We start from the raw sequence: 55635 nt of genomic DNA, 5'->3' as shown, positions 1-55635 counted from the left end.
GATCAGGCTCGACACCGCGAGCGCGCTCGTCCACGCGAAGGTCGCCCACGACGCGCCGCCGGCCACGCCGCCGACGAAATAGGCGCTGAACACCGCCGTCAGGACGACCGTCGTGTAGCCCGAGTTGGCGAAGTCGTACATCGCCCACCCGAACACCTCGCGCTTGCGCACGCCGTCGTTGAGCGCGTCCTGGGAGAAGAGCGGCATGCGACCTCGTTCGGCGGCGAACCCGCCGCACGCCGGGCGGGCCGCAGCCGATGGCTCGTCGAAGAACCTCGCGCGACGGCGAGGGGTGGTGCCCGGAACGGGACTCGAACCCGTATGCCCGTGAGGGCCGCGGATTTTAAGTCCGCTGCGTCTGCCGATTCCGCCACCCGGGCCGCGGGCTGCGCTGCGATTATCGGCAGCGCCTCACGGTCCGCTGCGGCGCGCTAGCCCGAGGCGCTCGACGATCTCGCGCTCCTTCTCGTACATCTCGCGGCACTGGCGCGCGTAGTCCGCCGGCCCGAGGTAGTCCGGCTCCTGGTCGTACTTGGCGAGCTCCTGCACGAACTGCGGATCGAACATCGCCTTCTTGAACGCGTCGTGCAGGATCTCGACGATCGCCGGCGGCAGACCCCGGGGGCCAGCCAGTCCGTACGGCGACTGCGCGACGATGTCGAAGCCGAGCTCGCGCAGCGTCGGCACGCGCGGCCAGCGCTGCGATCGCTGCGCGCTCAGCAGCACCAGCAGGCGCAGGCGCCCGCTGTCGACCATCGGCCCGAATCCGGTCGAGCCGACGCCGGCCATCACCTGCCCGGACGCCACCGCGTTGACCTGCTCGGCCACGCCCTTGTACGGCACGTGGATGTACTTCAGCCCGCGCGCGGTGAACAGCTCCTCGAGCACGACGTGCGGCGAGGTGCCGACGCCGTTGGTCGCGATCGACAGCTCGCCCGGGCGCTCGCGCGCGAAGTCGAACAGGTCGTTGAGGCTGCGAAAGCGGCTCGACTCGGCGACCAGCACGCCGAACGTGACACCCGAGATCTGGATGATCGGCGTCGTGTCGCGGATCGGGTCCCACGTGACGCGCTGCGCGTGCACGGCGCGGAACACCGTCTGCGGCAGCTGCGAGATCGTGTAGCCGTCGGGCTCGGCGGTCTGCAGGATCGGCATCGTCAGCGTGCCGCCCGCGCCGCCGCGGTTCTCGACGACGACGCGCTGGCCGAGCGTGCGCGACGCCAGGTCCGCGAGCACGCGCATCGACAGGTCGGTGGCGCCACCGGCCGCCCACGGCACCCACAGCGTGATCGGCCGCGACGGGAAGTCGCGCGCCGCGAGCGCGCCAAGCGGCCGCAACAGCCCGCTCGCGCCGATAGCCGCCGCGACGCCGGCGCGCAGCGCGCCGCGGCGTGAGGTGGACACCGGGTCACCGTTCATGCAGCGCCCCCGCGCTTGGTCAGGCCACCGAAGCCGCGCTGCGGGTCGTAGCCCCAGCAGGCCAGCGCGAAGAACACGACGAGGCAGCCGAGCACGATCCACGGCGCCCAGCCCGGGTCCTTGCCGTAGATCGCGAAGCGGATCCACTCGATCGCGTGCGTGAAGGGGTTGAAGCGCGCGACCTGATAGACCCACTCGGCGCCCGATTCCTGCAGCTTCCACAGCGGGTACAGCGCCGTCGACAGGAAGTACATCGGGAAGATGACGAAGTTCATCGTGCCGGCGAAGTTCTCCAGCTGCTTGATGTGCACGCTCAGCAGCAGGCCGAGCGCGCCGAGCATCAGTGCGCCGGCCACGACGGCCGCGAGCGCGTGCAGCGCGTGCCACGACGCGAGCGGCAGCGTCGTGCCGATCAGCGCGGCGACGACGACGAACGCCAGCGCCTGCAGCACCGACAGCACCGCGGTGGCGGTCAGCTTCGAGAACAGCAGCCACGGACGCGGCAGCGGCGCGGTCAGCAGCAGCCGCATCAGGCCCATCTCGCGGTCGTAGACCATCGCCAGGCTCGACTGCATGCCGTTGAACAGCAGCACCATACCGATCAGCCCGGGGGCGATGTAGACGTCGTACGGGATGTAGGTGTCGTACGGCTCGACGATCGCGACGCCGAACACGTTGCGGAATCCCGCCGCGAACACCGCGAGCCACAGCAGCGGGCGCACGAGGGCCGACACGAGGCGGCCCGTCTGCTGCGAGAACTTGAACAGCTCACGCAGCACGATCGCGCGCAGCGCCTGCAGCGCGTGCGGCACGCCGCGGCGCAGCGGCAGCGCGGCCGCCACGGGGGGTGCGGCGTCGCTCAGCGGCTGGCCTTGCACAGCTTCTCCGGCGCGTCGGCGCCCAGCGTGTCGAGCACGTTGCTCGGGTGCAGGACGCCGTCGACCGGCGCCTGCGCGATCACGCCCTGGCCGTCGGTGAGCAGCATCGTCTGGCGCAGCTGCCCGTCCCACGGGCGGAAATCCAGGTTCGTGCCCTTCGACCCGTCGAGCACGAGCTTGGGGATCTGCTGCGCGAACCCCGCTGCGGGCCCCTTCGGCGCCGCGACCGCGGCCGCGACGAGCGCCTTGCCCGCCATCCACGCCGTCCAGTCGTGCGCCGTCATCGGCCGGCGGTGCGCGCGCGCGAAGCGCCGCGAGACCTGCGGCGCGCCGAAGCGCTCGAACTGCGCGTGCCAAGCCAGCGCGACGAGGCCGGCATCACCGACCACCGGCCGCGGCAGCGACGTCTGGTACGGCAGCGTGCGCGCGAACTCGCCGTCGCTGTCGACGACCCACACCGCGTCGTAGGTCGCGCCGCCGGTCAGCAGCAGCGGGTTCGCGAGTTCGCGCTCGCGCGGATCGGCGGTGCGCTTGAACGGCCGGCTCGCGACCGTCTGCAGCCCGTAGCGCTTCATCGACGCCTGCACGGTGGCCGCGCGCTGCTCGTCCTGCGGCGTGCTGCCCACCAGCAGCAGCACCCGGGTCCACTTGCGTGCGACGAGGTACTGCGCGAGCGCGTCGCTGCGCATGCGCTCGCTGGGCATCAGGTGGAACAGGCGCGCGCGGCAGTCCTGCTGGCGCAGCCGGTCGGCCGCGTCGCTTAGGTTGAGCACCGGCAGCTTGACCGCGTCGGCGACGGCGAGCGTCCACGCGGTCGGCAGGTCGGTCAGCAGCACCGCAGCGCCGCCGCGCTCGGCCGCCGCGGCCGCGGCCTTCGCCGCGTCGGCGCCGGCCACCTCGACGGTGGCGAGGTCGACTGCAGCGCCCGCGGCGTCGAGCTCGAACTTGCCCTCGTCGAGAGCCACCTTCAGCGCGTCGATCGCTGGGCCGCCGGGGTGGCCCAGGTAGGCGCGCTCGACGCGCGAGCGCTCGAGGCGCGGGTCGTCCTGCGGCACGATCAGCGTGGCCTTCAGCGTCGCCGCCTGCGACAGCGTCGCCAGTGCCAGCAGCAGGGCCGGCACGACGACCGGCAGAAGGGGCCGCACGGCGTTCACTCGACGAGCACGACGCCGTACGGCACGCGGCCGACGGGAATGCTCTTGATCGCCTTGGCGCCGGCGACGTCGACGACGGTCACGTCGTCGCTCAGCCCGTTGACGACCCACAGCCGCTGCTCGGCCTTGTCGAGCGCGACGTTCCACGCCCGCTTGCCGACCAGCACCTGGTGCGTCACCTTGCGCGACGGCACGTCGACGAACGCCACGTGGTTGGCCTTGCCCAGGCCGACGAACGCGCGCTTGCCGTCGCGCGTCATCGTGATGCCCACCGGCGTGATGTCGGCCGCGCGCGCGCCCTTGACCTCGAACTTGATCGTGCCGATCACGTCGTGGCTGTCCGTCGAGACGATCGTCACGCTCGCGTCGAGCTCGTTGGTCACCCACAGCTCCTTGCCGTCGGGGGTGATCGCCATGCGGCGCGGACGCTTGCCGACCTTGACGTTCTTCACCACCTGGCCGGTGGCGGTGTCGATCACGTGCACCAGGCTCGCGACCTCGGAGGTCACGTAGACGCGCTTGCCATCCGCGCTGACCTTGACGCCCTCGGGCTCGTCGCCGACCTTGACCTTCTTGAGCACCTTGCCGCTGGCCGCGTCGACGAAGCTGGCCTCGCCGGCGTCCTCGTTCGAGACGTAGACCGTCTTGCCGTCGGGCGAGAGGTCGAACGCCTCGGGCTCGTCGCCGAGCGGGATGCGGCGCACCGACTTGTTCGTCGCCGGGTCGATCACGTCGGCGGCGTTGGAGTCGGTGCAGGCGACCCAGATCATGCCGTCGGCGCTTCGCTGCACGTGCCGTGCGCGCTTGCAGGTGGGGACCGTGCCCTTCACCGTCAGCGTCGCCATGTCGATCATCGTCAGCGCGTTGTCCTTCTCGCTCGACACGTACGCGGTCCCCTGGGCGAGGGCGGCAGTGGCCAGCAGTGCGGCGGCCAGCGCGCCGGCGAGTCGTAACAGCACGCGGGGGGTCGCGGCGGTGGATGTCATGTCGTGGTCTCCTTCGATGTGTCGTTGACGGAAGCCTCGCGCGCAGCCACCTGCGTGCGGGCGATGAACCCGGCTTCGAGCGTCGTACCGCCGAGCGTGGCCGTCACTTGCGGCGGCGTCCCGTCGGCCAGCAGGCGCCCCTGGTGCAGCACCAGCACGCGGTCGGCGCCGACCGCCTCCTCGACCAGGTGCGTCGCCCACAGCACACTCACGCCGCGCTCGCGCACGTCGGCGCGCAGCGCAGCGAGCAGGTCGCGGCGCGACTTCGGATCCAACCCGACGGTGGCCTCGTCCATCAGCAGCACCTGCGGTTGATGCAGGTTCGCGCGCGCGAGTTCGACCTTGCGCCGGTTGCCGCCGGAGAGTTCGCGGACCTTGCGGTCGAGATCGGGCTCGACGCCCAGCCGTGCGCACTCGGCCGCGATGCGCTCGTTCGCCACCGCGCGCGGCAGGCCGTGCAAGTCGGCCTGGAACAGCAGGTTGCGGCGGATGCTGAGGTCGAGGTCGAGCGACATCTGCTGGAACACGACGCCGATGTGACGCAGCGCCGCGACCGGTTCGCGCCGCAGCGAATGCCCGGCGACTTCGACGTCGCCCTCGTCGGCTGCGAACAGGCCCGTGAGCACCTGGAACAGCGTCGACTTGCCCGCCCCGTTGGGGCCGAGCAGCGCGACGAACTGCCCCGCCGGCACGGCGACGGACAGCGCCTGCAGCGCCACGCGCTGGCCGTAGCGTTTGGTGAGGCGGTCGATGCGAAGCATGGGCGAGCGATTCGGCGTGCGGGGGCGGACTTTCGTCGCCCGGCCCGCCTGCCGTCAATGGCTGTGCGGGAAGAACCTAGGGCAGCGCGTCGCATCGTGCCGACGCCCCTTCAGAACGGGAAATTCTCCTGATGGGCCAGCCGCGCTCGCGCGCGTGCGCCTCCAGCAGCGGATCGGGATTCACGACGACCGGGTCGCTGACTGCCGACAGCAGCGGCAAGTCGTTGATCGAGTCGGAATAGAACCAGCAGCGCTCGACGTCGCGCCACGTCGCGCCGCGGCGCGCGAGCCAGCCCTCGACGTGCGTGCGCTTGTGTTCGCGAAAGCACGGCTCACCGACGACCTCGCCGCTGTAGTGGCCGCGCGCGTCGACCGCGGGTTCGGTGGCGAGCACCTCGTCGAGCCCGAGCACGCGTGCGAACGCCTGCGCGACGAAGCGCGTCGTCGCCGTCACGAGCACGCAGGCGTCGCCGGCCTGCCGGTGCGCGCGCACGAGCTCGTGCGACGCGTCGGGCACGAGCGAGGCGATCACCGGCTCGAACTCGCGCAGCCAGCGCTCGAGGCGCGCCGGCGGGTGCACCGCGAGCGCCCCCACCGTGAAGCGGTGCATCTCGACCATGTCGACGCGGCCCTCGGCGTAGCGGCGGCAGTACTCGAGGTAGCGCGGCTCGAAGCCCGCATCGAGCGCGCCGCACGCGATCAGGTGGCGCGTGAAGACCGTGCCGCTGTCGAACGGGATCAGCGTGTGGTCGAGGTCGAACAGCGCGAGGCGCATGACGCCGGACTCAGCTCCAGTCGTCCATGTCGTGCTTGATCGTGTGGCGGTTGGCGATCAGCTCGTCGATCGTCGGCTCGCCGTTGAGCGCGCGGCGGATCGCGAGCTTGGTCGCCTCGTAGTTGGTGCGGTACATGTCCTTCTTGTCGAGGTTCGGGTCGGTCGCGCAGCGCGGGTCGATCCACACCAGGCTGATGATGCACAGGTCGTTGGCGCGGTCCTTCGGGATCACGCCCTCGATCACGCAGTCGAGCACCGCATCCGCGGTGGCCGACTGCACGACCCCGCCGAACAGGTCGATGTTGGCCATGTCCTTGAGCGTCACCTTCGGCACGATGATCGTCGCCGGGCGCACCATCTGGTTGCACGCGCGGATCGCGAACATCGCCGTGTGGCCCTTGCTCTGCGCCATCATGTTGGCGAACGCGTGGCCGACCGGGCCGTCGGTGCGCCCGATCAGGATCTCGGGCATCGCGTCGGTGAACTGGCCTTCGCGCGCGAGCACCGTGGCTTCGCCGGCGTGGAACACGTAGTCTCGGGTCATCGTCGTCGGTCGTCGTGAAGTCGCCGGACGCGGCAGCCGGCGCGCGGCGGCCGCGGGGGATTGCGCGTCATGGATGCGGCAGCAGCAGTTCGCCGTGCCCCTGCACCGCGAGGTCGCCGGCGTGGCACTGCACGCGCCGTGCGGGCAGCGGCGCGAACGGGCCGCCGAAGCGCGCCAGATCGCGCGCCAGCAGCTGCCAGAACACGCGGGCGTCGGAGTGTATCGGCACGTAGGTGGGCGGCAGCGCCGGTGCCGGGCCGGCGAAGACGACGCTGCCGCGGCGCAGCCCCCAGCCGGGGTGTGCGCCGCAGCGCCCGCCCAGCGCGATCGTGCCCGCCACCATGCGCGAGGCGGCGAAGTCGCCGACGTCGCCGAACACGACGACGGTGCCGCGGCGCATGCGGTCGCCCAGGCGCACCCCGGCGTTGCCGCGCACGACGAGCGTGCCGCCGCGCATGCCGTCCATGTCGCCCGGCAGCGCGCTGGCGGCGAGGTCGCCGACCGAGCCGCCGATCTCGCACCAGCCGCCGCGCATCGCGCACGCGGCGAGGTCACCGGCGTCGCCGGCGATCGCCAGCCGCCCGCCCGCCATGCCGCTGCCGGCGTGGTCGCCGACGCTGCCGCGCACGTGCAGCGTGCCGTCGGCCAGCGCCCAGCCGATGCGGTCGAAGCGGCGCAGGTCGCCGTCGAGTTCGAGCACGGCGCCGTCGCCGTCGGGCAGCGGCTGCACCGCGAACCACTCGGCCAGCGCGACGACCTCGCGCCCGTGCGGCAGCGCAAGCCGCTCGACGTCGGTGCGCGACATCGCGGCGAGCGTGGCCGGCTGCAGCGCGCGCGCATCGACGCGTAGCGCCGGGGCGTGCCGAAGCGTCAGCCGCCAGCCGCTCACGCGATGCCCCCGCCCTCGCCGGCCAGGCGGCGCAGGTGGAAGTGGTACGGCCCGAGCTTGCCGCCGTAGTTGCCTGCCGAGATGCGCACGACGCCGGCGGCGGCGCCGCGCGCGACGACTGCGTCGATGCCGGCGCGCATCGCCGCGGCGACGTCGGTGTCGGCGAGGCCGTCGATCACGATCTCCATCACGCAGCGGATGCCCGCGTCGAGTTCGGTCTTCGGCGCCAGCCCGACGAGCGCCGGGCAGAACGCGTCGTTGGTCGACGCCATCAGCGACGGGTACTTGCTGCCCACCTTCGACCCCGAGCGCACGACCCCGCCCGGAAACGGCAGGATCACGTTCGGCACGCGGCGCATCGCCGCCACCGCCGCTTCGGCGCCGGCGAGCACTTCGGCGGTGCCGGTGCCCAGCAGCAGCAGGTTGCCGCCGCCCACCGCCTTGACGACCGGCGTCGTCTCCTGCGCGACGAACTCGCCGTCCATCGTCGGGATGCGCCAGTAGCGCACGCCGCCGATCACCTTGCTCGTCTGCCAGCCGTCGCCGAAGAAGCGCAGATTGCGCCCGAGCGCGATCGGCTCGCCCTCGCGCAGCCCGGCATAGACCGCGGTCGTCGGGCACGTCAGCACACACTGGCCGACGCGCCGCTCGACCTGCTTGGCCAGTTCCTTGGCCGACATCGCGAACAGCAGGATCGCCACCCCCGGGCGGCCGTCGGGCGTCTCGTCGGCACCGAGCGTGCGCTCGACGCCAGCCTCGCAGCCGCAGGCGATCACCGAGATCGCGAACCCGGTCGCGGTGACGGCCGCGTGCATCGCCCACGTCGGGTCGTGCGCGGTGATCACGAGCCGCGTGGCCTTCATCGGGAAGGCTTCGGCGAACGTGTCGTCGATCGTGACGCCCTGCGGCTGCATCGCACTCACCCGCCCGGCGGCGTGCACGCCGCCGGCAGCAGCCGCCCGCCGTTGCAGCAGGCGCACAGTTCGTCGTGACCGATCGGGCGGTAGCGGTGCTGGCCGCGCATGTGCGGCTCGGTGGCCTCGTCGATCTTGCGCTCGATGAACGGGTCGAACCCCGGCGTCGCGAAGTGCGTGCCGCCCACGGGGGTCGCGACGACGCGGCCGTCGCGCACCACCTCCACGCCGTCCTTGAACAGCCACGCGGCCTGCGAGAACGTCGCCTCGGCGTCGTCGCGCTCGCGGTAGACGGCGATGTCGGCCGCGGCGCCGACGCCGAGGTGACCGCGGTCGGCGAGGCCCAGCAGCCGCGCCGGCGCCGCGCGCGTGAGGATCGCGATCTCCGACAGCGTCAGCTCGCGCTTGATCTCCTTCAGCGCCGCGTGCGCCGCCACGTCGGGGTGCAGCCGCGCGAGCTGCGCGTCGCGGAACGGCTTGTCCATCAGCAGCCGCATCAGGTGCGGGTAGCTCGTGAACGGCGCGCCGTTGGGGTGGTCGGTCGTCAGCACGACGCGCCACGGATCGTCGACGAGCAGGAACAGCTCGAGCCCGATCGCCCACTGCAGCGCGTTGACGTAGCTCTGCTCGCGGTAGCGGAACGGCACGACGCCGCAGCCGGCGTCGCACTCGATGTCGGCGCCGATCCACTTGCGCGGGCTGCCGAGGTCGGCGTTGGCGTGCTGGCGCATCGTGTCGCCCGAGGCCGTCACCGTCTGGCCGAACAGGATCTGGCCGACGTCGATCGACACGTTCGGGTGCGCGTTGACGGCTTCGGCCAGCCGCAGCGCCGCCGACGAGAACTTCCTCGGTCCCTCGGTGCCGTAGGCGTGGAACTGCACGTGCGTCAGGTGGCCGCGCAGGCCGTCGAGGGCGTCGATCGTCGCCAGCGTCGAGTCGATGTTGCCCGCCACGCCGAGGTTGCTCGCGTGGATGTGCAGCGGGTGCGCGAGGCCGAGCTCGTGGATCGCGCGCGCGAGCGCCTGCACGATGCGCCGCGGCGTGACCTGCCAGTGCACGTGCGCCTCGTCGACGTCGAGCTTGCGCTGGTTGAACTTGAATGCCGAGATGCCGCCCGGGTTGACGACCTTGACGCCCATCGCCTTCGTCGCATCGACGACCCAGCCGACGTAGTCGCGGATCGCCTCGGGCGGCGCGCCGTCGTGCAGCAGGCGCAGGAAGACCTCGTCGTTGCCGAGCATCACGTAGGCGCCGTGGTCGACGATCGGCACGTCGCCCATCTCCAGGTGGGCGTGGCGCGCGTTGCCGGCGACCATCGCCGGCTCGAACGCCGCGGTGTAGCCCATCGCGGCGTAGCGGTAGCCGGTGGCCAGCGTGCCCGGCGTGCAGGTGCCGCACGACGGCAGCTCGAGCGCGTTGTCGGGCAGCGGCGCGCGCTCGAGCCCGCGGCGGTGGTCCTCGGGCAGCAGCAGGCGCGCGAGGTTGACCTTGCCGCCGCCGATGTGGCTGTGCAGGTCGATGCCGCCGGCCATCACGAGGCAGCCGCTGGCGTCGATCTCCTGCGTCACCGGCTCGCGCGGGTCGAGCGCGACGATGCGCCCGTCGCGCACGCCGATGTCGCGCACTTCGCCATCGACGCCGTTGGCGGGGTCGAACACCCGGCCGCCGCGAATGCGCAGCGTGGCCGTCACCGCCCGCCCTTCTCGACGGCCACGGTCGAGGCCGGAACGCGGACGCCGGCGTCGCCGGCCGCCGCAAGCCGCCCGGCGAGTGCATCAAGCACCGCGGCGACACCCGGCAGGCCGGCGTCGCTTGAGGCGGCCTGCAGCGGCAGCACGACCGGCCCGTCGATGCGGAACAGATGGCCGCCGGCGTGCAGCCCCGGCGTCGCGACGGCGACGTACACGGTGTCGACGAGCGCGCCGGCGTCCCGCAGCCGCGCCGCCATCGCCGGCGGGCCGAGCACGATGCGCGGCACAGCCGCAGCCGGCGGCAGGCGCGCGGCGTCGAAGCTCGAGATCCACAGCACACCGTCGACGGCGCCGTCGGCGAGCAGGCGTGCGGTATCGAACAGCCGCGGCTCGTGCTGCAGGCCCTGCACCGACACGCGCGTGCGCGACGGCAGCCCCGACAGCCACGCCAGCGTCTGGTTCACGCTGTGGCCGCCGTCGCTGCCACCGAGGCCGAAGGTCGCGGCGCGGGTGCGGCGGTTCAGCGTGCCGACGATGCGGTTCAGCGCCTCGACGAGCAGCGCCCCCTCGTCCGGCAGGCGCGCCCCCTCCCACACGAGCACGGCGTAGCTCGACGCGTGCAGCGCGGCCACCAGTTCGGCAAACGCTGCGGCGCCGCTCACCGTCCGCCCGGCGACGAGCGCGGCCAGCTGCTGCAGGTCGGCGAACAGGTCGCCGCTGCCGGGCACGACGTCGACCGCCACGCCGGCGAACTCCGTCGTCGGTCTGGCACCGACGAACACGACCCGCCGGCACGGGCTGGCGGGTTCGCCGACGCCGAACCGGCGAAACAGAAGCGGGTACGCGCTGGCGTCGGTGCCGACGACGACGACGAGGTCGGCGCGGCTGCGCACCTCAGCGAGCGTAGCGGTGTACTGGCCGCGGTCCTGCAGCGCCCGCAGCCCGTGCATCAGCGCACGACCGTCGGCGTGGTCGCAGATCGCGCCGACCCGCACCGCGAGACGGTACAGCGCGCGCACGCCGGCGATGTCGGTGCCCAGGCCGGCGAACAGCGGCTGACGCCAGCGCGCCAGCCGGCTGGCCGCGACGTCGAGCGCGCCGTCGAGGTCCGCCGCCTGCCCGTCGACCAGGGCCCGCGGCGAGTCACCGCCGGCGACGTGGGCATCGAGCGCCTGGCGCGCCCGCGGGCACGCCGCTGCCGCCTGTGCCGGCGCAGTCCAGCCCTCGCACAGCAGCGCACAGAACGGACAGGTCCAGTCGGCCAGTGGGGACGAAGCGCGGTCGATCGCCAAGGACGCGGGCACGGGAGGTTTGGACAAGGGGCTCGGTGGCGCTATGTCCGGCCCCGAAACAGGGTTGCCGGCCGCACCACACGCAGCGGCATGCCGCAAGTCACGTGCCATCCGCACCGGCCGCGGTGACGCCGAGCCGACGCGCGGTCGGCCGAACCACACTGTGCGCGCAACGCGCCGACACGGTGCCGCGCGCGTGACACTGTGTGCCGGGCCTGCGCCGTCGCGAAACCGCGCCGAAGGCGCCGGGCGGGCCAGAAGCCGGCGCCGCAGTGCGCAAACACCGGGGTGGCACGGTTCGTGAAAACACACGCCGCGTGACGCGACTCTTTGCTGCCCTCCACGGCCGGCGCTCAACCGCCGGCAGCCGGTCGCAGTCGCCCGTCGTGCAGTGCACTGGCGACCAGCCAGCCGTCGGCGCCCGCCGCCGCCGCGGCGTCGAGGTCGCGCGCGTCGCGGATGCCACCCGCGCCGAAGCAGCGGCGCCCGCCGGCGCGGCCGCGCTGGGCGGCGAACGTCGCCAGGTCCGGCCCGCCGCCACTGCCGACCCGCTCGAGCGTCATCACGATCAGCGTCGCCGGCCACTGCTCGGGCCGCTGCCAGCAGCCGGCCGGATCCAGCGGCCCGCCGCGGTGGTCGAGCGACAGGATCGCGCGGGGGTCGTCGGCCCAGGGTGGCGCACCGCCGGGGTTGCGCGACAGCGTCTCGCTGCCATACACCGGCCGCCACCCCGTCGGCCGGCGCGGCAGGCGGCCGGCGAATCCGCGCACCGCGTCGGCATCGGCGAAGCCGGCATCGACCCACAGCTCGACGCCCGGCAGCGCGTCGAGCAGCGCCGCGACGACCTCGTGCTGCGCCGCCGCGCCCTGGATCGCGTCGAGGTCGGCCAGATAGAGCACGCCGCCGCCCGCGGGCGTGCCGACGGCGCGCAGCAGCGCGCGCGCGACCGCCACCGGATCGTCGCCGGCGACGAGCGCCGACTCGATCGGCCGGTACGCGCGGCGCTCGCCGCGCACGGCATGCACGACGCGCCCGCCCATCACGTCGACGACGGGAACGATCGCTAGGGCGGCAGGTACAACCATGACGCGCGTGTTCGTCTACGAGTTCCTCAGCGCCGGTGGCGGCGGCGACGCGACGCTGCGCGACGCCGGCGTCGCGATGCGCGACGCGATTGTCGGCGACCTGCTGCAGCTGCCCGGCGTCACGGTGAGCGTGGCCAGCGACGACGAGGCGCCGACGCTTGCCGCGTCGCCGGCACTGCACGTGGTGCGGCCGGCGCGCGACGAGGCGGCGCCCGCCTTCGTGCGCCGGCAGGCCGCCGCGCACGACCTCACGTGGGTCGTGGCGCCGGAAACCGCGGGCGTGCTCGCCGCGCTGCAGGCTGCCGTCGAGCCGGCGCGTTGGATCGGCAGCAGCGCCGCGGCGATCGCCACCGCGACGAGCAAGCGCGCGACGCTGCAGGCGCTCGCCGCCGCCGGCGTCGCGACGCCGCTGGACCGCCCCGACGAGTGCGACCGCTGGCTCGTCAAGCCCGACGACGGCGCCGGCACCGTCGACACGCGGCGGCATCCGAGCCGCGCCGCGGCGCTCGCCGACGCCGACGCACGCCGCCGCGCCGGCCACGTCGTGACGGTCGAGCCCTGGGTCGACGGCGAAGCGCTGTCGGTCACGATGCGCGTCGATGCGGCGGGCGTCGAGGCGCTCGCGTTCAACCGGCAGCGCATCGGCGTCGACGCCGACGGTCGGCTGCACGACGACGGTGTCGACGTCGACGCGCTGCGCCGCGAGGGCGATGCGCGCGTGCCGCCGCTGGCCGCGTTGGCCGCGCGCGTCGCGGCGGCGATCCCCGGGCTGCGCGGCGTCGTCGGCTTCGACCTCGTCTGGCACCCGGTGCGCGGACCGGTGGTGATCGAGGTCAACCCGCGCGCCACGTGCGCGTACGTCGGCCTGTCGCAGCGGCTGGGCCGCAACGTGGCTGCCGACGTGCTGCGCGGCCACGCGTCGCAGCACCGGCCGGAGTTCGACCATGCCTGAGCGGGGCGGCAGCCGCATCGGCTGGGACATCGGCGGCGCGCACGTCAAGGCGTGCCGCGTCGAGGATGGCGTGCCGGTCGACGTCGTGCAGTGGCCCTGCGCGCTGTGGGAGGGGCTCGACCGCCTCGACGCGGTGCTCGCCCGCGCGCGCGATCGCTGGCCGCAGGGCTGGGCGATCGGCACCACGCACGTCGCGACGATGACCGGCGAAATGGTCGACCTGTTCCCCGACCGCGACCAGGGCGTTCGCCGCCTCGCCGCCCACCTGGCCGAGAGGCTCGGCCCGACGCTGCGCCTGTACGCGGGCGACGCCGGCTGGATCGCGCCGCCGGCGGCCGGCGCCCACTGGCGCGCGATCGCCTCGGCGAACTGGCGCGCGACGGCGTCGTGGCTCGCGCCGCGCTGCGGCGACGCGGTGCTCGTCGACATCGGCAGCACGACGACCGACCTGATCCCGATGCGCGACGGCCGCGTCGTCGCGCGCGGCCGCAACGACGCCGAACGGCTGGCCAGCGGCGAGCTCGTCTACCAGGGCGTCGTGCGCACGCCGCTGTGCGCGCTCGGTCCGCGCGTGCCGTTTGGCGGCGACGAGGTCAACGTGATGAACGAGTGGTTCGCGACGACGGCCGACGTCTACCGGCTGACCGGCGAGCTCGACGCCGCGCACGACCAGCACCCCGCCGCCGACCGCGGCACCAAGGACGCCGCCGCGACGCGGCAGCGGCTCGCGCGCATGGTCGGCCGCGACGCGGCCGACGCGCCGGCGTCGCAGTGGCTCGAACTGGCGCACGTGTGGCGCTCGCGCCAGCTCGCTGAGATCGGCGGCCAGCTCGAACGGGTGGTCGCGCACGCCGGTGTCGATGCGCGCTGCACGCTCGTCGGCGCCGGCTGCGGGGCCTTCCTTGCCGCCGCGCTGGCCGCGCGCACGGGACGGCCGTACCGGCGGCTCGCGGAGGTCGTGGGCGTGGGGGGCGACGGCGGGCTGGCGCGCTGGATCGAGGTCGCCGCACCCGCGGTCGCGGTGGCGCTGCTGGCGCCACCGGTGGAGGGCTGAGCACGATGTGGATCGTCAAGCTCGGCGGCAGCCTCGTGCACGATGCGGTGCTGCTGCGCTGGCTGCACATGCTCGCCGAGTTCGGTGGCGGCCGCGTCGCCGTCGTCCCCGGGGGCGGCGCGTTCGCCGACCAGGTGCGCATCGCGCAGCAGCAATGGGGTTTCGACGACCTCGCGGCGCACAACATGGCGGTGCTCGGCATGGCGCAGACCGCCCAGATGCTGCATGCGCTCGAGCCGCGCCTCGCCCTCGCCACGGCGGACGACGAGATCCGGCAGGCCATTCACACGGGCCGCGTCGCGCTGTGGGTGCCCTACGCCGCGCTGCGCGACGCCCCCGACACGCTGACGACGTGGGACGTCACCTCCGACAGCCTGGCGCTGTGGCTCGCAAGGCGCCTGAATGCCGAGCGCGTCCTCGTCGTCAAGGCGTGCCGCGTCGACCCGACGCTCGGCCTGGCCGACCTCGCCGCGGCGGGGGTCGTCGACCGGCGCTTTCCGCAGTGGGCGCAAGACGCCGCGTTCCCGGTCGACGTGGTGCAGGTCGACGCCCTCGACGCGGTGCGTTTGGCGCTGGTGCGCGGCGAATGGCCGCCTCCCGCCCTGCCCCCGCTGGACCTGTCGCGCGCCTGGCACACCGAGCGCGCGCCGGCGCCGCCACGGCTGCCGCCGCGGTAACGCAGCCCCGGCCCGGATCGCGGCCGCAGTCGCAGCGGCTCAGGCCGCGACGGCCGCCGCGCGCAGCGCGGTGCACAGCGCGCGCACGCGCGCCGTCTCGAGGCGCCCCGCGCGCCCGTGGGCGCACACGGCGCTGCGGAAGCCGGCGAAGTCGGGCGCCAGCCGCCGCAGTGCCGGCACGTCGTCGGCACGCAGGGCCCCGGCGAGGCCGGCGAGCCGGCCGCTGCGCTGCACGCGCTCGACGACGTCGCGCAGGCACGCGGGCGGCACGCGCTGCAGCAGACTGCCGGCGTGCTTGTCGACGGTGTCGAGCATCACCGCCGCGAACGCGTCGGCGGCGAGCACGGCCTCGAGCAGCGGCGCATCGACGCCGTCGTCGGCGATCAGCACCGGAACCACCGATGCGCCGCAGCGCGCCAGCGCGTCGACCAGCCGCTTCGCACCGGCACCGGGCACGATCCCGACCTTGACGTCGTCGACGCCCGCGGCGGCGACGGCGTGCACACGTCGCACGATCGCCCCGGCCGCATCCGGCGCGAAGTCGCCGATCGTCGCGCTCAGACGCAGCGACGGGTGCGCCGCGCGCACCGCGGCGGCGATGACGGCGATCCCCGGTGGCGGCAGGCCGCCGAGCGCGCCGCTGGCCGGATCCTTCAGGTCGACGAAGTCGGCGCCGCCCGCGGCGGCGTCGAGCGCCTCGGCGACGTTGCGCGCACTGACGAGCACGCGCATCAGCGCGCCCCCGCCGTCGCCGCGGCGCGATGCCGAGCGACGGCCTGCTGCAGCCACGACCAGGCCTGTGCCTCGGCCTCGCCGGCGGTCTTGTCGATCGCGATCTGGAGGTAGCTCAGTTCCTGGTCGATCTTCTCGGCCGGCAGCAGGTGCAGGCGACTGACGAGCACCGCGGCCTCGATGACCGCCGCCTGCGCGCGGTTGAAGCCACGGAAGTCGCCGTGCCGCGCCTCGGCGACGCGCGCCAGCCGCAGGCGCGGACGCTGCGCATCGTCGACATGCTCGCGCAGCACGAGCGACGTGTGGCCGATCGCGCAGGCCAGCCGCACCCCGCCGTCGACCGGCTCGGTGGGCCAGTCGCGGCGCTGGCCGCTGACGCAGCCGGCGAACACGCGCACGTCGGTCACGACGTTGAGGACGGCGCGGCCGGTGGCCAGCACGTTGGCCAGCGTCGTCGACGGCTTGAACGGCATCAGCAGCACGTCGTCACCGCGGTAGCGCACACCCATCGGGGCGACGTGCACCGTGCCGTCGGCGCCGCAGGTTGTGACGATGGTTTCGTAGATCGCTTCAGGCATGCTTTCTCGTCTTTGCAGGCGCCGCGTCGTCGTCGGCCTCGGGCGCTGCCGAAGCCGCACCGGTCACGGGCGCGCCCGCCACCGTCTGCGCCGATCTCGGAGCAAGCGTCGTGCCCGGAGCGCACCACTGCAGCAGGTCCTCCGGGGCGCGCTCGACGGCGCAGCCCCAGTCGAGCGGCTGGTCCTGCACGTAGCGCTTGCCGAGCTGCCACGCGATCTGCGCCCGGGCCAGCTCGACGCCCATGTAGAAGGCGTGCGACGCGTCGCCGTCGAGCCCGAGCGTGGGCCACAGCTCGAACGGGTCGCGCCCGCGGCGCAGGCCGTCGCGGTTGTAGACGTGCAGGCCCTCGGCGCTGACCTGGATGCGGAAGTTCGGGTCGCGCACCTCGCGCGCCGTCGCGGCGATCTCGGCGTCGCTGTAGGGGAACGGATGCTTGTCGTGCACCGTCATCAGCGCGGGCGACAGGCCTTTCGGCAGCGTGCGGTGCGCGCCCGCGGCGTGCATGATGCGCCGCGCCCAATCGGCCTCGCGCACTGCGCGCCGGCAGTGCCCGCTGACCTGGGTCGTCAGGATCGCGGCGGCGTCCAGCTCCTCGGCCACGCCGAGCAGCAGCGCGTTGATGCCGCTGGTGTCGGCTTCGGTGAGCTCGGTCAGGTTACCGACGCCGAGCAGGATCGGTGCATCGGGGAAGCGCTCGCGCAGCCGCTGGTAGCGGCACAGCGACGCGAGGAAGCCGAACGGCAGCGGGTCGAGGATCGCATCGGCGAGGAAGGGCCGGTTGCGCGAGCGCAGCCGCTCGACCGCCGCCCACAGCGACGCCTCGTCGGCCGGTGTGCGCGGCACGAGCACCGGGGTGGCCTCGACCTCGTCGGCGATCCACAGCGTCTCGACGTTCAGGCTCAGCAGGTAGTCGGCGCCAGCGCGGCCGCCGCGCAGCAGCTCGTGCGGGTTCATCGAATCGACGCTGACCGCGAAGCCCTGCGCCTTGAGCTCGCGCACCGCCTCCTCGAGGTGCGCGAACGGCGTCTCGGGCAGCGCGCCGAGGTCGATCACGTCGGCGCCGTCGGTGCGCAGCGACTGCGCGCGCTCGACGATCTGCGCGATCGTCAGCCGCGGCGCGTCGACGATCTCGGCGAAGATCTGCACCCGGTAGGCGTCGAGCGCGACCGGCTGCGCCTGGCGGCGGAAGAACTGCGGCAGGTCCTTCAGTTCTTCCGGCCCGCGCTGCACCGGCACGCCGAAGTGCGCGCCGAGCGCGTCGAGGTCGCCGCGGCAGCGCCCGGGCACGACGATGCGGTCGGCCGCCACCGGCCGCGGCACGCGGCGGCGGATCATGTCGGCCGTCATCAGCGCGGCCACCTGCAGCCCGATCTCGCGCACCTCCCACGTGAAGGCGGTCTCGGCACCCGGCGGCTCGATCGTCTCGAGCACGCGCGTCAGTGCCTGCTGCGCGAGGCGGCCGGTCAGGAAGACGATGTGTTCCATGCGCGCGCCAGGGCCGCGAAGCGCTCGTCGAGCGCGGCCGCGAGCTCGGCCGGGCTGGTGACGACGAGGCAGTGGTCGATCGCGCGCAGGCGCTCGAGGTTGTCGAACTCGACGCGCCGCGGCCGCAGCGTGACCCACTCGTGCGGGGCACGGGTGACGACCACCGGCTCGGTGTCGCACGCGAAGACGATGCTCGGGATGCCGAGCTTGCCGGCCTGCGCGAACATGTTCGTCGGCAGCGTGTCGCTGATGCCGAACGCGCACTTGGCCACCGTGTTGCTCGTCGCCGGCGCGATCACGACGGTGTGGTAGACGTCTTCGTAGAGCGTGCCCACCGGCACCGCGCTCGCCGTCTTGTCGCGGAAGATGCGAAAGCGCCCCTTGAGCTCGTCGAGGCGGCGCCCGTACATCGGCAGCACCTCTTCGGCGGCGGCCGACAGGTACAGGTCGACGTCGGGCAGACGCGCCGCGACGTCGAGCGATTCTTCGAGGAAATGGCCCGAGCCGGTCACGGCCCACGCCAGGCGCCGGCGCGCCGCGGGATCGGTCATCGTCGTCGCAGGAACGTGGCCACTTCAGTTGTCGGGCGCAAGCGGAATGTGCAGCCTGTGCATCCGCCGGTACAGGGTGTTGCGGCTGACGCCCAGCCGCTTGGCGACGTGGCTGACGTTCCAGCGTTGCGCCTCGAGCAGGTCGAGCAGCTCCTGCCGTTCCTGCGCCTGCGCCGGATCGAGCGACGGCGCCTGCGGGGCCTCGGCACCGGGCTCACGATCGGCGCAGCCGGGCTCGCCGCGCAGCGACGGCAGGTGCTCGGGCGTGATCGTCTGCCCGTCGGCGAGCGCGACGGCACAGCGCAGCACATGACGCAGCTGGCGCACGTTGCCCGGCCACGGGTGGCGCATCAGCAGGTCCCAAGCTGCCGGGCTGATCGGCATGTCAGCGCCGCCTTCATCGGCGAGCACGTCGCGGATCAGCTCGGCACGGTCGCTGCGCTCGCGCAGCGCCGGCACCTCGAGCTCGATGCCGGCGAGGCGGAAATACAGGTCCTGGCGGAAATGCCCGCGCGCAACGAGCTCGCCGAGGTTGCAGTGGCTCGCGCTGATCAGCTGGAAGTTGACGCGCTGCGGCTCGTCGGCGCCCAGCGGCGTGACCATGCGCTCGTCGAGCACGCGCAGCAGCCGCGCCTGCAGCGCCAGCGGCATGTCGCCGATCTCGTCGAGGAACAGCGTACCGCCGTCGGCCTGCAGGATCTTGCCCGGGCGGCCGCGCCGCTCGGCGCCGGTGAAGGCGCCGGCGCGGTAGCCGAACAGCTCGGCCTCGATGAGGCTCTCCGGCAGGCTCGCGCAGTTGATCGCGACGAACGGGCCGCCGGCGCGCGGGCTCGACGCGTGCACGCCGCGCGCGAAGACCTCCTTGCCGGCGCCGGTCTCGCCGCGCAGCAGCAGCGGCGTGCCGCGCGCGACGACGCGCTGCGCGGTCGCGAAGCGCGCCTGCAGCACCGGGTCGGCGAACCGCGGCGCCATCTGCTGCGCGCGGCCCGACGCCAGCGCTTCGCAGGCCGCCGACGTCGTGGCGGCAGCGCGCGCCGCCGTGACCGCACGGGTGGGCTGGCGGGCGACGGCGAAGAAGCGGTTCGCCGCGTTCGCGCGGTACGTGACGACCGGGTGGAACGCCGCGCGGTGGCTGCGCTGCAGCATGTCGTCGAGCGTGGTCTGGAAGATCTGGTCGAGCCGGTGCCCGCGGATCTGGCGCACGCTGTCGACGCCGAGCTGCGTCAGCGCGCTGCGGTTGGCCGCGAGGACGAGGCCGCTGCGGTCGACGACGAGCTTGCCTTCGTGCAACGTGTAGACGAACTCGGGCCGGCTGTGGAAGTGGATCGGGTGCGCGTCGCGGAAACGCAGGTCGATCAGGCGGTTCTCGATCATGCGCGCCGTCATGCCGAGCAGCAGCAGCAGGTGCTGCTGCGGCACCTGCGAGCGGCTGCTGACGTCGAGCACGGCGCAGATCTCGCCGGCCGGGTCGTGCACCGGCACGGCCGAGCACGTCAGCGACGTGTAGTGCGTGAAGAAATGATCGTCCTGCACCACGGCCACCGGGCGCGCAGCGGCCACGCAGGTGCCCATGCCGTTGGTGCCGGCCTCGGCCTCGCTCCAGACGGCGCCGACCTCGAGCCCGAGCGGCTGCACCTCGCGCTCGAACTCGGGTGAACTGGCCATGTGCAGGATCACGCCGTCGGTGTCGGTCAGCACGATCGCGGCCTGCGGGTCGCCGAGCTGCTGGTACAGCGTCGACATCTCGTAGCGCGCGCACTCGATCACGTCGAGCAGGCGCTCGCGGCGCTCGTCGAGCGCCGCGCGCCCGAGCACCGGCGGACGGCGCACCTGGCTCGGATCGAGGTGGTGCACGTTCAGGCAACGTGCCCACGAATCGGCGACGACCGCGCTGATCAGGTTGCGCGGGCCGTGCCGCACGACATCGAGCACGCGATGCAGGTGCTGCTGGGGATCTTGCAACGCCAACGCCATTGGTATGTCTCCTGCGGCGGGTCCGTCAGCCCGCCTCTCGATCACGGGGGACGGGCCCCCAAACCGCCGGACATTCTCGCTCCCTCTCACGGCCGCCGGCGAGCGTCGTCGCGCTGCGCCGGCTCGGGGTTTTCGCCGATGGCACCGCAAGCGGGCCCGGAAGTTGCACCGGCATCGGCGTCACAATCAACGACCGGCCTGCCGGCCGAGTCGCAGGAGACACGATGTCGACGATCCGCCCCCTCGCGGCGCACCGCCACCTCGGTGTGCAGCCGCAACCCGACCACGAAGCGCTCGACCTCGTCTTCATCGAGGGCTTCGTCGGCCACACCGTCATCGGGATCCACCACAACGAGCTGCACGAGCCGCAACCGCTCGAGATCGACGTGTGCGCCGGGATCCCGCGCCCGCTCGCCTGCGACACCGACCGCATCGCCGACACGATCGACTACGGCGAGGTGCGCCTGCGCCTGCAGCGGCTGCTCGCGGAACACCGTGTGCAACTGTTGGAGTCCCTCGCGGAGCAGATTGCCCACATCGTGCTCGGCGAATTCGGTGCGCGCTGGGTGCGCGTGCGGGTGGCCAAGCCGCGCAAGTTCGACGACGTGCAGGCCGTCGGCGTCGTCATCGAGCGCCGCCGCCCCGGGCCTCCCGAAGCCGGCCGCGGCGCGGCGATCCTGCACCTGATCGGCACCGGCATGGTGCCGGGCTCGTCCTGAGCGGCACCAGGGCCGTCGACCCGATGCGCGACGACACGCCGTGGTGGCCCGCGCAGGGCCGCGCTGCGCACGCCGGCTTGGCGGCGGTGCGCGTGCAGGCGGCCGGCCGGCTGCACCTCGGCTTCCTCGACCCGGCCGGCTCGCTCGGGCGGCGCTTCGGCAGCCTCGGCCTCGTCGTCGAGGGCTTCGAGACCGTCGTCGAAATGCGCCGCGCGGCCACCGACGAGGTCACTGCCGGCGCGTGCGTCGACCGCGACGCGATCGAGCGCGCCGCGCGTCACCTGCACGCGCTGCGCCGCGCCACCGGCCGCAGCGGCGCACTGCACGTGCACCTGCAGCGCACGCTGCCCACGCATGCCGGCCTCGGCTCGGGCACGCAGCTCGCGCTCGCGGTGGGGCATGCCTTCGCGGCGCTGGCCGGGCTGCCGCTGACGACCGGCGACGTGGCCCGGCTGACCGGGCGCGGCCTGCGCTCGGGCGTCGGCATCGCGGGCTACGACCTCGGCGGCCTGCTGCTCGACGGCGGCCCGGGCGACGACGGCCGCCCGGCGCCGCTGCTGTCACGGCTGCCGCTGCCGGCGCCGTGGCGCATCGTCCTCGCGCTCGAGCCCGGCCGGCAGGGGCTGAGCGGCGAGCAGGAAAAGTCCGCCCTCGCCGCGCTGCCGCCGCTGCCGCGCGCGGCCGCCGCCGAGCTGTGCCACCAGGTGCTGATGCGCGTGCTGCCCGGCGCGGCGGCCGGCGCCTTCGAGCCCTTCGCCGCGGGCATCACCCGCATGCAGCAGGTGCTCGGCGAGCACTTCGCGCCGGCGCAGGGCGGCAGCGCCTTCGCCAGTGGCGCGGTGCGCCGCCTCATCGAGTGGCTCGGTGGCCACGCACAGGCCGCGATCGGTCAGAGTTCGTGGGGGCCGACCGGCTTCGCGATCTTCGCGTCGGCCGACGACGCGCGCGACGCGCTCACCGCCGCGCGCGCCGCCGGCGTCGTCGACCCGGCACTCGAACTGCACGTCGTGGGGGCGCGCAACCACGGCGCGACGCTGACGCCGCTGTGACCCGCGCCCGCAACCCCGCCGACACCACGCATCCACCCCACGCGCATTGCCGATGGAACGCCCCTACATCCTGCACATGTTCACCCCCGGGCCGCAGATGAGCCCGTTCGACGTCAACATGGCCGCCGACGCCGGCTACCAGATCGTCACGCCCTACTGCCACGTCGGGCTCGACGCGGTCACCGCGCTGACGCAGGACGCGATCTTTTCGCGCGGGCCCAAGGGCGTCGCGCGCACGGGTCTGTTCATCGGCGGACGCGACGCGCTGCTCGCCGCCGACATGCTCGAACGGGCGAAGGCGGCGATGGTGCCGCCGTTCGTCGTCTCGGTCTTCGCCGATCCGAGCGGCGCGTACACGACCGCCGCCGCGCTGGTCGCCACCGTCGAGGCGGCCCTGCAACGCCACCATGGCCACGGTCTGGCGGGGCAGACGGTGCTGCTGCTCGGCGGCACCGGGCCGGTCGGCCGCGTCGCCGCGGTGCTGTGCGCGCAGCAAGGCGCCACGGCGGTCCTGTCGAGCCACAAGGGCCTCGCGATGGCGCAGGCCGCCGCCGACGAGACCGCGCGGCGTTTCGGCGTCGCGCTGCACGCGGCCTCGGGCGCGGGCCGCGACGAGTTGCACGCCGCGCTGGCGGGCGCCGACGTCGTGCTCGGCGTCGCGGCTGCCGGCGTGCAGGTCATGAGCGCCGACGACCGCGCCGTCGCGACGCGGCTGAAGGTCGCCGCCGACGTCAATGCGGTGCCCCCCGCCGGTCTGGCCGGCGTCGGCGTGATGGACGACGGCAAGCCGATCGAGGGCAGCGGCGCGGTGGGCATCGGCGCGCTGGCGGTGGGCAACGTCAAGTACCAGGTCCAGCACCGGCTGCTCGTGCGCATGCGCCATGCCGACAAGCCGGTGACGCTCGGCTTTCCCGAGGCCTTCGCCGCGGCGCGCGAGTACCTCGCCGAAAAGAGCGCCTGAGGCAGGTTCGTCTTCGCGGCGCGCAGGCCATGGTCGCCGAAACGCTCGTCGTCGCGGCGCTGTCGGCGCGCACGCTGGCCGAGTCGGCACGGCGCGGCGGCTGGCGCGTGATCGCGCTGGACCTGTTCGGCGACGTCGACACGCGCCGCGCGAGCGCCCGCTGGCAGCCGATCGGCGACCCCGCCGACGCGCGCATCGACCCGGCCCGCCTGGCCGCGGCGCTCGCCGACGCGGCGTCGCAGCCGAACGTCGCCGCTTGGGTCGCGGGCAGCGGCTTCGACGCGCCGCACGACGCCGCCTTCGCGGCAGCGGGCGCCATGCTGCCGCGGCTCGGCATGGCGGCCGACGTCGTGGCGGCGGTGCGCCACCCGGCGACGTTCTTCGCCACCCTCGACCGCCTCGGCCTCGCCCACCCCGAGGTGCGCACGACGCCACCGCACGCGCCGGCTGGCTGGCTCGCGAAGGATGCCGGCGGATCGGGCGGCCGGCACATCCGCGCCGCCGCCGATGCCGGCCCGGCCCCCGGCGTCTCCCCCGGCATCTATTGGCAGCGCGTACATCGCGGCACGCCGATGTCGGCGCTGTTCCTTGCCGACGGGCGGCGCGCCGCCATCGTCGGCCTGAACCGACTGCTCGTGCGCCCGCTCGGCGCACGGCCGTACGTCTACCATGGCGCGATCGGCCCGATCGACGCGCCGGCGTTGCGCGCGCGGATCGCGGCGGCACTCGACGCGCTCGTACCGGCGTTCGGGCTGCGCGGCCTCGCGAGCCTGGACTTCCTCGCCGACGGCGAGCAGCCGGTGCTGCTCGAGATCAACCCGCGGCCGTCCGACACGATGGCGCTGTACGACGCACTCTGGCCCGCCGGCCTGCTGCGCGCGCACGTCGACGCGCTGGGCGGCCGACTGCCGCCATGCACCCCGCACGACGCGAGCGTGCGCGGCCACGAAATCGTCTACGCGCCGTGCGCCGGCCGCGTCGACGCGGCGCTCGCCGCACGGCTGGCGAGCGACCGCCACACCCACGACGTGCCGGCGGCCGGCACCGCGTTCGACGCCGGCATGCCGGTGTGCACGGTCGGCGCCGAAGGCACCGACGTCGCCGGCGTGCTGCACGAGCTCGCGCGACGGCGGCAGGCCGTCGTTGCGTCGCTGACCTTTCCGCAGGAGCTCCCCGCATGACCGTCGAGACCCCCGCCCCGCTCGCCGCAGCGCCGAGCGTGAACCGCCTCGCCGCCCCGCTGCTCGCGCGCCTGCGCGACGACGCCGCGCGGCTGCGCGTGGCCGTCACGCGCGACGCACGCGGCGTCACGCTGATCGACGCCGGCATCGCCGCGACCGGCGGCGTCGAGGCCGGGCTGCTCGCCGCCGAGATCTGCATGGGCGGGCTCGGCGAGGTGCGCCTCGTGGCCGACGGCCGCCACGGCTGGCCCGACTGGCTGCACGTGCGCAGCTCGCAGCCGGTGCTGGCCTGCCTGGCGAGCCAGTACGCGGGCTGGAGCCTTTCGGCGAGCAAGGAGGAGACCGGCGGCAAGAAGTTCTTCGCCCTCGGCTCGGGGCCGGCGCGCGCGCTGGCGACGAAAGAGGAGCTGTTCGCCGAGCTGGGCTACCGCGACGACGCCGACCATGGCGTCATCGTCCTCGAGGTCGACCGGCCGCCGCCGCCGGTCGTCGTCGACAAGCTGCTGCGCGACTGCCGGCTCGCCCCGGAGGCGCTCGCGATCGTGCTGACGCCGACGACGAGCCTCGCCGGCACGACGCAAGTCGTCGCGCGCGTGCTCGAAGTCGCGCTGCACCGCGCGCACGAGCTGAAATTCCCGCTCGAGCACATCGTCGACGGCAGCGCATGTGCGCCGCTGCCGGCCCCCTGCGCGGACGGGGTGCAGGCGATGGGGCGCACGAACGACGCGATCCTGTACGGCGGGCAGGTGCGCCTGACCGTCAGCGGCGACGCCGACGCCGCGCGCGAGCTCGCGCGCCGGCTGCCCTCGTCGACGTCGCGCGACTACGGACGCTCCTTCGCCGACCTGTTCGCCGCCGCGGGATACGACTTCTACCAGCTCGACGGCGCGCTGTTCGCGCCGGCCGAGGTCTGGGTCAGCCACCTCGAGTCGGGACGAACGTGGCACGCCGGGCACACGAACCTGGACCTGCTGCACCGGCTGTGGCGCGAGGACGCCTGATGCGCATCGCGATCGCGAGCGACGAGAGCGGCTGGCACACGCGGCGGCTGCTGGCCGCGCTGCGCGCGCGCGGCGCCGACGGGCGCACGTTCGACCTCGCGCAGGCGCGGCTCGACACGACGCACGCGGGGCACGGGCTCGTGCTGCCCGGCTTCGGCCGCGAATTGCCCGACGCGGTGTTCGTGCGCGGCATCGCCGGCGGCAGCTTCGAGCAGGTGACGCGCCGGCTGGCGGTGCTGCACGCGCTGCAGGCACTCGGCGTGCCGGTCTACAACGACGCGCGCGCGATCGAGCGCAGCGTCGACAAGTCGATGACGACGCTGCTGCTGCACGCCGCGGGGCTGCCGACGCCGCCGACGTGGGCGCTCGAGTCGCCGCAGCTCGCGCAGCGCCTCGTGATGCGCGAGAGCGCCGCCGGCCGCTCGCTCGTGCTCAAGCCGCTGTTCGGCTCGCAAGGCAAGGGGCTGCAGCGCGTCGGCTGGGTCGTCGACGACGAGCATCCGCAGGGCCGGCACGTGCCGCTGCCGGCGCTCGACGCCGGCTTCGGCGGCGTCGCATACCTGCAGCGCTTCGTGCCGGCGCGTACGCGCCCGGGCCACGACTGGCGCGTGCTCGTCGTCGGTGGCGTTGCGCGCGCAGCGATGCGCCGCTTCGGGCGCCACTGGATCCACAACGTCGCGCAGGGCGCGCGCTGCGAGCCGCAGCCGCTCGACCGGGGTGACGGCCCCCGCCTCGCCCGACTCGCCGAGGCCGCGACGCACGCGCTCGGCCTCGACTACGCCGGTGTCGACCTGATGCCCGGCGACGACGGGCCGCTCGTCATCGAGGTCAACGGCGTCGCCGCGTGGCAGGGGCTGCAGCGCGTCACCGCGGGCGACATCGCCGGATGGCTCGTCGACGACCTGCTCGGCCGCAAATGCGCAGCCGCCGGGCGGCGGCTGCGCGCCTGAGGGTCGGCACCGCCGTGGAGCCGGTGGCGTCGCCGCACCCGGCGCTCGCGCAGCGGCTGCGCGAGGCCTTCGTCTGGGCCTGCGAACTCGACGTCGCCGCACGCAAGCCCGGCAACGTCAGCATCGCATCGCCGGGCCACGGCATGGACGCGGCGCACTTCGTGGCCAGCGCACCCGCTGCCGCCGCTGCGCTGTGCGAGCCCGGTGCCCCGGTGGGACGTCGCATCGAAGCGGCCGTCGCGGCGACCTGGGCCGTGGTGCAGTGCAACACCAACCTCGGCATCGTACTGCTTTGTGCGCCGCTCGCGGCCGCGGCTGAGCGCTGGGTGCCGGCCCGCGGTGAAGCCGGTCTGCGCACTGCGCTCGCCGCCGTCCTGCGCGGCCTCGACGTCGACGACGCGCGCGCCGCCTACCGCGCGATCGCACGTGCACACCCGGCCGGCCTCGGGCGCGTCGCGCAGCAGGACGTGCACGCCGAGCCGAGTCTCGACCTGCGCGCCGCGATGGAGCTGGCGGCCGAGCGCGATCTCGTCGCCCGGCAGTACGCCGCCGACTTCGCCGACGTGTTCGCGACCGGCGTGGCGACGTTTCGCGCCGCGCTGGCGCACACCGCGGACCCGGTGGCCGCGCTGCAGCGCACCTACCTCGAATTCCTCGCTGCGCAGCCCGATTCACACATTGTGCGAAAGCACGGCGCCGAGGCGGCGCAGTGTGTCATGCGCGAAGCGCTCGCGTGGCGCCAACGCGCGCGCGCCGGCGAATGCGTCGACGCCGATCCGGCCTTCCCGGCCTGGGACGAGAGCCTCAAACGGCGCGCGCTGAACCCCGGAACGTGCGCCGACCTGTGCGTGGCCACTGCGATGGCCGCCGCCATCGTCGATGGCGTCGACAAACTGCGGGTCAACCCGTAGAAGACCACGGGCCGGCCCCGTGCCGTGCAGCCCGCATCGGTGTTAACACCGGGTCCGATTGGCACAGAACATGAATGAAGCGGCGTGGCATCGGCGGCGCGAGGCGCTGTGATGCAAACCCCGCAGGCTCACAACGCACGGAGATAGCAGATGGCAAAAATCGATCGCATGATGGTGGGAGAGTCGCTGGTCGGCGACGGCAACGAGGTGGCGCACATCGACCTGATCATCGGGCCGCGCGGCTCGGCCGCGGAGACGGCCTTCGCGAACTGCCTGACGAACAACAAGGACGGCTTCACGTCGCTGCTCGCCGTCGTGGCGCCGAACCTGCTGACCAAGCCGGCCACAGTGATGTTCAACAAGGTCACGATCAAGGGCGCGAAGCAGGCGGTGCAGATGTTCGGCCCGGCGCAGCGGGCGGTGGCGATGGCGGTGGCCGACTCGGTCGAGGACGGCACGATCCCGGCCGACGAGGCCGACAACCTGTTCGTCTGCGTCGGCGTGTTCATCCACTGGCTCGCCGAGGACGACAAGAAGATCCAGGACTACAACTACCGGGCGACGAAGGAGGCGATCGCACGCGCCGTGCGCGGCGAGCCGACCGCGGCCCAGGTGGTCGCTGGCAAGGGTTCGGCGACGCACCCCTTCCAGGCGAAGTGAGCAGCGAGGTGGGCCGGCCGGTCGGGCCGGCCCTTCAGCGGTGGATGCCCGCGCAGGGCATCGGTGTAAACAGGAGACAGGAGCAACACATGGACTTCAAATGGCACAGGGCCCGTCGCGGGCTGACCCCGGTGGCGGCAGTGGCGCTGATGCTGCCCGCCCTCGCGATGGCGAACGCCGACCTCGAGAGGAAGATGCAGGACCCGAAGAACTGGGCGGCCCAGGCGGGTGACTTCTACAACCAGCGCTACAGCAAGCTCAACCAGATCAACCGCAACAACGTCGGCAAGCTGCAGGTCACCTGGACGTTGTCGACCGGCGTGCTGCGCGGCCACGAAGGCTCGCCGCTGGTCGTCGACGGCACGATGTACCTGCACACGCCGTTCCCGAACAAGGTCTTCGCGATCGATCTCGACACGCAGAAGATCAAGTGGAAGTACGAGCCGAAGCAGGACCCGGCGGTGATCCCGCAGATGTGCTGCGACACCGTCAACCGCGGCCTGGCCTACGCCGAAGGCAAGATCTTCCTGCAGCAGGCCGACTCGACGCTGGTGGCACTCAACGCCGCCGACGGCAAGGTGATCTGGTCGGTCAAGAACGGCGACCCGAAGCTCGGTGCCGTCAACACGAACGCGCCGCACGTTTTCAAGGACAAGGTCATCACCGGCATCTCCGGCGGGGAGTGGGGCGTGCGCGGCTTCCTCGCGGCCTACGACATCAACACCGGTCGCCTCGTCTGGAAGGGCTACAGCACCGGCCCCGACAACGAGATGCTGATCGACCCCGACAAGACGATGACCTGGACCGACGGCAAGATGGCGCCGGTGGGCAAGGACTCGTCGCTCAAGACCTGGCAGGGTGACCAGTGGAAGATCGGTGGCGGCACGACCTGGGGCTGGTACAGCTACGACAAGGCGGCCAACCTCGTCTACTACGGCACCGGCAACCCGTCGACGTGGAACCCCTCGCAGCGCCCGGGTGACAACAAGTGGTCGATGACGATCTGGGCCCGCGACCTCGACACCGGCGTCGCGAAGTGGGTCTACCAGATGACGCCGCACGACGAGTGGGACTTCGACGGCATCAACGAGATGATCCTGGCCGACATCCCGGTCAAGGGCAAGGAACGCAAGGCGCTGGTGCACTTCGACCGCAACGGCTTCGCCTACACGCTCGACCGCATCACCGGCGAACTGCTGGTGGCCGAGAAGTACGACCCGAAGGTCAACTGGGCGACGCACGTCGACATGAAGACGGGCCGTCCGAAGGTCGACCCGAAGTACGCGACGTCGAAGTTCACGAACCCGCAGCACGGTCCCGACGTCAACGTCAAGGGCATCTGCCCGGCAGCGCTCGGCACGAAGGACCAGCAGCCGGCGTCGTTCGACCCGAACACCAAGCTCTTCTACGTGCCCACGAACCACGTGTGCATGGACTATGAGCCGTTCCAGGTCGAGTACACGGCGGGCCAGCCGTATGTCGGTGCGACGCTGTCGATGTACCCGGCGCCCGGCAGCCACGGCGGCATGGGCAACTTCATCACCTGGGACGCCGGCACGGGCAAGATCGTCCAGTCCAAGCCGGAGAAGTTCTCGGTGTGGAGCGGCTCGCTGAACACCGCGGGCGGGATCTCCTGCTACGGCACGCTCGAAGGCTTCTTCAAGTGCGTCGACGCCAAGGACATCACCAAGGAGCTGTACAAGTTCAAGACCCCGTCGGGCATCATCGGCAACGTGTTCACCTACGAGCACAAGGGCAAGCAGTACATCGGCGTGTTCTCGGGCATCGGCGGCTGGGCCGGCATCGGCATGGCGGCGGGTCTCGAGAAGGACACCGACGGCCTCGGTGCGGTCGGTGGCTACCGCGAACTCAGTCAGTACACTGACCTCGGCGGCTCGCTGACGGTGTTCGCACTGCCCAACTGAGCGTCGAAGCTCGACACGGATCCCCGGCCGCGCGAGCGGCCCCGGGGATTCCCATCGGGGGACGGCGTACCGAATGGCAGCCGTCCCCCTCCCGCTTTCTTTGCGATCTTCCCCGACCATGAACGTCCGCGTATCCCTCGTCGCCGCCGTCGCCGCCACCATAGCCGCGCTCGGCACCCCGGTGCATGCTGCCGCGCAGGAGGTCAAGACCGACCTGTACACCGTCGTCGACGGCAACAAGGTCGACCCGAAGACCCTGGCCGGATTCCGCGCCTGGCGACAGGCCAACTGTGCCGCCTGCCACGGTGCGAACCAGGAAGGCCTGGCCGGTCCGTCACTGATCGAGCGGATGAAAGTGCTGACGCGCGAGCAGTTCAACCAGGTCGTCCTCGAGGGCCGCATCGAACGCGGCATGCCGCCGCACAAGCAGGCGCCCGTCGTCGTCGAGAACCTCGACGCGATCTACGCGTACCTCAAGGGGCGCTCGGACGGCGCGATCAAGACCGCCCGCGTGACCGCGATCGAGTGAGACGGCGATGAAGCGCACGCTCCCCAGCGACAGCACGTCCGCGGGCCGACGCGCGCGCATCGCGCGACGCATCGTCGCTGTGCTCGCCGCCGCACTGGCGTGCCACGCCGCAACGGCCGACGACGGGCCCCGCAAGGCCTTGCGCGTCTGCCAGGACCCGAACAACCTGCCGTTCTCGAACACGAAGGGCGAAGGCATCGAGAACCGCATCGCCGAACTGTTCGGCAAGGAACTCGGGCTGCCCGTCACGTACTACTCGTTCCCGCAGCGCATGGGCTTCGTGCGCAACACGCTGCGCTACAAGCTGCCCGGTCAGGACTACCCGTGCGACATCATCATGGGCGTGCCGGTCGGCTTCGAGCAGGCGGACGTGACCAAGCCGTACTACCGCTCGACCTACGCCCTCGTCCTCAGCAACTCGAAGGGGCTCGACAAGGTCGACAGCATCGAGGACTTCCTTCGCCTCGACCCGGCGGTGCTGAAGTCGCTGAAGATCGGCGTGTTCGACCGCAGCCCGGCGTCGGCCTGGCTCGACCGCCACGGACTCGTCGACCAGGGCGTGCCGTACCTGATGCTCAGCCCCGACCCGGACCAGTACCCGGGCGAGCTGATCGAACGCGAACTGGCCGCGGGCAAGATCGACGCCGCCATCGTGTGGGGCCCGATCGCCGGCTTCTACGCCAAGCGTGCGACGGCCAGGCCGCTGAAGGTCATTCTTCTGAAGTCGGAACCCGGCGTGAAGTTCGACTACGCTATGGCGATGGGCGTGCGTCGGGGAGAGCCGCAGTGGAAGCAGCAGATCGAGTCGCTGATCGAGCGCAAGCAGCCGGAGATCGAGGCGATCCTGCGCGACTACGGCGTGCCGCTCGTCGACGCACAGGGCAATCCGCTGGCGCGTTGACCGCGGGCCGCGTTCGCGGCACGGCGTGGCTGCTCGCCGCCACGGCCCTCGCCGCGCCGGCGCATGCGCTCGACCCGGCTTCGTTCGTGCGCGTCAGCGCTGCGGTCACGCAGGTCGAGGCGCTGCGCTCGGAAGGCGGCATCGCACTGGGCTCCGGTGTCGTCGTCGCACCCGGACGCGTCGTGACGAACTGCCACGTCACGCACGATGCCGTGTCGATTCAGGTCGCGCGCGGTGGCGACCGCATGCCAGTGCACGCACAGGCCGCCGACGTCGAGCACGACCTGTGCGTGCTCGACGTGCCCGGCCTGCCGAACCCGCCGGCGGTGCTCGGCGATGCGCGCTCGCTGCGCATCGGCGACGCCGTCATCGCGCTGGGGTTCACCGGTGGCTTCGGACTGCGGCGCAGCCTGGGGCAGGTCGTCGCGCTGCATCCCCTGCATGACGCGCCCGTCATCCAGAGCAGCAACCTGTTCAACTCGGGCGCGAGCGGCGGCGGCCTGTTCGACGAGCAGGGCCGGCTGGTCGGTGTGCTGACGTTTCGCATGCGTGGCGGCGAGGCGCACTACTTCTCGGCACCGGTCCAGTGGCTGGCGCCGATGCTCTCGAGTGCGGCGCGCTTCGAGCCGGTCGCGCCGCTGCCACGCGAACGCGTCCCGTTCTGGCAGCATCCGCCGGAATCCCAGCCCGCGTTCCTGCGCGCGGCGCACCTCGCGCAGGGCGGGCGCTGGCACGAGCTGTTCGAACTCGCGTCGCGCTGGACGCGCGACGCCGCGCTCGACCCGACGTCGTGGTACGCGCTCGGCCTCGCTGCCGAAGCACTCGATCGCCAGCCGGAAGCCCTCGCGTCGTACGAGCGCGCCGTCGCCGTCGACCCACGCCACGCGCAGGGCTGGCTGCGGCTCGGTCTGCTCAGCGCGCGCCTGGGCTTCGTCCACAAGGCGCGGCAAGCCCTCGCGACACTGCAGCCGCTCAGCGACGAGCTGGCGCGACAGCTCGCCGCGCGCCTCGGCGCGCTCTGACGCTGCACCTTTCGTCCACCCCACCCTCCGCGTCCGTCCAGGCCCTCATGCACCGACCTCCGTTTGTCTTCCCTCCCAAGCGCCTGACGCTGTGCGCGCGCGGTCGCGCGCGGGCCCTGCTCGCTGCCGCGCTCGCCGTCGCGGTCGGTACCGCGGCGGCGCAGTCGGCCGCACCGACGTCGACGTACTCGCCGGCCGAGCGCCTGCTCTTCATGAGCGAGCCGCTGCCGACGCTGAAGCCGCCGCTGACGCTGAGCTACCGCTTCCAGAAGTCAGGCGCGCTGGAGCCCGGCTTCGAGGACCGCGTCGCGATCGACCTGCGCGCGGCCGCCGACGGCTCGTGCTGCGCCGTCGTCGGCCGTTTTCTCAGCGGCGAGCGCGCGGTGATGCTGCCCGACATCGAGCAGGCGAAGTCCAACCCCATGCTGCTGTACTTCCTCGAGCACGACGTGCGTGACATGAATCGGCTGACCAAGGGCTCGGCCGCGTACTTCCGCAAGCGCATCCGGCTCGCGATCGCCGACGACGCGACGGTGCGCGACGTGGCCTTGACGTACCAGGGCCGCACGATCGCCGGTCGTCTGATCGAGATCGAGCCGTACCGCAACGACCCGACGCGCCAGCGCTACGCGCGCTACGCCGACAAGGCCTACCAGTTCTACGTCAGCGACGCCGTTCCCGGCGGCATTTACGGCATGCGCAGCGTGATGCGCGGCGCCACCGCCGGCGAGCCGCCGTTGATCGTCGAACAGATGTTCATCGAAGGCGGCAGCGCCCCTGCCGAGCCGCCCACCCAGGAGACCCCCCGTTCATGACGCCCTTTCTCGAACTGCGCAAAGTCCTCGCGGCGGCCGCCGTCGCGGTCCTCGGCGGCTGCGCGACGGCCGATGCCGTCGACGCCCGCGCCGCGCACGACTACCCCACCCTCGACCGCGTGCGCTACGTGTTCACCTGCATGCGCGACAACCCCGGTCCGCCGGCGTACGAGATGATGGCCAAGTGCTCGTGCGCGATCGACGCGATCGCCAAGGAAGTGCCGCACGACAAGTTCGAGACGATGGCCACCGCGTTCGACGCCAACACGATCGGCGGCGAGCGTGGCTCGTACATCCGCGACGCGAAGGCGATGCAGGCCGAGGTGCGCGCGTACCGCGACCTGCAGGCGCGGGTCAAGAAGGCGTGCTTCATCGCGCCGCAATAGGTCGGCCGGGCCGCGGCGCGGCGGCTGCGCCCGGCACGCGGCCATCCCGCCGCCGCGATTCGACGGGGCTCGTGCCGCGCTGGCTCGCGTGGGCGGCTGCCGTCGTCGCCGTCGGCGCGGCCGCCGCGGCGCGGGCCGACGCGCTGCCGCCGCTTGCGGTCGAGCAGATCGCACCGGGCGTCTACGTGCACACGGGCGCCGTCGCCGCCTGGGGTCCCGGCAGCGACGGCGACGTGGCCAACGTGGGCTTCATCGTCGGCGATCGCTGCGTCGCCGTGATCGACAGCGGTGGTGGCATCGACGTCGGGCGGCGCCTGCGCGCCGCCGTCGAGCGCACGACGCCGCTGCCGATCTGCGCGGTCGTCAACACGCACGCGCACCCGGACCACGTGCTCGGCAACGCCGCCTTCGTCGACGCGCCGGGCGGCAGCTCGCCGGCGATCGTCGCCCACGCGGCGCTGCCGAAGGCGCTGGCCGAACGCGAGCGGCATTACCTCAACGCGCTGCAGCGCGACTTCGGCGTCGCCGCCGGGCCCGGCACGATCGTCTACCCGACGCGCACCATCGACGCACCCACCGAGCTCGACCTCGGCAACCGCGTGCTGCTGTTGCGGCCCTGGCCGACGGCGCACACCAACAACGACCTCAGCGTCTACGACCGCACGACGCGCACCCTGTTCACCGGCGACCTGCTGTTCGTGCGCCACATGCCCGTCGTCGACGGCAACCTGCGCGGCTGGGTCGCGGCGCTCGACGAGTTGCGCCGGCTCGACGTCGCGCGCGTCGTGCCCGGCCACGGCGCGCCGGGCGCCGACTTGGCTGCGATGATCGCGCCGCAGGCCACGTACCTCGAAGCGCTGTTGCGCGAGACGCGCGCCGCGGTCAAGGCCGGCGTGCCGATCCAGCGCGCGGTCGACGAGGTCGGGCGCGACATCGCCAAACCGTGGGCGCTCGCCGAGCTCTTCCACCGCCGCAACGTCACGGCGGCATACGCCGAGCTGGAGTGGGAAGATTGACCAGTCGCCCGCGAAGCCGCCGGGCGCGAGGAGACGCCCCATGATCACCAAGCCCTGTCCGTTACCGCGCCGCCGTGCCGTGCTCGGCACGCTGCTCGCCGGTGCCGCGCTGCCGGCGCTGGCCCAGGTCTCGCGCGTGCCGGTCGACCGCCCCGACGACAACCCGCGCTGGCAGGCGCTCCGCCGCGACATGTTCGGCGGCCGCAGCGTGCGCAGCCCCGCCGACGACCTGATCCGCCTCGAGGCGCCGACGCGCGCCGACGACGGCGCCGTCGTGCCGATCGCGATCCGCGTGCAGCAGCCGCAGAGCCCCGAGCGCTATGTCAAGCGCATCGTGCTCGTGATCGACCAGAACCCGTCGCCGGCCGGCGCGGTGTTTTACTTCACGCCCGACAGTGGCCGCGCCGAGGTCGAGACGCGCGTGCGCATCGACGACTACACGCACGTGCGCGCGATCGCCGAGATGAACGACGGCTCGCTGCACATGGCGGTGCGCCACGTCAAGGCCTCGGGCGGCTGTTCGGCGCCGCCGGGCAAGGACCCGCAGGCCGCACTCGCCACCCTCGGGCGGATGAAGATGCAGGTCGTCGGCGCGCTCGCCGACGGCCAGCCCGCGATGGCGCAGCTGATGATCAGCCACCCGAACCACTCCGGGATGGCGATGGACCAGCTCACGCGGCTGTTCACGCCGGCGCACTTCGTGCGGCGCATCGACGTCACCTACGCCGGGCGGCTGGTGTTCGCCGCCGACGTCGACTTCACGATCAGCGAGAACCCGCACTTCCGCTTCGACTTCCTGCCGCGCGGCAACGACGGCGAGCTGCGCGCCGTCGTCGTCGACACCGAGGGCAAGACCTTCGTCTCGACGCTGCCGGTGCGCGCGGCGCCTTGATCCGCCGGCGCTAGCGGCGCCGGGCGGCGGCTGGCCACCGCTGCGCGACGAGGGTGCGCAGCGCCGGCGCGTGGCGCGCGAGCAGCAGCAGCGCCGCCAGCACGCCGAGCGCCGGGCGCAGGTCCACCGCGGTGGGCACCGGACGGGCGAGCGCCGGGGCGGTGAGCGCGCGCGCGAGCGTCGCCGCGTCGTCGAGCCGCACGTACTGCAGCCCACGGTCGGCGGCGAGCACGCGCAGGTAACCCTCGCGCAGCGACGACAGGTGCTCGCTGCCCGGCGTCGCCCCGGTGGGCAGCGCACCGGCGGCAGCGCCGGCGGGCTCGGCCGGCGCCGCGTTGCCGAGGCCCAGGCTGCGCGCGTCGGTCTGCAGCACGTCGCCCGCGCCCCAGTAGCCGATCGGGCGGCCGAGCGGGTCGGTGCGCGGGATCGGCGACGGTTGCATCCCGCCGACGCCGACGATCAGCCCCGGTGCCGGCGCCGTCTGCTCGGCCGCGCTCGCCAGGCCCGCGGCCAGCGGCGGTGCCTCGTGGCCGTCGGTGACGAACACGAGCGACGGCTTGCCCGGCAGTGCCGCGACCATCGCCTGCGCACCCTTGACGGCCTTCGCGATCTCGCTGTTGCCCATCCACGCCATGCGCCCGTCGATGTGCGCGATCGCGCGGCGCAGCTCGTCGAGGTGCGCGCAGACCTCGGCCGGCGCGAGCAGCAGGAACGCACGGTACTCGGTGAACACCGCCAGGCCGATCTTCGAGCCGCACGGCAGCGCCGGCAGCGCGTCGCGCAGCGCCCGCTTCGCGAGCTCGAGCCGGCTCACCGGCCGGCCTTCGTGGCGCACGTCGACGACGTCCATGCTCTGCGTGACGTCGATCGCGACGACGTGCTCGACACGCGGTCGCGGCAGCGTCCACGTCGGCTCGGCGAGCGTGGCCGCCAGCGCGAGCACCGCCAGCGCGGGCGCGATCGACGGCGCGTGGCGCCGGACCCGGGCCACGAGCGCGGCCCCGACGGCACGCGCGTTCACGGCATCCCCTGCGCGACACCGCGCGCCGTCGTCGCCGCGCGCTCGGCGTTGCGCGGCGGCGGGCCGGCCTCGTCGTCGGCGTGCTGCGGGTCGGGCAGCAGGCGCTGCGCGCGCTCGAGGTTGTAGCGCGCCTCCCAGTGCTCGGGGTCGGCGCGCAGCACGTCGCGGTAGGTCTCCTTGGCGAGCTCGATCAGCGGGATCGCGAGCGCCGGCCGCTCGCTCGCGCGCACGACGAGCGCCTGCCGGATCAGCACGTTGGCGCCGTTGTAGCGCGCCGCCAGACCGACCTGCGCGTCGGCCTGCAGACGGCGGTACTGCTGCAGCGCGCCGTCTTGGTCGCCCGCGGCGTCGAGCGCGCGCGCGTGCGCAAACCACACCGCGGGCGGCGCATCGGCCGGCGGCGGCGTGGTGCCGACCGCCGCGGCGAGCGCATTCCAGCGCGCAGCGCGCTGCAGCAGCCAGCCGTCGACGAGCGCGGCGAGTGCGAGCACGACGAGGGCGCCGATCACCAGGCGCGTGCGGCGCCGGGTCGCGAAGCCGCCCTTCAGGCCCATCGGCGTCGCTCCAGCAGGCTCGCCGCGAGCAGCGCGAGCGCCGCGGCGAGCGCTGCGGCGTAACCCCACGCGGCGAAGTCGCGCCGCGGCAGCGTGTCGGTGTACGTCAGCGGCAGGTTCTCGAGGCGATCGATGTCGTCGATCGCCGCCTGCAGCGCCTGCGGGTCCTCGGCCTCGTAGGCGCGGTACGGCACGCCGATGCCGCGGAAGAAGCGGTGCAGGAAGAATTCGGGCACGGTGTCGGAGGCCGCGCCCGCAGCCGCCTCGTCGGCGAGCCCGGGGCTCAGCGCGCTGCGGATGTAGATCCAGTCGATGCCCACGCGATGGCGGCGCGCGAGGTCGGCGATGCGCTCGCGCATCTCGGGCGAGACGTGGTCGCCGCCGTCGGAGACGAGCAGCACGACGCGCGAGCCGGCGTAGGGCCGGCCGTCGAACATCTCGAGCGCGGCTTGCATCGCCAGCCCGATGTCGGTGTCGGCGAGGCCGCGCCCGGCGTCGCCGGCGGCGATCGCCGCCTGCACGATCTGCGGCTTGCTCGTGAAGTCGAGCACGCGCAGCGGCCGGTTGCTGAACACGACCATGCCGAAGCGGTCGCGCGGCCGGCGCGCAGCGAACTCGGCGAGCATCTGCACCGCGACGCGCCGCTTCGGCTCGCGCTGGCGCACGTGCTGCTGGTGCACGTAGTGCGCGAGCGCCTCGGGCCCGGTGCCCGGCGGCGGGCGCGTCGCGGTGCCGGCAAAGCCCTGGTCCATGCTGCGGCTGCGGTCGAGCACGATCACGATCTCGGCGCCCTGCCCGATGCGCTCGACGGCGGCCTCGGGCCGGTACGGCCCCGCGAGCGCGACGACGATCGCGGCGAGCGCGAGCGCCGCCGCCGCACGCAGGCCGATGTCGAGCACACGCGACGCGGCATCGCGCGGCAGCCGCGCGAGCGCGCCGCCGTCGAGCGCGCGCCCGGCCGGCGCGACGAACGGCAGCGCCGCCAGCGGCAGCAGCACGAGCCACAGCGGCGCGTCGAAGCTCATCGCCGGTGCACCCACCGCGTCATGCCGACCCCCGCTCGACGTCACGGCAGCGCCGGCACAGGTCGGCGACGAACGCGGCGTCGACCGCCGCCGCGCCGCCGGCGAACAGCGCCTGCCGCGACTGCGCGAAGAAGCGCGCGAAGTCGTCGCGCAGCGCCGCGAAGCGCGGGTGCTCGGCGACGAAGCGCGGCAGGTCGCCTTCGAGCACGACGCGCCCGGCAGTGGCGTTGATCGCTTCGTGCACCGCGCGCAGCGCCGCCAGCGGGTCGCCGGCCGCGCGCACCGCCCGCCAAGCGCGGCCGAACGGCCGCCGCCGCGCGGCCAGCCACGGCAGCCCGACGTAGACGTGCGCGAGGTACCCCAGCAGCGGCAGCGCGAGCACCGCGTAGGCCACCAGCCGCTGGCGGCTCGCCGTGGCGTCGACCGCCGGCACCGGCGCGTCGGGACGCCACTCGCCGAGACCCTCGCGCGGCGAGACGGCCACCGGCACGAGCGGCGCCACCGTCACCGGCAGCGCCTCGACGCGCAGCGTCTCGTCGCGCGGCGCGCCGTACAGGCGCAGCGAGAACGGCGGCACCTCGAGCGTCGTGACCTCGACCGGCGCGTGGAAGATCTGGTAGCGCAGCACGACGAGGTGGCGCGTGCGTTCGCCCGCGTCGATGCGCTCGTGCCGCAGCGCGCGCAGCTCGATCGCCTGGCCGCGGCGGCCCACGGCCGGCAGCGACGCCTCGTCGATGCGCTGCGTGCGCGCGGCATCGACGACGAGGCGGCGCTCGAACACGTCGCCGACCTGGTAGCCGTAGGCGCGCGGCTCGTCGATCGCGAGCGTGGCGCCGGCCTGTGCCCCCGCGACGGCCGGTACGGCCGCCACGACGGCCGCGGCGGCCCAGGCGCGCACGCCAGCCCGAGAGGTCATTGCAGGAAATGCCATGTCACCGCGTCGGCGTCGAACGCGCCGTCGATGTGCAGCGGCCGCAGCCGGCGCGCGGCGAAGACGCGCCGCAGCGCCTCGCGCCGCTCGCGTGCGGCGCCGGCCCAGCGCTCGCGCAGCGCGGCGCGCCACCACACGGTGCGGCGCGTGCCGCGCTCGGGGTCGGCGAGCGTGGCCAGCCCCGCACCGTCGCCGAGCGTGTATTCGAGCCGGTCCCAGACGACGACCGGCACCACGTCGTGCAGCGCGAAGGCGTCGAGCACCTCGGCGAGCAGCGCGTCGCTCCAATGGAAGTCGGAGACGAGGAACACCAGCGCGCGGCGCGTGCCGAGGTGCTGCGGCGCCAGGCGCAGCCCGCTCGCGTCGCGGCCGGTCGGCACGAAGCCGCGCAGCGCCTGCGCCAGCGGCACGCCGGCGGCGCGCGCGCGCGTGGCCGGCAGCAGCCATTCGGGGCGCACCGCCTCGTCGGCGCCGACCGCGGCGAAGCTGTCGCCGTTGCGCGACGCGGACCACGCGAGGCTCGCCGCGAAGTCGGCGACGACGTCGAGCCGCCGCCGCTCGCCGGTGAAGCCCATCGACGCCGACAGGTCCAGCGCCAGCACGACGGGCACGGCGCGGCGTTCGCGGTTCAGGCGCACGAGCCAGCGGCCGAACGGGTCGCGCAGGCTCGCGTGCAGGTCCAGCCGCCGCGGGTCGGGCGCGTCGACGAGCGGCGCGTGGGCGCGGAACTCCTGACCGCCGCCGCCACGCAGGCTTCGGTGCGCGCCGGGCACCTCGCCGCGCACCGGTGCGCCGACGCGGTAATGGAACTCGCGCGGCATCGCCGCGGGCACGGGCGTCTTCACGGCGCCGCCACCTGCGCGAGGATGCCGTCGACGAGCGCCGGCACGAGCTCGGGGCGCCGCAGCTCGTGCACCGGCTGCAGCGCGAGACGGTGCGCGACGACGGGCGCGAAGACGGCGCGCACGTCCTCGGGCACGAGGTAGCTGCGCCCGGCGAGCCACGCCGTCACGCGCGCGGCGCGCAGCAGCATGCTCATGCCGCGCGGGCTCGCGCCGGCCAGCAGCAGCTGCGCGTCGTCGAGGTCGCCGAGCCGCACGCCGAACGCCGACGGCGTGGCCGTCGCGCGCCAGAGGTCGAGCGCGTAGCGGCGCAGCGCGTCGGAGGCCTGCACGTGGCGCTGCACCGCGGCGCCGACCTCCTCGAGTGCGCGGTGGTCGACGACGCCGGCGCGCAGCGCGCCGACGAGGCGGTCGGTGTCGTGGAAGCGCGCATCGAACACGAGGCTCGCGCGCTCGGCCTCGCCCGCCGGCGGCTCGACGGCGATTTCCATCATGAAGCGGTCGCGCGCGGCGGTCGAGATCTCGAACGTCTCCTCGCGCTCGAGCCGGTTGCGGTCGGCGAACACGAGCAGGTGCGGGAAGCGCACCTCCCGATTGAATGCGGCCACACTGCGCTCGGCCATCACGCGCAGCAGCAGCGCGTGCACCTGCGGGCGGGCGCGGTTGATCTCGTTGAAGAAGAAGATCGCCAGGTCCTCGCCGTGGCGCACCAGCGGCCCGGGGTCGACGGCGGGGCGGCCGTCGGCGCCGATGTAGGTGTAGTAGATCAGGTCGTTGGGCATCAGGTCGATCGTGCCCTCGGTGCGCTCGAACGCGCCGCCGAGCACGCGCGCGAACGCGCGCAGCAGCGTCGTCTTGCCGACACCGACGTCGCCCTGCAGCAGCACGTGGCCGCGCGCGAACACTGCCGTCGTCACGAGCCGCAGCACGCCGGCCTGCCCGACGACGGCGCGCGCGACCTCGGCCTCGACCGCGAGTGCGCGGTCGCGCCAGTCGGCGAGCAAGGCTTCGTCTGCGTCCATCTCCCTCCGCGTGTGCGTCAAGCCGCCGCGCGCCGCTTCGGCCACGAGCGCGCGAACGCCTCGGCCGGCGTCTGAACGCGCCCGGTGTCGGCGGCATCGTAGCCGGCCAGCGCGTCGACGCGGGCGCGAAACGCGTCGCTGCGCAAGATCGCGAGCACCTCGCGCAGCGGCGAGCGCGCGAGCGCGTCGGCCTCGGCGGCGAAGAAGTAGCGCTCGCGCACCAGCGGCACGAAGTCGAGCCCGAAGCGCCGCGCAGCCGTTTCGACGCCGATGCCGACGTCGGCCATGCCGCTGGCCACGTGCGCGGCCACCGCCGCGTGCGTGAACTCGCTCGTCTCGTAGCCGTGCACGCGCGCCGGCGCGATGCCGGCGTCGGCGAGCATCAGGTCGACGAGCATGCGCGTGCCCGAGCCCTCCTGCCGGTTGACGAAGCGCACGCCGTCGCGCGCGAGGTCCGCCAGGCGCACGATGCGCTTCGGGTTGCCGGCGGCGACGAACAGCCCCTCGTTGCGCACCGCGAGGTGGATCAGCACGTGGCGCGCGGGGTCGAGCCAGCGCGCGCAGCGTGCGACCACCGCCGCCTCGAAGCGCCCGAGCGGGACGTGGAAGCCCGCCATGTCGCAGTCGCCGCGCGCGAGCGACGCCAGCGCGTCGCTGCTGTTGCGGTAGCCGAGCTCGACCGGCCGGCCCTCGGCGGCCATCTGCTCGAGCAGCGCCGCCACCGCGAAGCCGTGGCTGGCCTGGATGCGCACCGCTGGCGGCGCGTGCGCCGCGTCCTGCTCGACCAGGCGCGTGAGCTCGCCGGCGAGCTCGGAGGCGAGCGTCTGCAGCGTCGGCGCCAGGCGCGCCGCGACGCGCTGGTCGGCCCACAGCAGCGCCTGCGCGAGGCGCGTCGGCGTCGCGCCGCGGCCGCGATGCGTCTGCAGCAGCCGGCCGCCGAGGTAGGCCTCGCCGGCGCGCACGAGGCCCCACGCGTGGCGGTACGACAGCCCGAGCGCGCGCGCGGCCTGCGCGATCGACTCGTGCTGCTGCACGCGCTGCAACAGCGCGAGCAGCGCCTGCGTGTCCAGTGGCGGCGCGCCGTCGCGCTCGACTTCCCAGCGCGGCTCGATGCGGACCTGGAACATTATGAAATTGCTTGCCGAATTAAGTGGAAGGTCCGCTGGCCACCGCCTCTGCGCTGCGGTATGGTGCGCGGTGAAGCGCCGACATAATATGTTCTTCTGTTCCGATTGTCGAGCGGCGCTGCGGAGACCGCGTTGAACCATCCCGTGATCCCGATCGCCGTCGCCGACGCGGCCCGCCAGCGCCGGCGCGAGGCGCCCAAAGGCCGGCGCGTCGAGCCGCAGGCGCTCGCCGAAGTGCGCGCGCTGCTCGGCGATGCGCCGCGCGCGCGCGACCTGCTGATCGAGCACCTGCACAAGCTGCAGGACCGCTACGGCCACCTCGCGGCGCGGCACCTGGCCGCGCTGGCACAGGAGATGCGCCTTTCGCAGACCGAGGTGTTCGAGGTCGCGACGTTCTATCACCACTTCGACGTCGTCAAGGAAGGCGAGGCGCCGCCGCCGGCGCTGACGGTGCGCGTGTGCGACGGCCTGAGCTGCGAGCTCGCTGGCGCGCGCAAGCTGCTCGCCGAGCTCGCCCAGCGCCACGGCGTGGACGTGCGCGTGATCGCGGCGCCCTGCGTCGGCCGCTGCGAGAGCGCGCCGGTGGCCGTCGTCGGCCAGCGCCCGGTGCTGCACGCGAGCGCCGACGACGTGACGGCGGCGATCGGGCGCGGCGAGACGACGCACGACCACCACAGCCACCTCGACCTCGCCGCGTACCGCGCCGGCGGCGGCTACCGACTGTGGCAGCAGTGCCTGCGCGGCGGGCGCGACGTCGAGTCGGTGCTGCAGACGCTCGACGACTCGGCGCTGCGCGGCCTCGGCGGCGCGGGCTTCCCGGCCGGGCGCAAGTGGCGCATCGTGCGCGCGCAGCCCGCGCCGCGGCTGATGGCGGTCAACATCGACGAAGGCGAGCCCGGCACGTTCAAGGACCGCTGGTACCTCGAGCGCGACCCGCACCGCTTCGTCGAAGGCCTGCTGATCGCCGCGTGGGCGGTGGGCATCGACGCCGTCTACGTCTACCTGCGCGACGAGTACCACGGCCTGCGCCGCATGCTCGAGCGCGAGCTCGCTGCGCTGCGCGCGAGCGACCTCGGGCGCGACCTGCCGCCGATCGAACTGCGCCGCGGCGCCGGCGCCTACATCTGCGGCGAGGAGTCGGCGATGATCGAATCGATCGAGGGCAAGCGCGGCATGCCGCGCCTGCGCCCGCCGTACGTCGCGCAGGTGGGGCTGTTCGGGCGGCCGACGCTCGAGCACAACTTCGAGACGCTGTACTGGGTGCGTGAGATCGTCGAGAAGGGCGGCGCGTGGTTCGCCGCGCAGGGCCGCCACGGCCGCAAGGGGCTGCGCTCGTTCTCGGTGTCCGGGCGCGTGAAGTCGCCCGGCGTCAAGCTCGCGCCGGCCGGCATCACGGTGCGCGAGCTGATCGACGAGCACTGCGGCGGCATGCTCGACGGCCACCGCTTCTACGCCTACCTGCCCGGAGGTGCCTCGGGCGGCATCCTGCCGGCGTCGCTCGGCGACGTGCCGCTGGACTTCGACACGCTGCAGCCGCACGGCTGCTTCATCGGCTCGGCGGCGGTGATCGTGCTGTCGGACCGCGACCGCGCCGTCGACGCCGCGCGCAACCTGATGCGCTTCTTCCGCGACGAGAGCTGCGGCCAGTGCACGCCGTGCCGCAACGGCACCGCGAAGGCGAGCGAGCTGATCGCGCGCGACGACTGGGACCTGTCGCTGCTCGCCGACCTCTCGGCCGTGATGCGCGACGCGTCGATCTGCGGCCTCGGCCAGGCGGCACCGAACCCGATCGACTGCGTGGTCCGCTACTTCCCCCACGAACTCGCCCCGAAGCGCTGACGCGATGAACGCCCCGACCCGCCCCGAACACCTCGAGGCCGCCGCACCCGCGGTGCGCTTCACGCTCGACGGCCGCGCCGTCACCGCCCGCCCCGGCGAGACGCTGCTGCAGGTCGCCCGCCGCGAGGGCATCGCGGTGCCGCACCTGTGCCACAAGGACGGCCTCGAGCCGGCCGGCAACTGCCGCGCCTGCGTCGTCGAGATCGACGGCGAACGCACGCTCGCGCCGTCGTGCTGCCGCACGCCGACCGAAGGCATGACGGTGCACACCGCGAGCGAGCGTGCGCGCAAGTCGCAGGCGATGGTGCTCGAGCTGCTGCTCGCCGACCTGCCCGAGGCGCCGTACACGCGCCACGACGAGGTCGGCCGCTGGGCGCAGGCGCTCGGCGTCGGCCGCGGGCGGCTGCCGGCGCGCTCGCAGCCGGCGGCGGACCTCTCGCACGCGGCGATCGCGGTCAACCTGGACGCGTGCATCCAGTGCACACGCTGCCTGCGCGCGTGCCGCGACGAGCAGGTCAACGACGTCATCGGCCTGGCGTGGCGCGGCGAGCACGCGAAGATCGTGTTCGACATGGACGACCCGATGGGCGCGTCGACCTGCGTGGCCTGCGGCGAGTGCGTGCAGGCCTGCCCGACCGGTGCGCTGATGCCCGCGCGCGGCGCCGCGCTGCCCGCCCCGGACAGGAGCGTCGAGTCGGTGTGCCCGTACTGCGGCGTCGGCTGCCAGCTGACTTACCACGTGCGCGACGGGCGCATCGCCTACGTCGAAGGCCGCGACGGCCCGGCCAACCACGGCCGCCTGTGCGTCAAGGGCCGCTACGGCTTCGACTACGTGCACCACCCGCAGCGGCTCGCCAAGCCGCTCGTGCGCCGCGCCGACGCGCCGCCGAAGGCGGCGATCGCGCGCGGCGAGTTCGCGATGGATCCCGAGCGCTGGCACGAGGTCTTCCGCGAGGCGACGTGGGACGAGGCGCTCGCGCTCGCCGGCGACGGCCTGCGCGCGATCCGCGACCGCCACGGGCCCAAGGCGCTCGCCGGCTTCGGCTCGGCCAAGGGCAGCAACGAGGAGGCGTACCTGTTCCAGAAGCTCGTGCGCACCGGCTTCGGCAGCAACAACGTCGACCACTGCACGCGGCTGTGCCACGCGTCGTCGGTCGTCGCGCTGCTCGAGGGCATCGGCTCGGGCGCGGTCAGCAACCCGGTGATGGACGTGATGCACGCCGAGGTCGTGATCCTGATCGGCGCCAACCCGACCGTGAACCACCCGGTGGCGGCCACGTGGATGAAGAACGCCGCGAAGGCGGGCACGAAGCTGATCGTCTGCGACCCGCGGCGCAGCGAACTGGCGCGCCACGCGTACCGCTTCCTGCAGTTCAACCCCGACACCGACGTCGCGCTGCTCAACGCGATGCTGCACGTGATCGTCACCGAGAGGCTGGTCGACGAAGACTTCGTCGCCAGCCGCACGATCGGCGCCGACGAGCTGCGGCGCAACGTCGAGGGCTACAGCCCCGAGGCGATGGCGCCGATCTGCGGCATCGACGCGGCGACGATCCGCGAGGTCGCGCGGCTGTACGCGACGTCGAAGGCGTCGATGATCCTGTGGGGCATGGGTATCAGCCAGCACGTGCACGGCACCGACAACGCGCGCTGCCTGATCGCGCTGGCGCTGCTGACGGGCCAGATCGGCCGCCCCGGCACCGGGCTGCACCCGCTGCGCGGGCAGAACAACGTGCAGGGGGCGTCGGATGCCGGCCTGATCCCGATGATGTACCCCGACTACCAGCGCGTCGACAACGCCGCGGCGCGCGAGCGCATCGCCCGCGTCTGGGGCGTGGCGCCAGAAAGCCTCGACGACCGCCCGGGGCTCACCGTCGTCGAGGTCATGCACGCCGCGCTGCGCGGCGAGGTGCGCGGCATGTACATCATGGGCGAGAACCCGGCGATGTCGGACCCCGACGCGCAGCACGCGCGCGAGGCGCTCGCCGCGCTCGACCACCTCGTCGTGCAGGACATCTTCCTCACCGAGACGGCGTACCTCGCCGACGTCGTGCTGCCGGCGAGCGCCTTCCCCGAGAAGACCGGCACCTTCACCAACACCGACCGCCTCGTGCAGCTCGGCCGGCAGGCGATCGACCCGCCGGGCGACGCGCGGCAGGACCTGTGGATCATCCAGCAGATCGCGCAGCGCCTCGGCCTGGACTGGCGCTACGCCCACGTGCGCGACGTGTTCGACGAGATGCGCCGCACGATGCCGAGCATCGGCGGCATCACGTGGGAGCGGCTCGAGCGCGAGCACGCGGTGACCTACCCCTGCCTGCACGAGGGCGACCCGGGCGAGCGCGTCGTGTTCACGCACGACTTCCCGCGCGAAGGCGGCAAGGCGCGCTTCGTGCCGGTGGACATCGTGCCCGCCGCCGAGCGGCCCGACGCCGAGTACCCGATGGTGCTGATCACCGGCCGCCAGCTCGAGCACTGGCACACCGGCAGCATGACGCGGCGCGCCGCGGTGCTCGACGCGATCGAGCCCGACCCCACCGCGCTGCTGCACCCGCTCGACCTCGACGCGCTGGGCGTCAGGCCCGGCGACGTCGTCACGCTCGCGACGCGGCGCGGCGCGGTGTCGCTGTACGCGCGCGCCGACGACGGCACGCCGCGCGGCGCCGTGTTCGTGCCGTTCTGCTACGTCGAGGCGGCGGTCAACGTGCTGACGAACCCGGCGCTCGACCCGTTCGCGAAGATCCCCGAGTTCAAGTACTGCGCGGTGCGGGTGACGCCGGGCGGCCCGGCGCCGGTGCCGGCGAGCTACGGCGGCGGCCAGACGCTGCGGCGCATCGCCGGCGAACGCGCCGATGTCCTGGCCTGAACGCGCGGCCGCCGGCGCCCGGTGCATCCGGCGCGTCGGGGCGCTGCTCGCGTGGGCCGTGCTGGCGACGCCCGCGGTCGCCGCGCCGGCGGCCGACCCGCCGCCCGGCGTCGCGACCGAGATCGCCGCCGGCGTCTACGTCGTGCGCGGCGCCGCCGGCGAGGTCGCACCGGACAACCGCGGGCGCACCGGCAACGCCGGCTTCGTCGTCGGCACGAGCGGCGTCGTCGCGATCGACAGCGGCACCTCGTACCGCCAGGGCCAGGCGCTGCTTGCGGCGATCGGGCAGGCGTCGCCGCTGCCGCTGCGCCGGCTCGTGCTGACGCAGGCGCGGCAGGAGTTCATCTTCGGCGCCGGGGCGTTCCGCGAGCGCGGCGTGCCGGTGCTGATGCACCGCGACGCCGCGCGCCTGATGGCCGCACGCTGCGACCGCTGCCTCGCGACGCTGCGGCGCACGCTCGGCGACGACGAGATGCAGGGCACCGCGCTGCCCACGCCCGACCTGACGTTCACCGGCAGCATCGACGTGGCCGTCGACGCCGAAGCCGGTGGCCGGCGGCTGCGCGTGCTCGACTTCGGGCTCGCGAGCGGCCCCGGCGCGGTCGCGGTGTTCGACGAGCGCAGCGGCGTGCTGTTCGCCGGCGGCCTGCTCGACCACCGGCGCATCCCCGACGTGCAGGACGCCGACCTCGACGGGTGGCTGCGCGCGCTCGACGCGCTGCGAAGGTTGCCGATCACCGCGATCGTGCCCGGTCACGGCCCCGTCGCCGGCCCGGCGCTGATCGACGCCGTCGAGCGCTACCTGCGCCAGCTGCAGGCGCGCGTGCGCGACCTGTTCGAAAGCGGCGCCGCGCTCGCCGAGGTGCCCGAGCTGGCCGTGCTGCCCGAGTTCGAGACGTGGGACCAGGCCGACGTCGTCCACCGCCGCAACGCGTCGATCGTGTTCCTGCGCCTCGAACGCGAGCAACTGACGAAGTGACGCCCACGGAGACCCTGCCGATGCCTGACCCTGCCCTGCCCCGCCGCCGCCTGCTGTCGCTGCTCGGCGCGATCACGGTCCCGGCGGCGTTCGCCGCACCCGGCGGCCTGCCGGCGCCGGCGGCGCACACCGATTCTTCGCCCGAGTTCGAGCGCGTGCGCCAGCACCTGTTCGGCAGCCGGCCGATCACGGCCAAGCCGAGCCGCGTCGAGCTCGTCGTGCCGCTGCGCGCCGCGTTCGGCGCGTCGGTGCCGGTCAAGGTCGTCTCGAAGCTGCCGCAGACGCCGGCGCTGTACGTCAGGCGCCTGTACCTCGTCGTCGACAAGAACCCGGCGCCGGTCGTCGCGGTGCTCGACCTCACGCCCGAGCTCGGCCAGGCCGACTTCGAGACGCGGCTGCGCGTCGACGAATACAGCCACGTGCGTGCGATCGCCGAACTCTCCGACGGGCAGCTGCACATGGACTCGCGCTACGTCAAGGTCTCGGGCGGCTGCTCGGCGCCGCCGAACCGCGAGCGCCCCGACCTGATCGGCAAGACGATCCTGCGCCTGCCCGAAGGCGTCAGGACGGGCGCGCCGACGCCGGCCGAGGTGCAGGTGATCCACCCCAACGACACCGGCTTCGAGCTGAACCACGTCACCGTGATGTTCATCCCGCCGCACTACGTCCGAGAGCTGCACGTGACGTGGAACGGGCGCCGGCTGTTCGACGCCGAGCTGACGTTCGCGATCGCCGAGAACCCGATGTTCCGCTTCCACTTCGTGCCGCGCGGCCCGGGCGAACTGCGCGCCGAAGTCGACGACACGAAGGGCCTGCATTACAGCGGCCGACTGCTCGTCGACTGACCTCGAACCGCACCGTGTGGCGCCCGCTGATGCTCGCCGCCGCCGTGGCCGTCGCCGCGGCCGATGCGCGCGCGGGGCTGCCCGCGGCTTACGCGCCGATCGTCGTCGAGGCGCAGGGCCGCCCGGCGCGGCTCGAGTTCGACCTCACGCCCGCGCTCGAGCGCGCGAAGCGCGAAGGCAAGCGGCTGTACGTCTACCTCGGTGCGCGCGACTGCGCGTTCTGCCGCAAGTACGAGGCCTTCCTCGCCGCGAACGCCGCCGAACTGGTGCCGCACTTCGCCGCCGACTACCTCGTCGTCGACCTGCGCAGCGAACTGGCCGCGGGGGCCGACCGCGTGCACCTGCGCGTCGGCGAGCGCAGCCTGAACTACACCGAGTTCCAGCGCGCGATCGGCGACGCGCGCGAGCGGCGGCTGATGTACCCGACGGTGTGGCTGCTCGGTGCCGACGGCAAGCCGCTGATGCAGATGCCCGGCGGCACCGGCACGTTCGAGACGGTGCCCGAGCAGCTCGAGATCCTGCGCCTCGAGCAGTAGCGCCGCGTCAGCCGCCGGCCGCCGGGGTGCTCAGCCGCCGCGAATTCGCCGGGTCGCGGAACACCAGCGGCTGCTCGACGACGCCGCGCTCGGCGGCCGCCACGGCCGCCTGCACCTTGTCGTGGTGCGGGCTGAAGCGGCACACCGGGTCGGCCGCCTCGGCGTCGTGCGCGATCAGGTAGGCCTGGCAGCGGCAGCCGCCGAGGTCCTCTTCCTTGTGCGCGCAGCTCGCGCACGGCTCCTTCATCCAGCCGGTGCCGCGGAAGCGGTTGAGGCCCGCGCTGTCGAACCAGATCTCGCGCAGGCTGGCGTCGCGCACGTTCGGGAACTCGAGCCCGGGCAGCATGCGCGCGGTGTGGCAAGGCAGTGCGGTGCCGTCGGGCGTGACGGTGAGGAACATGCTGCCCCAGCCGTTGACGCACTTCTTGGCCTTGCCCTCGTGGTAGTCGGGGGCGACGAAGAAGATGCGCATCGCGTCGCCGACGCGCCGTCGCCACTCGTCGGTCACCGCCTCGGCGCGGCGCAGTTGCTCGCGCGTGGGCAGCAGCTGCGCGCGGTTGACGAAGGCCCACGAGTAGTACTGCGTGTTGGCGAGCTCGATGTACTCGGCGCCCATCTCGTGCGCCATCTCGATGATGCGGCCGATGTGGTCGATGTTCAGCCGGTGGATGACGACGTTCATCACCATCGGCCAGCCCTGGTCCTTGATGATCTTCGCGACGCGGTTCTTCAGCTCGAAGGTCTTGGTGTGCGAGAGGAAGTCGTTCATCTCGCGCGTCGAGTCCTGGAACGACAGCTGCACGTGGTCGAGCCCGGCGGCCTTCAGTGCCGCGGCGCGCTCGGCAGTCAGGCCGACGCCCGAGGTCAGCAGGTTGCTGTAGTAGCCCAGCCGCCGCGCCTCGGCGACGATCGTCTCGAGGTCGTCGCGCAGCAGCGGTTCGCCGCCTGACAGGCCCAGCTGCACCGCGCCCATCTCGCGCCCCTCGCGCAGCACGCGCAGCCAGTCGTCGGTCGAAAGCTCCTGCTCGTGGCTCGCGAAATCGACCGGGTTGTAGCAGAACACGCAGTGCAGCGGGCAGCGGTACGTCAGCTCGGCCAGCAGCCACAGCGGCGGGCCGGGGCGCGCGGCAGGCGTCGCCGTCATGGCCGGGGTCATGCCCAGGTCACCCAGCGCTGGCGCGCGGCGATGTCGAGGAACGCGCGCACGTCGCCTTCGAGGCCGGTGGCCGAAAAGGCCTGCTCGAGGTCGGCGACGATCGCCGCCAGCGTGCGCTCGCCGTCGCAGCGCCTGAGGATCTCGCCGGCGCTCTGGTTGAGCTTGACCATGCCCTCGGGGTACAGCAGCACGTGGCACTGCTGCGCCGGCTCCCACTGCAGGCGAAAGCCCGCACCGATGCGCGGGCGGCTGTCGGCGGCGAGCTCGCTGCTCACGACGCGACCCCGTACTTCAGCGCCATCGCGTCGTTCATCGCCCACAGGATGTCGAGCTTGAACTGCAGCACTTCGAGCGCGCGTTCCTGCTGCGCGCGCGTGCGGAAGTGATCGAGCGTGATCGCCAGCCCCTGCTCGACGTCGCGCCGCGCCTGGCTGACGCGGTTGCGGAAGTACTGCAGCCCCTCGCTCTCGATCCACGGATAGTGCTCGGGCCAGGTCGCGAGGCGCTGCTTGTGGATCTCGGGCGCGAACAGTTCGGTCAGCGACGAGCACACCGCCTCCTGCCACGGCGCGCGGCGCGCGAAGTTGACGTAGGCGTCGACGGCGAAGCGCACGCCGGGCACGACGTGGCGCAGGTCGAGCACCTCGTCGCGGCTGAGCCCCACCGCCTGCGCCAGGCGCAGCCAGGCCTCGATGCCGCCGGCGTCGCGCACCGTGCCCTGCGGCGTCTCGATCTCGAAGCCGTCGTGGTCGAGGATGCGCTGCACCCAACCGCGGCGCACCTCGCGGTCGGGGCAGTTGGCGAGCACCGCGGCGTCCTTCACCGGGATCGCGATCTGGTAGTAGAAGCGGTTGGCGACCCAGCCGCGGATCTGCTCGGGGCTGGCCCTGCCGGTGTTCAACATCACGTTGAACGGGTGGTGGATGTGGTAGGCCCGCCCGCGCTCGCGCAGCCTGGCCTCGAATTCGTCGCGCGGCCACGGCTCGCCGCCGTCGGCGGGGTGGCGGGCTTCCTGGATCAGGTCGGCGCGCATCGTCACAGCGTGATCTCCATGCCGTCTTCGCAGACCTCGATGCGCTCGGCGGCGAGCGCGGCCCGCTCGGCCGAGTCCTCGTCGAGGATCGGGTTGGTGTTGTTGATGTGGATCAGCAGCCGCCGCGTGCGCGCCGGCAGCCGGGCCATCCACTCGATCATGCCGCCCGCGCCCGACTGCGGCAGGTGGCCGATGTCGCGCGCCGTCTTGCGCGACAGGCCGAGCGCGATCATCTCGTCGTCGGTCCAGAACGTGCCGTCGACCATCACCGCGTCGGCGCGGTGCATCGCGTCGAACACGGCCGGCTCGATCGCGCCGAGCCCGGGCGCATAGAACAGCGTCGTGCCGCGCGCGCGGTCCGTCACCGTGATGCCGATGTTGTCGCCCGCCACCGGCGCGTCGCGGTGCGGCGAGTACGGCGCGGCCTTCGACTGCAGCGGCAGCGCACGAAAGCTCAGCCCCGGCACACCCGGCACTTCGAACGCGGTGCCGTCGAGCGCGATGCGGTGCCGCTCGACGCCGCAGAAGTGGTCGAGCACGCTCAGGATCGGGTTGCCCTGCGTCAGGTCCTCGGCCACCGGGTCGGTGCACCACAGCGGCAGCGGGCTGCCACGCTCGCGCAGCATGTACAGCCCGGTCGTGTGGTCGACCTGGCCGTCCATCAGCACGACGCCGGCGATCGCGGTGTCGCGCACGCGCCGTGCCGGCTGCAGCGCCGGGTTCGCGCGGATCTGCTGCAGGATGTCTGGCGAGGCGTTGAACAGCACGCCGTCGGCACCGTCGTCGGGGCGCACGAAGATCGACGACTGCGTGCGCGGCTTCGCGCGCACGCTGCCGTCGCGCACGCCGCGGCAGTTGCGGCAGTTGCAGTTCCACTGCGGGAAACCGCCGCCGGCGGCGGCACCGAGCACCGTGATGCGCATACGAAGCGGTGTGGCAGCGCGTTCAAACGAAACGCCCCGGGCGCACCCGGGGCGTCGGCCTCATCGGCCCGGCTCAGCGAGCCGCAACGTACATCGTGATTTCGAAGCCGAAGCGGAAGTCGCAGGCTTGGGGGGTTTGCCACTGCATCGTGAGTCTCCAACAGGTCGTGGCACCGCACCACACGGCACGGCGGGGATTTCGATCCCGTGCCACATGGTGTCGCCGCGCGCCGCGACCGCAAAGCCCCGCAGCCATGATTCTCGGCTCATGATTTTCATGATTCGCGCGCCGGGGCGCCGTCGCCGCGCTGGCTACCATTGAACGGTGTCGACCGTCACCGCTGCATCCGACCCGTCAGCACCGCTCGCTATCGCGCCGCGCCGCTGGCGCCTGCCGGTGGGCGACGGCCACGAGCTGCAGGTCTACGAGTGGGGGGAGCCGACCGCCCGCCCGGCGCTGGTGCTGCACGGCGGGCCGGGATCGGGCTGCTCGCCGACGCTGGTGCGCGCGTTCGACCTGAGGGCCTGGCGCGTGATCGGCGTCGACCAGCGTGGCGCCGGGCTCAGCTCGCCGGCCGGCGCGACGGCGCACAACACGACGGTGCACCTGCTTGCCGACCTGCGCGCGCTGCGGCGGGCGCTGGGCGTCGCGCGCTGGGTCGTCGTCGGTGGCTCGTGGGGTGCGACGCTCGCGCTGGCGCACGCGCTCGACGAGCCCGACGCGGTCGCCGCGCTCGTGCTGCGCGGCCTGTTCCTCGCGCGCCGCGACAACATCGATGCGTTCTTCGCCGCCGCGGTGCGCGACGGCGAGCCGACATGGCGGCGCTGGCAGACGGCGGCCGACGCCGCCAGCGTGCGCCTCGTCGAACACCTGGCGGCCAGGCTCGACCACGGCGACGAGGCCGAGCAGCGCTCCATCGTGACCGCCTGGTGGCGCTGGGAACAGTCGCTGCAGGGAGCCGCCGCCGCCACGACGCTGCCCGCCTGCGAGGCGCTGCGGCAGCGCTACCGCGTGCAGGCGCACTACCTGCGGCACGACTGCTGGCTGGCGGCACCGCCGCTGGTCGAGCGGCTGCACGCCCTGCCCCCCGTGCCGACCCACCTGCTGCACGGCGCCCGCGACCGCGTCTGCCCGCCGGAAGGCGCGCGCCTGGCGCACGGGCGGATCGCCGGCAGCATGCTCGAGATCGTCGAGGGCGCCGGCCACGACCCGACGCACCCGGCGATGGCGGCCGCGATGGCAAAGGCGCTGGCAGGTCTGACCAGTGCGGCACAGTGCGGGGCGGCGCGATGAGCCTGCGGCTGAAGATCAACCTGATCGTCGGCACGCTGACGGCGCTGTTCGTCGCCGCGCTGCTCGGGCTGCAGTTCCGCGGCATGCGCGCCGCGGTGGCCGAGGAAACGGTCGCGGCCAACCGGGTGGCCTCGCAGCTGCTCAACCGCAGCGCCTGGGGCTACGCCGCGCAGGGCACCGCGGCGATGCAGGCCTACCTCGAAGGGGTGGGCCGGGTGCGCTCGAACGACATCACGCTGTACGGCGCCGACGGCACCGAGCTGTACCGCTCGCCGCCGTCGCCGTACAAGGCCGGTCGCGATGCGCCGGCGTGGTTCGACCGCCTCATCGCGCCGCCGCCCACCGTGCAGTCGATCGAGTTCCCCGACGGCAAGCTCGTCGTGCGCTCGAACGCGTCGCGCGCAGTGCTCGACGCGTGGGACGATTTCGTCGTCCTCGCCGGCGCGGCGCTGGCGCTGCTGGTGGCCGTCAACGCGCTCGTGCTGTGGGGTGTGGGGCGCGCGGTGCGCCCGTTCGGCCGCATCATCGAGGCGCTCGACGAGCTGCAGCGCGGACGCTTCGACGTCGAACTGCCGCCACTGCCCGGACGCGAGGCGGCGGCGATCGGCGCCGCGTTCAACCGCATGGTCGGCGTGCTGCGCGAGAACCTCGAGACCGAGCGCCGCGCGATGCGCGCCGAGCGCGAGCTGTCGGACAGCCGCGAGCTCGCGCGCTGGATCGACCACCACATCGAGCAGGAGCGGCGGCTGATCGCGCGCGAGCTGCACGACGAGCTCGGCCAGTCGGTGACGGCGATGCGCAGCATGGCGCTGTCGATCGCGCAGCGCGTGCACGGCGTCGACGCGACCGTCGAGCAGGCGGCGCGGCTGATCGCCGACGAGTCGTCGAAGCTGTACGACGCGATGCACGGGCTGATCCCGCGGCTGGCGCCGATGGTGCTCGACACGCTCGGGCTCGAGGCGGCGCTGACCGACCTCGTCGAACGCACCCGGCGCGCGCACCCGCAGGTGACGGTCGAGCTGCACATCGACCTGGCCGACGTCGCGCTCGGCGTCGACGCCGCGCTCGCGCTGTACCGCGCCGCGCAGGAGGGCATCACGAACGCGCTGCGCCACGGGCAGGCGCGCCACCTGCAGGTGCACGTCGGTGCGCGCGACGGGCGGCTCGTGCTCGACGTGCGCGACGACGGTCAAGGCCTGCCGACCACCGGCACCGCGACGCCGGGCCACTACGGCCTGCGCTGGATCGCCGAGCGCGTCGAGGCCCTGGGCGGGCAGATGCGGCTCGAGTCCGCCGCCCCGCGCGGCGCTCACCTGCAGGTGAGCCTGCCCCAACCCGCGTGAATACCGGACCGATGACCCGCGTGATCCTCGTCGACGACCACGTGCTCGTGCGCATGGGCTTTCGCATGCTGCTCGCCGACGCGGGCATCGAAGTCGCCGCCGAATACGGCAGCGGCGAGGACGTGCTGGCCGGCTATCCCCACGTGCGCCCGGACGTCGTCGTGATGGACCTGTCGATGCCGGGCATGGGCGGGCTCGAGGCGATCCGCCGCCTACTCGCGCAGGATGCGAAGGCGCGCATCCTGGCGCTGTCGGCGCACGAGGACACGGCGCACCCGCAGCGCGTGCTGCGTGCCGGCGCGCTGGGTTACCTCGCCAAGCGCAGCGCGCCCGACGCGCTGATTGCCGCCGTCAACGCCGTCGCGCAAGGCGAGCGCTACCTGGACGCCGCGACGGCGCAGGCGCTCGCGATGGCGCAGATTAGCGGCGAGGAAAGCCCGGCTGCGGTGCTTAGCGAACGCGAGTTCTCCGTCTTCCTGCACCTGGCGAGGGGGCTCAGCGTCGCGCAGATCGCCGCCGCGCTCAACGTGTCGACGAGCACGGTGGGCACGCACCTGTACCACGTGAAGCAGAAGCTCGGCGCGACCAATCAGTCCGAGCTGACGCTGATGGCCTTGCGCTGGGGCCTGATCGAGCCTTGACGCGCGCGGACGCTCGAGGGGTCGGGCACGCGCACCACGAGGTCGGCCCGCAGAACGAAAACGAAACGGCCCCCGAGGGGGCCGTCGTTCACCGCGGAGTCATCGTGGAGGCGCGGCCCGGAGTCGAACCGGGCTGAACGGATTTGCAAGCCCCACCAAGCACTTACATCCACTTCGGAACGCAGCTTGAGAGGATTGTAGAGGGTCGACGAGGGCCACGAAAGCGGGTTCGTGGTGGCCGGTAGAACAATAAGCCTCTGTTGAATTCCGAGTGGGTGAGCCAAGGGGAGTTCAGGCCAAGGACCGGGGTCAAGGGCGGGCGAAGCTCGGCGCAGCGAACCCTTGACG

Annotated in this window: 57 protein-coding genes and 1 tRNA gene (1 of these 58 only partly in view); 27 read left to right on the top strand and 31 right to left on the bottom strand. The window is 73.4% G+C overall.

Annotated features, from left to right (window positions below; genetic code table 11):
* From DRV96_RS01815 to DRV96_RS01750, 14 genes are all read right to left on the bottom strand, one after another.
* Positions 1-207, bottom strand: the 5' portion of a protein-coding gene (locus DRV96_RS01815; protein WP_119287050.1) for an MFS transporter. 1089 nt of this gene lie to the left of the window's left edge; the window shows 207 of its 1296 coding nt (coding positions 1-207); it begins with the start codon at positions 205-207; its stop codon lies off the left edge, out of view.
* An 86-nt stretch (positions 208-293) separates the two neighbouring features.
* Positions 294-380 (bottom strand) — tRNA-Leu (locus tag DRV96_RS01810).
* Between the two features lie 31 nt (positions 381-411).
* Entirely contained in the window at positions 412-1419 is a 1008-nt protein-coding gene (locus DRV96_RS01805) for a Bug family tripartite tricarboxylate transporter substrate binding protein (RefSeq protein ID WP_119287047.1), read from the bottom strand.
* Positions 1416-2261 carry an ABC transporter permease gene (locus DRV96_RS01800; RefSeq protein ID WP_210756953.1) on the bottom strand — a complete coding sequence of 282 codons (846 nt, stop codon included), beginning with the start codon at positions 2259-2261 and terminating at the stop codon, positions 1416-1418. Before DRV96_RS01800 ends, DRV96_RS01805 begins: the two co-directional genes overlap by 4 nt.
* Positions 2262-2278: 17 nt before the next feature.
* Positions 2279-3442: a type 1 periplasmic-binding domain-containing protein gene (locus DRV96_RS01795; RefSeq protein ID WP_235823243.1), complete on the bottom strand. Its 1164-nt coding sequence runs from the start codon at positions 3440-3442 to the stop codon at positions 2279-2281.
* A gap of 5 nt (positions 3443-3447) precedes the next feature.
* Entirely contained in the window at positions 3448-4437 is a 990-nt protein-coding gene (locus tag DRV96_RS01790; RefSeq protein ID WP_119287045.1) for a PQQ-dependent catabolism-associated beta-propeller protein, read from the bottom strand.
* Entirely contained in the window at positions 4434-5198 is a 765-nt protein-coding gene (locus DRV96_RS01785; protein WP_119287043.1) for an ABC transporter ATP-binding protein, read from the bottom strand. Before DRV96_RS01785 ends, DRV96_RS01790 begins: the two co-directional genes overlap by 4 nt.
* A 76-nt stretch (positions 5199-5274) precedes the next feature.
* Positions 5275-5973: an HAD family hydrolase gene (locus DRV96_RS01780; RefSeq protein WP_119287041.1), complete on the bottom strand. Its 699-nt coding sequence runs from the start codon at positions 5971-5973 to the stop codon at positions 5275-5277.
* Between the two features lie 10 nt (positions 5974-5983).
* Positions 5984-6517 (bottom strand): formaldehyde-activating enzyme, encoded by a 534-nt coding sequence (gene fae, locus DRV96_RS01775; protein ID WP_119287039.1) that lies wholly within the window; start codon positions 6515-6517, stop codon positions 5984-5986.
* 67 nt (positions 6518-6584) lie between these two features.
* The gene (locus tag DRV96_RS01770; protein WP_119287036.1) at positions 6585-7406 is read right to left on the bottom strand and encodes a formylmethanofuran dehydrogenase subunit C; all 822 of its coding nucleotides are present in this window, start codon (positions 7404-7406) and stop codon (positions 6585-6587) included.
* Entirely contained in the window at positions 7403-8320 is a 918-nt protein-coding gene (gene fhcD, locus DRV96_RS01765) for a formylmethanofuran--tetrahydromethanopterin N-formyltransferase (RefSeq protein ID WP_119287436.1), read from the bottom strand. The genes DRV96_RS01770 and fhcD overlap by 4 nt, the downstream gene beginning before the upstream one ends.
* Before the next feature lie 5 nt (positions 8321-8325).
* Complete coding sequence (locus tag DRV96_RS01760) at positions 8326-10011, bottom strand: formylmethanofuran dehydrogenase subunit A (RefSeq protein ID WP_119287034.1); 1686 nt, start codon at positions 10009-10011, stop codon at positions 8326-8328.
* Positions 10008-11303 carry a molybdopterin-binding domain-containing protein gene (locus tag DRV96_RS01755; protein ID WP_119287031.1) on the bottom strand — a complete coding sequence of 432 codons (1296 nt, stop codon included), beginning with the start codon at positions 11301-11303 and terminating at the stop codon, positions 10008-10010. Before DRV96_RS01755 ends, DRV96_RS01760 begins: the two co-directional genes overlap by 4 nt.
* A 353-nt stretch (positions 11304-11656) precedes the next feature.
* A complete protein-coding gene (locus DRV96_RS01750) occupies positions 11657-12388 on the bottom strand; it encodes a HisA/HisF-related TIM barrel protein (protein ID WP_119287028.1) in 732 nt (243 codons plus the stop codon).
* On the opposite strand from DRV96_RS01750, the gene DRV96_RS01745 reads away from it, so the two are divergent.
* From DRV96_RS01745 to DRV96_RS01735, 3 genes are read left to right on the top strand one after another with little or no spacing between them, the layout of a single operon-like run.
* Positions 12387-13340, top strand: a complete 954-nt coding sequence (locus DRV96_RS01745; RefSeq protein ID WP_119287026.1) for an ATP-grasp domain-containing protein — start codon at positions 12387-12389, stop codon at positions 13338-13340. The two genes, DRV96_RS01750 and DRV96_RS01745, sit on opposite strands and share 2 nt — an antisense overlap.
* Positions 13333-14394 (top strand): hydantoinase/oxoprolinase family protein, encoded by a 1062-nt coding sequence (locus DRV96_RS01740; RefSeq protein WP_119287024.1) that lies wholly within the window; start codon positions 13333-13335, stop codon positions 14392-14394. The genes DRV96_RS01745 and DRV96_RS01740 overlap by 8 nt, the downstream gene beginning before the upstream one ends.
* Before the next feature lie 5 nt (positions 14395-14399).
* The gene (locus tag DRV96_RS01735; RefSeq protein WP_119287022.1) at positions 14400-15071 is read left to right on the top strand and encodes an amino acid kinase family protein; all 672 of its coding nucleotides are present in this window, start codon (positions 14400-14402) and stop codon (positions 15069-15071) included.
* 39 nt (positions 15072-15110) lie between these two features.
* Here the strand turns inward: DRV96_RS01735 and DRV96_RS01730 are convergent, their stop codons facing one another.
* Genes DRV96_RS01730 through DRV96_RS01710 form a run of 5 tightly spaced genes read right to left on the bottom strand, consistent with a single transcriptional unit; the run spans position 15111 to position 20392 of the window.
* Complete coding sequence (locus DRV96_RS01730) at positions 15111-15803, bottom strand: (5-formylfuran-3-yl)methyl phosphate synthase (protein ID WP_119287434.1); 693 nt, start codon at positions 15801-15803, stop codon at positions 15111-15113.
* Positions 15803-16381, bottom strand: coding sequence for a DUF447 domain-containing protein (locus DRV96_RS01725; RefSeq protein WP_119287019.1), 579 nt, complete (start codon positions 16379-16381; stop codon positions 15803-15805). The genes DRV96_RS01730 and DRV96_RS01725 overlap by 1 nt, the downstream gene beginning before the upstream one ends.
* On the bottom strand, positions 16374-17867 hold the full coding sequence (locus DRV96_RS01720; RefSeq protein WP_119287017.1) for a DUF6513 domain-containing protein: 1494 nt from the start codon (positions 17865-17867) through the stop codon (positions 16374-16376). Before DRV96_RS01720 ends, DRV96_RS01725 begins: the two co-directional genes overlap by 8 nt.
* Positions 17846-18418, bottom strand: coding sequence for a flavoprotein (locus DRV96_RS01715; RefSeq protein WP_119287014.1), 573 nt, complete (start codon positions 18416-18418; stop codon positions 17846-17848). Before DRV96_RS01715 ends, DRV96_RS01720 begins: the two co-directional genes overlap by 22 nt.
* 24 nt (positions 18419-18442) lie before the next feature.
* Positions 18443-20392 carry a sigma-54-dependent Fis family transcriptional regulator gene (locus tag DRV96_RS01710; protein WP_119287012.1) on the bottom strand — a complete coding sequence of 650 codons (1950 nt, stop codon included), beginning with the start codon at positions 20390-20392 and terminating at the stop codon, positions 18443-18445.
* A 224-nt stretch (positions 20393-20616) separates the two neighbouring features.
* Here DRV96_RS01710 and DRV96_RS01705 point away from each other — a divergent pair, with 224 nt between their 5' ends.
* From DRV96_RS01705 to DRV96_RS01630, 16 genes are all read left to right on the top strand, one after another.
* Positions 20617-21111 (top strand): dihydroneopterin aldolase, encoded by a 495-nt coding sequence (locus DRV96_RS01705; RefSeq protein WP_119287010.1) that lies wholly within the window; start codon positions 20617-20619, stop codon positions 21109-21111.
* Between the two features lie 23 nt (positions 21112-21134).
* Complete coding sequence (locus DRV96_RS01700) at positions 21135-22160, top strand: beta-ribofuranosylaminobenzene 5'-phosphate synthase family protein (RefSeq protein WP_119287007.1); 1026 nt, start codon at positions 21135-21137, stop codon at positions 22158-22160.
* Between the two features lie 52 nt (positions 22161-22212).
* Positions 22213-23121: an NAD(P)-dependent methylenetetrahydromethanopterin dehydrogenase gene (locus DRV96_RS01695; protein ID WP_119287005.1), complete on the top strand. Its 909-nt coding sequence runs from the start codon at positions 22213-22215 to the stop codon at positions 23119-23121.
* Positions 23122-23150: 29 nt separating this feature from the next.
* The gene (locus DRV96_RS01690) at positions 23151-24302 is read left to right on the top strand and encodes an ATP-grasp domain-containing protein (protein WP_119287002.1); all 1152 of its coding nucleotides are present in this window, start codon (positions 23151-23153) and stop codon (positions 24300-24302) included.
* Complete coding sequence (gene mch, locus DRV96_RS01685) at positions 24299-25303, top strand: methenyltetrahydromethanopterin cyclohydrolase (RefSeq protein ID WP_119287000.1); 1005 nt, start codon at positions 24299-24301, stop codon at positions 25301-25303. The genes DRV96_RS01690 and mch overlap by 4 nt, the downstream gene beginning before the upstream one ends.
* Positions 25303-26253 (top strand): ATP-grasp domain-containing protein, encoded by a 951-nt coding sequence (locus DRV96_RS01680; protein ID WP_119286997.1) that lies wholly within the window; start codon positions 25303-25305, stop codon positions 26251-26253. Before mch ends, DRV96_RS01680 begins: the two co-directional genes overlap by 1 nt.
* A gap of 23 nt (positions 26254-26276) precedes the next feature.
* Complete coding sequence (locus tag DRV96_RS01675) at positions 26277-27164, top strand: triphosphoribosyl-dephospho-CoA synthase (protein WP_235823242.1); 888 nt, start codon at positions 26277-26279, stop codon at positions 27162-27164.
* 150 nt (positions 27165-27314) lie between these two features.
* Positions 27315-27824, top strand: a complete 510-nt coding sequence (gene fae, locus DRV96_RS01670; RefSeq protein WP_119286993.1) for a formaldehyde-activating enzyme — start codon at positions 27315-27317, stop codon at positions 27822-27824.
* 149 nt (positions 27825-27973) lie between these two features.
* The gene (locus DRV96_RS01665; protein WP_210756955.1) at positions 27974-29749 is read left to right on the top strand and encodes a methanol/ethanol family PQQ-dependent dehydrogenase; all 1776 of its coding nucleotides are present in this window, start codon (positions 27974-27976) and stop codon (positions 29747-29749) included.
* 118 nt (positions 29750-29867) lie between these two features.
* Complete coding sequence (locus DRV96_RS01660) at positions 29868-30278, top strand: c-type cytochrome (protein ID WP_119286988.1); 411 nt, start codon at positions 29868-29870, stop codon at positions 30276-30278.
* Positions 30279-30285: 7 nt separating this feature from the next.
* Positions 30286-31179, top strand: coding sequence for a substrate-binding domain-containing protein (locus DRV96_RS01655; protein ID WP_119286986.1), 894 nt, complete (start codon positions 30286-30288; stop codon positions 31177-31179).
* Complete coding sequence (locus DRV96_RS01650) at positions 31176-32201, top strand: S1 family peptidase (RefSeq protein ID WP_162910920.1); 1026 nt, start codon at positions 31176-31178, stop codon at positions 32199-32201. Before DRV96_RS01655 ends, DRV96_RS01650 begins: the two co-directional genes overlap by 4 nt.
* A 47-nt stretch (positions 32202-32248) precedes the next feature.
* Positions 32249-33016, top strand: coding sequence for a hypothetical protein (locus DRV96_RS01645; protein ID WP_119286982.1), 768 nt, complete (start codon positions 32249-32251; stop codon positions 33014-33016).
* Entirely contained in the window at positions 33013-33402 is a 390-nt protein-coding gene (locus DRV96_RS01640) for a hypothetical protein (protein ID WP_235823241.1), read from the top strand. The genes DRV96_RS01645 and DRV96_RS01640 overlap by 4 nt, the downstream gene beginning before the upstream one ends.
* 71 nt (positions 33403-33473) lie before the next feature.
* On the top strand, positions 33474-34418 hold the full coding sequence (locus DRV96_RS01635; RefSeq protein WP_119286979.1) for a quinoprotein relay system zinc metallohydrolase 2: 945 nt from the start codon (positions 33474-33476) through the stop codon (positions 34416-34418).
* 40 nt (positions 34419-34458) lie between these two features.
* Positions 34459-35310 carry a quinoprotein dehydrogenase-associated SoxYZ-like carrier gene (locus DRV96_RS01630; RefSeq protein ID WP_119286977.1) on the top strand — a complete coding sequence of 284 codons (852 nt, stop codon included), beginning with the start codon at positions 34459-34461 and terminating at the stop codon, positions 35308-35310.
* A gap of 10 nt (positions 35311-35320) precedes the next feature.
* Here the strand turns inward: DRV96_RS01630 and DRV96_RS01625 are convergent, their stop codons facing one another.
* From DRV96_RS01625 to DRV96_RS01595, 7 genes are read right to left on the bottom strand one after another with little or no spacing between them, the layout of a single operon-like run.
* On the bottom strand, positions 35321-36331 hold the full coding sequence (locus DRV96_RS01625) for a vWA domain-containing protein (RefSeq protein ID WP_119286975.1): 1011 nt from the start codon (positions 36329-36331) through the stop codon (positions 35321-35323).
* Positions 36328-36885 (bottom strand): MxaK protein, encoded by a 558-nt coding sequence (locus DRV96_RS01620; protein WP_119286972.1) that lies wholly within the window; start codon positions 36883-36885, stop codon positions 36328-36330. The genes DRV96_RS01625 and DRV96_RS01620 overlap by 4 nt, the downstream gene beginning before the upstream one ends.
* The gene (locus DRV96_RS01615; RefSeq protein WP_119286969.1) at positions 36876-37910 is read right to left on the bottom strand and encodes a vWA domain-containing protein; all 1035 of its coding nucleotides are present in this window, start codon (positions 37908-37910) and stop codon (positions 36876-36878) included. The genes DRV96_RS01620 and DRV96_RS01615 overlap by 10 nt, the downstream gene beginning before the upstream one ends.
* 19 nt (positions 37911-37929) lie before the next feature.
* Positions 37930-38826: a hypothetical protein gene (locus tag DRV96_RS01610; RefSeq protein WP_162910919.1), complete on the bottom strand. Its 897-nt coding sequence runs from the start codon at positions 38824-38826 to the stop codon at positions 37930-37932.
* On the bottom strand, positions 38823-39686 hold the full coding sequence (locus tag DRV96_RS01605) for a DUF58 domain-containing protein (RefSeq protein WP_119286965.1): 864 nt from the start codon (positions 39684-39686) through the stop codon (positions 38823-38825). Before DRV96_RS01605 ends, DRV96_RS01610 begins: the two co-directional genes overlap by 4 nt.
* Positions 39683-40705, bottom strand: a complete 1023-nt coding sequence (locus DRV96_RS01600; protein WP_119287430.1) for an AAA family ATPase — start codon at positions 40703-40705, stop codon at positions 39683-39685. The genes DRV96_RS01605 and DRV96_RS01600 overlap by 4 nt, the downstream gene beginning before the upstream one ends.
* 17 nt (positions 40706-40722) lie before the next feature.
* Positions 40723-41832, bottom strand: a complete 1110-nt coding sequence (locus DRV96_RS01595) for a substrate-binding domain-containing protein (protein ID WP_119286963.1) — start codon at positions 41830-41832, stop codon at positions 40723-40725.
* A gap of 132 nt (positions 41833-41964) precedes the next feature.
* On the opposite strand from DRV96_RS01595, the gene DRV96_RS01590 reads away from it, so the two are divergent.
* From DRV96_RS01590 to DRV96_RS01570, 5 genes are read left to right on the top strand one after another with little or no spacing between them, the layout of a single operon-like run.
* On the top strand, positions 41965-43671 hold the full coding sequence (locus DRV96_RS01590) for an NADH-ubiquinone oxidoreductase-F iron-sulfur binding region domain-containing protein (protein ID WP_119287427.1): 1707 nt from the start codon (positions 41965-41967) through the stop codon (positions 43669-43671).
* Between the two features lie 4 nt (positions 43672-43675).
* Positions 43676-46537 (top strand): formate dehydrogenase subunit alpha, encoded by a 2862-nt coding sequence (gene fdhF, locus DRV96_RS01585; protein ID WP_119286960.1) that lies wholly within the window; start codon positions 43676-43678, stop codon positions 46535-46537.
* Positions 46524-47516 carry an MBL fold metallo-hydrolase gene (locus DRV96_RS01580; protein WP_119286958.1) on the top strand — a complete coding sequence of 331 codons (993 nt, stop codon included), beginning with the start codon at positions 46524-46526 and terminating at the stop codon, positions 47514-47516. The genes fdhF and DRV96_RS01580 overlap by 14 nt, the downstream gene beginning before the upstream one ends.
* 20 nt (positions 47517-47536) lie before the next feature.
* Positions 47537-48361: a quinoprotein dehydrogenase-associated SoxYZ-like carrier gene (locus DRV96_RS01575; RefSeq protein WP_119286955.1), complete on the top strand. Its 825-nt coding sequence runs from the start codon at positions 47537-47539 to the stop codon at positions 48359-48361.
* Between the two features lie 14 nt (positions 48362-48375).
* Positions 48376-48897, top strand: a complete 522-nt coding sequence (locus DRV96_RS01570; RefSeq protein ID WP_235823240.1) for a thioredoxin domain-containing protein — start codon at positions 48376-48378, stop codon at positions 48895-48897.
* Between the two features lie 7 nt (positions 48898-48904).
* Here DRV96_RS01570 and pqqE read toward each other — a convergent pair whose 3' ends face one another.
* The 5 genes from pqqE to pqqA form a co-directional block, all read right to left on the bottom strand.
* Positions 48905-50041, bottom strand: coding sequence for a pyrroloquinoline quinone biosynthesis protein PqqE (gene pqqE / locus DRV96_RS01565; RefSeq protein ID WP_119286953.1), 1137 nt, complete (start codon positions 50039-50041; stop codon positions 48905-48907).
* An 8-nt stretch (positions 50042-50049) separates the two neighbouring features.
* The gene (gene pqqD, locus DRV96_RS01560) at positions 50050-50328 is read right to left on the bottom strand and encodes a pyrroloquinoline quinone biosynthesis peptide chaperone PqqD (RefSeq protein WP_119286951.1); all 279 of its coding nucleotides are present in this window, start codon (positions 50326-50328) and stop codon (positions 50050-50052) included.
* On the bottom strand, positions 50325-51086 hold the full coding sequence (gene pqqC, locus DRV96_RS01555; RefSeq protein ID WP_119286949.1) for a pyrroloquinoline-quinone synthase PqqC: 762 nt from the start codon (positions 51084-51086) through the stop codon (positions 50325-50327). The genes pqqD and pqqC overlap by 4 nt, the downstream gene beginning before the upstream one ends.
* Positions 51087-51088: 2 nt before the next feature.
* Positions 51089-52009: a pyrroloquinoline quinone biosynthesis protein PqqB gene (gene pqqB, locus DRV96_RS01550; protein ID WP_119286947.1), complete on the bottom strand. Its 921-nt coding sequence runs from the start codon at positions 52007-52009 to the stop codon at positions 51089-51091.
* Between the two features lie 73 nt (positions 52010-52082).
* Positions 52083-52157 (bottom strand): pyrroloquinoline quinone precursor peptide PqqA, encoded by a 75-nt coding sequence (gene pqqA, locus DRV96_RS18830; RefSeq protein WP_119287422.1) that lies wholly within the window; start codon positions 52155-52157, stop codon positions 52083-52085.
* Between the two features lie 177 nt (positions 52158-52334).
* On the opposite strand from pqqA, the gene DRV96_RS01540 reads away from it, so the two are divergent.
* The 3 genes from DRV96_RS01540 to DRV96_RS01530 are packed head-to-tail and all read left to right on the top strand — an operon-like array spanning position 52335 to position 55287.
* On the top strand, positions 52335-53303 hold the full coding sequence (locus DRV96_RS01540) for an alpha/beta fold hydrolase (protein WP_235823239.1): 969 nt from the start codon (positions 52335-52337) through the stop codon (positions 53301-53303).
* A complete protein-coding gene (locus DRV96_RS01535) occupies positions 53300-54646 on the top strand; it encodes an ATP-binding protein (RefSeq protein ID WP_119287418.1) in 1347 nt (448 codons plus the stop codon). The genes DRV96_RS01540 and DRV96_RS01535 overlap by 4 nt, the downstream gene beginning before the upstream one ends.
* Positions 54647-54657: 11 nt before the next feature.
* Complete coding sequence (locus DRV96_RS01530) at positions 54658-55287, top strand: response regulator (protein WP_119286944.1); 630 nt, start codon at positions 54658-54660, stop codon at positions 55285-55287.
* Positions 55288-55635: the final 348 nt, after the last annotated feature.

The organism is Azohydromonas sediminis, assembly GCF_003574675.1.
In the GTDB taxonomy this organism is placed as follows: domain Bacteria; phylum Pseudomonadota; class Gammaproteobacteria; order Burkholderiales; family Burkholderiaceae_C; genus Calidifontimicrobium; species Calidifontimicrobium sediminis.
The sequence above is the reverse complement of the archived record's forward strand: the minus strand, read 5'-3'. Positions and strand labels throughout refer to the sequence as shown.

Excerpts from the sequence above, each read along its gene's own strand:
- fae (WP_119286993.1), top strand. The coding sequence starts at position 27,315 with ATGGCAAAAATCGATCGCATGATGGTGGGAGAGTCGCTGGTCGGCGAC.
- DRV96_RS01705 (WP_119287010.1), top strand. The coding sequence starts at position 20,617 with ATGTCGACGATCCGCCCCCTCGCGGCGCACCGCCACCTCGGTGTGCAG.
- mch (WP_119287000.1), top strand. The coding sequence starts at position 24,299 with ATGACCGTCGAGACCCCCGCCCCGCTCGCCGCAGCGCCGAGCGTGAAC.
- fhcD (WP_119287436.1), bottom strand. The coding sequence starts at position 8,320 with ATGCAGCCGCAGGGCGTCACGATCGACGACACGTTCGCCGAAGCCTTC.
- DRV96_RS01785 (WP_119287043.1), bottom strand. The coding sequence starts at position 5,198 with ATGCTTCGCATCGACCGCCTCACCAAACGCTACGGCCAGCGCGTGGCG.
- DRV96_RS01620 (WP_119286972.1), bottom strand. The coding sequence starts at position 36,885 with ATGGGCCTGAAGGGCGGCTTCGCGACCCGGCGCCGCACGCGCCTGGTG.
- DRV96_RS01805 (WP_119287047.1), bottom strand. The coding sequence starts at position 1,419 with ATGAACGGTGACCCGGTGTCCACCTCACGCCGCGGCGCGCTGCGCGCC.
- DRV96_RS01720 (WP_119287017.1), bottom strand. The coding sequence starts at position 17,867 with ATGGAACACATCGTCTTCCTGACCGGCCGCCTCGCGCAGCAGGCACTG.
- DRV96_RS01535 (WP_119287418.1), top strand. The coding sequence starts at position 53,300 with ATGAGCCTGCGGCTGAAGATCAACCTGATCGTCGGCACGCTGACGGCG.
- DRV96_RS01660 (WP_119286988.1), top strand. The coding sequence starts at position 29,868 with ATGAACGTCCGCGTATCCCTCGTCGCCGCCGTCGCCGCCACCATAGCC.
- DRV96_RS01725 (WP_119287019.1), bottom strand. The coding sequence starts at position 16,381 with ATGCCTGAAGCGATCTACGAAACCATCGTCACAACCTGCGGCGCCGAC.
- DRV96_RS01615 (WP_119286969.1), bottom strand. The coding sequence starts at position 37,910 with ATGAGCTTCGACGCGCCGCTGTGGCTCGTGCTGCTGCCGCTGGCGGCG.
- DRV96_RS01715 (WP_119287014.1), bottom strand. The coding sequence starts at position 18,418 with ATGACCGATCCCGCGGCGCGCCGGCGCCTGGCGTGGGCCGTGACCGGC.
- DRV96_RS01735 (WP_119287022.1), top strand. The coding sequence starts at position 14,400 with ATGTGGATCGTCAAGCTCGGCGGCAGCCTCGTGCACGATGCGGTGCTG.
- DRV96_RS01690 (WP_119287002.1), top strand. The coding sequence starts at position 23,151 with ATGGTCGCCGAAACGCTCGTCGTCGCGGCGCTGTCGGCGCGCACGCTG.
- DRV96_RS01600 (WP_119287430.1), bottom strand. The coding sequence starts at position 40,705 with ATGGACGCAGACGAAGCCTTGCTCGCCGACTGGCGCGACCGCGCACTC.
- DRV96_RS01575 (WP_119286955.1), top strand. The coding sequence starts at position 47,537 with ATGCCTGACCCTGCCCTGCCCCGCCGCCGCCTGCTGTCGCTGCTCGGC.
- DRV96_RS01700 (WP_119287007.1), top strand. The coding sequence starts at position 21,135 with ATGCGCGACGACACGCCGTGGTGGCCCGCGCAGGGCCGCGCTGCGCAC.
- DRV96_RS01655 (WP_119286986.1), top strand. The coding sequence starts at position 30,286 with ATGAAGCGCACGCTCCCCAGCGACAGCACGTCCGCGGGCCGACGCGCG.
- DRV96_RS01780 (WP_119287041.1), bottom strand. The coding sequence starts at position 5,973 with ATGCGCCTCGCGCTGTTCGACCTCGACCACACGCTGATCCCGTTCGAC.
- fdhF (WP_119286960.1), top strand. The coding sequence starts at position 43,676 with ATGAACGCCCCGACCCGCCCCGAACACCTCGAGGCCGCCGCACCCGCG.
- pqqC (WP_119286949.1), bottom strand. The coding sequence starts at position 51,086 with ATGCGCGCCGACCTGATCCAGGAAGCCCGCCACCCCGCCGACGGCGGC.
- DRV96_RS01695 (WP_119287005.1), top strand. The coding sequence starts at position 22,213 with ATGGAACGCCCCTACATCCTGCACATGTTCACCCCCGGGCCGCAGATG.
- DRV96_RS01730 (WP_119287434.1), bottom strand. The coding sequence starts at position 15,803 with ATGCGCGTGCTCGTCAGTGCGCGCAACGTCGCCGAGGCGCTCGACGCC.
- DRV96_RS01750 (WP_119287028.1), bottom strand. The coding sequence starts at position 12,388 with ATGGTTGTACCTGCCGCCCTAGCGATCGTTCCCGTCGTCGACGTGATG.
- DRV96_RS01610 (WP_162910919.1), bottom strand. The coding sequence starts at position 38,826 with ATGACCTCTCGGGCTGGCGTGCGCGCCTGGGCCGCCGCGGCCGTCGTG.
- DRV96_RS01530 (WP_119286944.1), top strand. The coding sequence starts at position 54,658 with ATGACCCGCGTGATCCTCGTCGACGACCACGTGCTCGTGCGCATGGGC.
- DRV96_RS01745 (WP_119287026.1), top strand. The coding sequence starts at position 12,387 with ATGACGCGCGTGTTCGTCTACGAGTTCCTCAGCGCCGGTGGCGGCGGC.
- DRV96_RS01640 (WP_235823241.1), top strand. The coding sequence starts at position 33,013 with ATGACGCCCTTTCTCGAACTGCGCAAAGTCCTCGCGGCGGCCGCCGTC.
- pqqE (WP_119286953.1), bottom strand. The coding sequence starts at position 50,041 with ATGACGGCGACGCCTGCCGCGCGCCCCGGCCCGCCGCTGTGGCTGCTG.
- fae (WP_119287039.1), bottom strand. The coding sequence starts at position 6,517 with ATGACCCGAGACTACGTGTTCCACGCCGGCGAAGCCACGGTGCTCGCG.
- DRV96_RS01630 (WP_119286977.1), top strand. The coding sequence starts at position 34,459 with ATGATCACCAAGCCCTGTCCGTTACCGCGCCGCCGTGCCGTGCTCGGC.
- pqqB (WP_119286947.1), bottom strand. The coding sequence starts at position 52,009 with ATGCGCATCACGGTGCTCGGTGCCGCCGCCGGCGGCGGTTTCCCGCAG.
- DRV96_RS01665 (WP_210756955.1), top strand. The coding sequence starts at position 27,974 with ATGCTGCCCGCCCTCGCGATGGCGAACGCCGACCTCGAGAGGAAGATG.
- DRV96_RS01595 (WP_119286963.1), bottom strand. The coding sequence starts at position 41,832 with ATGTTCCAGGTCCGCATCGAGCCGCGCTGGGAAGTCGAGCGCGACGGC.
- DRV96_RS01680 (WP_119286997.1), top strand. The coding sequence starts at position 25,303 with ATGCGCATCGCGATCGCGAGCGACGAGAGCGGCTGGCACACGCGGCGG.
- DRV96_RS01740 (WP_119287024.1), top strand. The coding sequence starts at position 13,333 with ATGCCTGAGCGGGGCGGCAGCCGCATCGGCTGGGACATCGGCGGCGCG.
- DRV96_RS01790 (WP_119287045.1), bottom strand. The coding sequence starts at position 4,437 with ATGACATCCACCGCCGCGACCCCCCGCGTGCTGTTACGACTCGCCGGC.
- DRV96_RS01645 (WP_119286982.1), top strand. The coding sequence starts at position 32,249 with ATGCACCGACCTCCGTTTGTCTTCCCTCCCAAGCGCCTGACGCTGTGC.
- DRV96_RS01580 (WP_119286958.1), top strand. The coding sequence starts at position 46,524 with ATGTCCTGGCCTGAACGCGCGGCCGCCGGCGCCCGGTGCATCCGGCGC.
- DRV96_RS01710 (WP_119287012.1), bottom strand. The coding sequence starts at position 20,392 with ATGGCGTTGGCGTTGCAAGATCCCCAGCAGCACCTGCATCGCGTGCTC.